Origin of the sequence: Pseudomonas caricapapayae (genome assembly GCF_001400735.1) — a bacterium.
GTDB lineage: Bacteria > Pseudomonadota > Gammaproteobacteria > Pseudomonadales > Pseudomonadaceae > Aquipseudomonas > Aquipseudomonas caricapapayae.
On sequence record NZ_LJPW01000104.1, the window covers coordinates 57,497 to 102,043 of the forward strand.

Consider the following 44,547-nt stretch of genomic DNA (forward strand, 5'->3'; position numbering starts at 1 on the left):
CGCAGCGAGCTGATCGACGGGCTTACGCTGTTCTTTTCGATCATGGAGATGGTGCTGTTGGTCACGCCTGCGCGCTTGGCGAGTTCACGCTGGGAAAGGCCCTTGAGCTTGCGGATCGATTGCAGTCGTTCACCCACGTCCAATACGATATTCCCCCGGTTTCTGTAAGGTCTAGTCGAGATGAACGCCATCATGGCAACAGCGTTCGATATTTACAACACTTCGACAGACACCAGACATACAGCGGCCAGGCAGACAGGGGGCTCAATCAGTCTTCGGAATAGATGCGCGGAACGCGCCGCAGATTGCAGAAGATTTCGTAGGGAATCGTTTCAGCCTGCAAGGCTACTTCACTGGCGAGCACCTGCCGGCCCCATAACTCGACATGGCTGCCAAGCCCGGCTTGCGGCACGCACGTCAGGTCGACACAAAGCATGTCCATGGACACGCGCCCGAGCAGCCGGGAGGGCTGGCCATCGATCTGCACCGGCGTGCCGGTCGGCGCATGACGCGGATAGCCATCGGCGTAACCCATCGCCACCACACCGATACGCAACGGCTGGTCACAAACGAATGTCGCGCCATAGCCCACGGCTTCACCGGCGGGCAATTCACGCACGCTGATGATCTTTGATTCCAGGGTCATGACCGGTTGCAGGCGGTCTGCCAGCGGGTGTGGCTGGCCAAACGGCGTGGCGCCGTAAAGCATGATGCCGGGGCGCGACCAGTCACTCGGGATATGCGGCCAGCCCAGAACGGCCGGAGAGTTTTTCAGGCTGGTTTCTGCTGCCAGGCCTTTGCGAAAAGCCTCGAATACGGCGAACTGTTCATCACTGCATCCGCTGTTCAGCTCATCGGCGCGCGCGAAGTGGCTCATCAGAACGATTCGCGCCACTTTGCCGGTTGCCAGCAGCCGCTCATAGGCCGCCTGATACTGGTACGGATGCAGACCGACACGATGCATGCCCGTATCGAGTTTGAGCCAGACCGTAATCGGCTTGCCGAGGTGCGCCTGTTCGATGGCCTCCAGTTGCCAGGTCGAATGCACGACCGTCCAGAAGTCGTGCTCGACAATCAGAGCCAGCTCATCGGCTTCGAAAAAACCTTCGAGCAGCAGAACGGGTGCGCGGATGCCTGCCGCACGCAACTCGAGCGCTTCTTCGATGCAGGCCACTGCGAAGCCGTCGGCCTGCGCCTCCAGTGCCTGGGCAACACGTGTCGCACCGTGGCCATAGGCATCGGCCTTGATGACCGCGAGCGCCTTGCCACCGCAGTGTTCACGGGCCAGTTGGTAATTGTGACGCAGTGCCTGAAGATCGATAAGGGCGCGGGCTGGACGCATGATGACGTTTCTTGCCTGAAGGAGTGATAAGGGTCGAAAAAGCCCGACGCCGGAAACGCATCGGGCACAGCAGTATCAAGGCAACGCAGCGACAACCGACATCTCGACGAGGATTTCCGGCTCGCACAGTCGGGCCTCGACCGTTGCACGTGCAGGCGCGAACCCCTTGGGCAGCCATTTGTCCCAGACGCTGTTCATACCGGCAAAATGCGCGTCGATGTCTTTCAGGTAGATCGTGACCGACAGAATACGGGTCTTGTCAGTGCCGGCCAGGTCGAGCAGGCGCTCGATACTGTTCAGGATCTCTCGGGTCTGTTGCTCGACACCTGCGGTCATGTCATCGCCGACCTGGCCCGACAGATAGACGGTGCCATTGTGGACAACGACCTGACTCATGCGCTCATTGGTGAGCTGGCGCTGGATTGACATGCTGTGCATTCTCCTGAGTGTTGCCGTAACGAGAGATATCGAGACCTTCGGCACTGATACGGGGTGTCTTGCGGGCAATGAGGTCTGCCAGCAAGCGACCGGAACCGCACGCCATCGTCCAGCCCAGTGTGCCATGGCCGGTATTGAGGAACAGGTTGCGCAACGGCGTTGCACCCACAATCGGTGTGCCATCGGGAGTGGTCGGACGCAACCCGGTCCAGAAGCTGGCCTGGGCCAGGTCGCCGCCCTGAGGATAGAGGTCACCGACGATCATCTCCAGTGTTTCGCGCCTGCGCGGGTTGAGCGACAGGTCAAAGCCGGCGATTTCCGCCATGCCACCGACCCGGATCCGGTTGTCGAAGCGGGTGATGGCAACTTTGTAGGTTTCATCGAGAATGGTCGACGTCGGTGCCATCGCAGGGTCAGTGATCGGCACTGTCAGCGAATAGCCCTTCAGCGGATAGACCGGGGCCTTGATGCCCAGCGGCTTGAGCAGTTGCGGAGAGTAACTGCCCAGCGCCAGCACATAACGGTCGGCGGTTTCCAGCTTGCCGTCGATCCATACGCCCTTGATACGGTCACCCGCCTGGTCGAGGCGTTCGATGTTCTGCCCGTACCTGAACTCGACACCCAGCGCCACGGCCATCTCTGCCAGGCGCGTGGTGAACAGCTGGCAATCGCCGGTCTGGTCGTTGGGCAGCCGCAGTGCGCCGCTGAGGATACCGGTCACACCGGCCAGCGCAGGCTCGACGCGGGCAATGCCGTCGCGATCCAGCAATTCATAAGGAACGCCCGACTGCTCGAGCACGGCAATGTCCTTGGCGGCATTGTCCAGTTGCGCCTGAGTACGGAACAACTGAGTGGTGCCCAAGCGGCGCCCTTCGTAGGCAATGCCGGTTTCCAGGCGCAGTTCATCAAGGCAGTCACGGCTGTATTCAGACAGGCGCACCATGCGCTCTTTATTGACGGCATAGCGGCTGGCCGTGCAGTTGCGCAGCATTTGCGCCATCCACAGGTATTGGTCAATATCGGCCGTGGCCTTGATTGCCAATGGCGCATGACGCTGCAACAACCATTTGATCGCCTTCAGCGGAACACCGGGTGCTGCCCATGGCGATGCATAGCCCGGCGAGACCTGACCGGCATTGGCAAAACTGGTTTCCATCGCGGCGGCAGGCTGACGGTCGACGACGGTCACCTGGAAACCGGCACGCGCCAGATAATAAGCACTGGTTGTACCGATTACACCACTTCCAAGGACCAGAACGCGCATGTCGATGACCTCATCGCGGATATCCGCTGACGTTTTGAAGTTTTAAGCAAGATTGTGCGCAGTATATTGAGCAATGGGCAGTGCTTCTCACTGTATAAACATCTATATTTGGCGTTTATTCCCGGCGATAAACGCTTTGGTAGAGGGGAAACCACCCATGCGCACTCAACACCAGTCAAATCGTGAACTGGACAAGATCGACCGCAATATCCTGCGCATCCTTCAGGAAGACGGACGTATCTCGTTCACCGAACTGGGCGAGCGGGTAGGCCTCTCGACCACGCCATGTACCGAACGGGTTCGCAGGCTGGAGCGCGAGGGGATCATCATGGGTTACAACGCCCGCCTGAACCCGCAAAGCCTGAAGGCCAGTCTGCTGGTGTTCGTGGAAATCAGTCTGGACTACAAGTCTGGCGACACCTTTGAAGAGTTTCGCCGGGCCGTGTTGAAGCTCCCGCACGTACTGGAGTGCCATCTGGTATCGGGCGACTTCGACTACCTGGTCAAAGCGCGCATTTCCGAGATGGCCTCCTACCGCAAGCTGCTGGGCGATATCCTGCTCAAGCTGCCCCATGTGCGCGAGTCCAAGAGCTATATCGTGATGGAGGAAGTGAAAGAGAGCCTGAACCTGCCGATTGCCGACTGATCCGGGGCGCGTTGCGAAAAGTCGGCGAGCAAAGGTCGGGCAAGGCAAAAACAGCTACCTTACGCACAACGCCTAGACCAGTACCTGCCGGGTCGAGGCCATGTACTGATGAATCTGTTTTTCGACCCGAGGGTGAATCAGTTCGACCGGGCGACGGCCATTCGGGCATGGCAGGCTTTCGGTGGTGCCGAACAGACGGCAAATCAGCGGGCGTTCGTCATACACGGTGCAGCCTTGCGGGCCGAGGTGCACACAGTTGAGTTCATTGAGCGCCGCTTCCTGCTCCACGGCAGTCTTGCGCGGCAGGCGCGACATTTCTTCGGGCGAGGTCGTGACCGGACCACAGCAGTCATGGCAGCCTGGCACACACTCGAACGAAGGGATCTGGCGGCGCAGATCACTTATTTTCTGACGGTTACAACTCATTGAATCGACCATTCCTGCGCAATGCGCAGAGTTTGCCCCAGTTGGCAGGCTCATGACAGCGGCTTATCCTCCCGACACGCCTTCCCCCGCCAACAGGACCCACTCATGAACGCCCGCGTTCGGCACCCGACGCTTCACGACGACCGGCATGTTGCCTCTTATTACGCCGCGAGCAGCCATCCGCAACCGGATCACCCTGCGCTGCAAGGCGAAGTGTCAGTTGACGTGTGCGTGGTGGGCGGCGGATTTTCCGGCCTCAATACCGCCATCGAACTGGCCGAGCGCGGGCTGAGTGTTGCGCTGCTTGAAGCGCGCAAAATCGGTTGGGGTGCCAGCGGGCGTAATGGCGGCCAGTTGATTCGCGGGGTTGGTCATGGCGTCGAACAATTTGCCAGCGTCATCGGCAGCGATGGCGTGCGGCAACTGAAGCTGATGGGCATCGAGGCTGTCGATATCGTGCGTCAGCGTATCGAACGGCATGGCATCGATTGCGACCTGAAATGGGGTTATTGCGATCTGGCCAACAAGCCGCGTGATCTGCATCACCTTGCCGAAGATGCGCAAGAGCTGCGCAGCCTCGGCTACCGCCATGAATTGAAGTTGCTGCAACCGGATCAGATGCGCGATGTGGTGGGCTCCGATCGCTACGTCGGCGGCCTGATCGACATGGGCTCCGGGCACCTTCATCCGTTGAACCTTGCCTTGGGTGAAGCTGCCGTTGCGCAGTCACTGGGTGTTCAGTTGTTCGAGCACACTGCGGTGACGAAAATCGACTACGGTCCGCAGGTCAAAGTGCATTCGGCACATGGATCAGTGCTGGCGAAAACACTCGTGCTGGGCTGCAACGCCTACCTTAACAACCTGAATCCGGAAATCAGCGGCAAGGTTTTGCCTGCAGGCAGCTACATTATCGCGACCGAACCCTTGAGCGAGACCCAGGCCCGTGAAGTGTTGCCGCAGGACATGGCGGTCTGTGATCAGCGGGTAACGGTGGATTACTACCGGCTGTCAGCCGACCGACGTTTACTGTTCGGGGGTGCCTGTCATTACTCGGGCCGTGACCCGCAGGATATCGCCGCCTACATGCGACCGAAGGTGCTGGATGTGTTCCCGCAACTGGCCAGCGTGGCAATCGACTACCAGTGGGGCGGAATGATCGGTATCGGTGCCAATCGCCTGCCGCAAATCGGCCGGCTCAAGCAGCACTCCAATGTGTTCTACGCTCAGGCCTACTCGGGCCACGGCCTCAACGCCACGCATCTGGCAGGCCGGTTGCTGGCTGAAGCCATCGCCGGGCAACACAGCGATGGCTTCGAGCTGTTCGCCAGGGTGCCCCACATGACCTTTCCGGGCGGCAAGCACTTGCGCTCGCCGTTGCTGGCATTGGGCATGCTCTGGCACCGACTGAAAGAGCTGCGCTGAGGAGACTCAGGGCCTCCAGAACGGTTTCATCGCTTCGATCCGCGCCTGCCGGAAATCCAGCCCGATATCGCGCAATTGATCGTCCGTCATTTCCAGCAAGGTGCGACGGGAAGTCCAGCGGTGCCGGTACAGTGCCCAGCGGCCCATGCCTGCCAGCAGATCGGCCTTGTTCGAACGAACCGTCCTGACCGCAGCTGGCCGATAGTCATTCAGTTCCTGGCTGTGAAGCGCAAGGCGCACATCGCTGAACCCGTTCATTTGCAATTCCCTCATCCTGGTTGGGTATGGGTCTATGATGAAGCGGGCGGCAAAACCATTACAGATTCAAAATTACATTATATTTTCCATACAGAAGATGCAAAAACCGCTCTGAATGCTATATTTTTGCCCAATCTGTATTGCTCTCCATCCTGCACAACCTGAGAGTACGTTATGACGCTCTACGTCAACCTCGCCGAACTGCTCGGCTCGCGGATCGAAAACGGCTTCTATCGCCCCGGCGACCGCTTGCCATCGGTACGCGCGTTAAGTGTCGAACACGGCGTCAGCCTGAGCACCGTGCAGCAGGCGTATCGGGTGCTGGAAGACAACGGTCTGGCGTCGCCGAAACCCAAATCCGGCTATTTCGTATCGAGCAGTCGTGCAGCTCCCGCGCTGCCTGCTGTCGGGCGACCTGTCCAGCGGCCTGTGGATATCTCTCAATGGGATCAGGTGCTGGACCTGATTCGCGTGGCACCGCTCGAAGCCGTCACGCAACTGGGACGTGGCATGCCGGATGTCACCAGCCCCACCCTGAAACCGTTGATGCGCGCCCTGAGCCAGTTGAGTCGCCATCAGGACATGCCGGGGCTTTATTACGACAACATTTACGGCGTGCGCAGACTGCGCGATCAGATTGCCAGGCTGATGCTCGACTCGGGCTGCAACCTGACCGCCAATGACCTGATCGTCACCAATGGCTGCCATGAAGCCCTGTCGGCGAGTGTTCGGGCCATCTGCTCGCCGGGCGACATTGTGGCGGTGGACTCGCCAAGCTTTTTCGGTGCCATGCAGACGTTGAAAGGCGTGGGCATGAAAGCCCTGGAAATCCCCACCGACCCACTGACCGGCATCAGCCTCGAAGCGCTGGAGCTGGCGCTGGAACAGTGGCCGATCAAGGTCATCCAGCTGACCCCCAACTGCAACAACCCGCTGGGTTACGTCATGCCCGAAGCTCGCAAGCGGGCGCTGCTGACGTTGGCGCAACGGTTCGATGTGGCAATCATCGAAGACGATGTGTATGGCGATCTGGCTTACAACTACCCTCGTCCGCGCACCATCAAATCCTTTGATGAGGACGGCCGTGTCCTGTTGTGTAGCTCGTTTTCCAAGACGCTGGCACCAGGCCTGCGGATTGGCTGGGTGGCGCCGGGACGTTATCTGGAGCAGGTACTGCACATGAAATACATCGGCACGGGCTCGACTGCTCCGCAGCCGCAGCTGGCCATCGCTGACTTCATCGAAGCCGGCCACTACGAGCCGCATGTGCGGCGCATGCGTACCCAGTACCAGCGCAGTCGCGACCAGATGATCGACTGGGTGATGCGCTATTTCCCCGAGGGCACCCGCGCCAGCCGCCCGCAAGGAGGCTTTATGCTCTGGGTGGAGCTGGCCGAAAGCTTCGACACGCTGCGCCTGAATCGAGCCTTGCTGGGCAAGGGCGTACAGATCGCCGTGGGCAGTATTTTTTCGGCCTCGGGCAAGTACCGCAATTGCATGCGCATGAACTTCGCGGCCAAGCCGGACCGTGAAATCGAGAACGCCGTGCGTATCGTCGGCGAGACCATTGCGCTATTGAATGCGCAAACTGACTGACGCTGGCAAATCTTTCCCGGTTTTGCAGGTCTTATCGCCAAGTCGAGCCATGTCCAGACGCGGAAAACACATTTGAACAACTCATGGGCCTTGCCCTTTTGCCTGCTGGTTGCATTGTGCGTCAGCGGTTGCGCACACCAGCAAATCGCCAGCGAGCCAAGCCAGGTCATGCCGCCTTCGGGTTCTGCGTTCGGCCGCTCGATTCAGGCCATGGCCATGCCGCACGAAGGCCGTTCCGGCTTCCGCCTGCTGCCTGACAGCAGCGATGCCTTCAAGGCGCGCGCCGAACTGATCCGTAACGCCAAAAGCAGCCTCGACCTGCAGTATTACATCGTCCACGATGGCCTGAGCACACGCGCCCTGATCGATGAACTGCTCAAGGCGGCAGACCGTGGCGTTCGTGTGCGCATCCTGCTGGACGACACCACCAGCGACGGGCTGGACCAGGCCATCGCCACACTCGCCGCCCACCCGAACATTCAGATCCGCCTCTTCAACCCGCAAAACCTGGGTCGCGAGACGGGCATCACGCGCAGCCTCGGGCGCTTGATGAACCTGTCGCGTCAGCACCGGCGCATGCACAACAAACTCTGGCTGGCCGACGGCAGCGTGGCCATCGTTGGCGGACGCAACCTGGGTGATGAGTACTTCGACGCCGAACCGAACCTGAACTTCACCGATATCGACATGCTGAGCGTGGGGCCGGTCGCCGAGCAGCTCGGTCACAGCTTCGATCAATACTGGAACAGCACGCTCAGCAAGCCTATCGATGCGTTCATGTATTTCCTGCCGGACGGCGAGGATCTGGCCGAGGCCCGGCAGCGACTGGACGATTCACTGGAACAGGCGCATCAGCAACACAAGGCGCTTTATGAGCGGTTGATGGCCTACAAGACTCAACCACGCATGAAAACCTGGCTGAACGAGCTGGTCTGGGCGCATAACCAGGCACTGTGGGACGCACCGACCAAGGTATTGGCGCAGGGCGATCCCGATCCGCATCTGCTGCTGACCACGCAACTGGCCCCCGAGCTGCTGAACACTCGCAAGGAACTGATGCTGATCTCGGCCTACTTTGTACCGGGCCAGGAAGGTTTGCTGTATCTGACTGGCCGTGCCGACGCGGGCGTCAACGTCAGCCTGCTGACCAACTCTCTCGAAGCCACTGACGTGCCTGCCGTGCATGGCGGTTATGCGCCTTACCGCAAGGCGTTGCTGGAGCATGGTGTAAAACTGTTCGAGCTGCGCCGTCAGCCGGGTGATACCGAGACCATGCGCGGCAGCGGCCCGCATTTGTTCAAGAAAAGCAGCTCGCTGGCCAGCTCCGAATCGAGTCTGCACAGCAAGGCGATGATTTTCGACCGGCAAAAAGTCTTTGTCGGCTCATTCAACTTCGACCCGCGCTCTGTGCTGTGGAACACCGAAGTCGGCGTATTGGTCGACAGTCCGCAACTGGCCGAAGAGCTGCGCGAACTGACGCTGCAGGGCATGGCCCCGTCACTCACCTACGAGGCGAAGCTTGAGGACGGCAAAGTCGTGTGGGTGACCGAAGACAATGGCCAGATCCATACGCTGCACACCGAACCGGGCGACTGGTGGAGGCGTTTCAACGCATGGATGAGTCGCGCCATCGGCCTTGAAAGAATGCTTTAAGCGGGCGCAGCCTGGGCGTCCCCGAATGCTCCGCGCCGCCTGATCAGAATCAGCAGGCCCAAGGCACCCGCCGCCATCATCAGCGGCAACGCTTCACCGCTGACCCACTGACTGCCAGCGCCCGCTATCAAAGGGCCCAGCAGGCAGCCGATGCCCCACAGCTGAGCGACATGCGCATTGGCGCGGACCAGTGAATCATCACGGTAACGCTCGCCGATCAGGATCAGCGACAGGGTAAACAGCCCGCCTGCACTGGCACCGAATACGGTCCAGAGCGGCCAGATCAGAACGCTGTCGATCAGCAGTGGCACCAGCAGACTGGACGCCAGCAACAAGGCGGCGCATCCGCTAAACATCGCGCGCCGCGAGATGCGATCAGCGAGCATGCCGATCGGCAATTGCAGCAATGCGTCACCGACCACCACCACGCTGACCATGATCAGGGCAATTTCCGGGGTAAAGCCGTGGCGTATGCAGTAGAGCGGCAACAGCGTCAGAATCAGCGCTTCGAACGCAGCAAACAGGGCGACCGCCCAGGCGATGGCGGGCATGCCGCGACAGAACCCGAACAGGTCGGTAAACGTTACGTTGCAGGACTCGGTCGAAGGCGCCCCCGTGCGCCCCAGAAGCAGGAACGGGGAACCGACCAGCAGCAACACGCCGATCCAGAAACCATAGTCGGCCTGAGTGCCGATAACGCCCAGCAACAGTGGGCCAGCCAGTTGGCTCAATGCGTAGGTGCTGCCATACAGTGCGACCAGCCGCCCGCGCAAACGCTCGATGACCAGTTGATTGATCCAGCTTTCACCCAGCACAAAGACAATGGTCAGAATGACACCCAGCGCCAGACGCAAGATCAACCAGATGCCGTAATACGGCAGCAGCGCCAGCGCACCGACCGACACGGCCCCGCCCCACAGGCACAGACGCATCAGCCTGGCCGTGCCGAAGCGCGCTGCAAGACGACTGGCCAGCGCTGCGCCGAGCAGCACGCCCACCGCAGGCATCGCCGCCATGATGCCGATGGCAAACGAGCCGTAGCCCCAGCCTGCCAGCCGCAATGAAACCAGCGGCATGCTGACGCCCATTGCCAGACCGACGCCCAGCACCGCCGCCAGCACAGCAAAATAAGTACCCCAACGCATTTCAAGCTCCTGCCCGGCGCGGCTTGCTCATCGCCCTGTACAAATTCTGTGCGCAGCGATGATCAATCTTGAGATGGCCATCGTGCCAATGCTCCGCGTTACACATCTGCGTCGTTGCGCACATGCAAAACAGGACGCGGAGCGTTCAGAACTACACTCCCACGCAGAGCATGGAAGCGATGATCAGACCTGGGCTTACAACTTGATCCAGGTCGCCTTCAGCTCGGTGTATTTGTCGAACGCATGCAGCGACTTGTCACGGCCGTTGCCCGACTGTTTGAAGCCGCCGAACGGCGCGGTCATGTCGCCGCCGTCGTACTGGTTGACCCACACACTGCCTGCGCGCAAAGCTCTGGCAGTCAGATGCGCCCTGGAAATGTTCGCGGTCCACACTGCCGCGGCAAGACCATAGGGCGAGTCGTTGGCGATCTGGATCGCTTCCTCGGCGCTGTCGAACGTCAACACCGAGAGCACCGGGCCGAAGATTTCTTCCTGAGCGATTTTCATGGCGTTGTTCACCCCATCGAAAATGGTCGGCTCGACGTAGGTGCCGCCGGTGTCCTGGAGAACGCGCTTGCCGCCCGCCACCAGCCTGGCACCGTCTGCATGGCCCGCTTCGATGTAGGACAACACGGTATTCATCTGCTGCGTATCAACCAGTGCGCCTACATTGGTCGCAGGATCAAGCGGGTTGCCGGGTTTCCAGGTGGCCAGCGCTTCAATCACCATCGGTAGGAAACGATCCTTGATGGAGCGCTCGATCAACAGCCGAGAGCCGGCGGTGCACACTTCGCCCTGGTTGAAGGCAATCGCGCTGGCAGCTGCATCGGCGGCGGCCTGCAGATCCGGGGCGTCGGCAAAGACAATATTCGGGCTCTTGCCACCGGCTTCCAGCCAGACACGCTTCATGTTCGATTCGCCCGCATAGATCATCAGTTGCCTGGCGATTTTGCTCGAACCGGTAAACACCACAGTGTCCACGTCCATGTGCAGTGCCAGCGCCTTGCCGACGGTATGGCCGTAGCCCGGCAGTACATTGAGCACGCCTGCAGGAATACCCGCCTCAATGGCCAACTGCGCAACGCGAATGGCGGTCAGCGGAGATTTCTCGGACGGTTTCAGGATGACGGAGTTGCCGGTGGACAGCGCAGGACCCAGCTTCCAGCAGGCCATCATCAGCGGAAAATTCCACGGCACGATGGCAGCCACGACACCCACCGGCTCGCGCGTGACCAAACCAAGCTGGTCATGAGGCGTTGCGGCGACTTCGTCATACAGCTTGTCGATGGCCTCTCCGCTCCAGCTCAACGCTCTGGCAGCGCCGGGTATGTCGACACCGAGCGAGTCGCTGATCGGTTTACCCATGTCCAGGGTCTCAAGCAAGGCCAGCTCTTCGGCGTTTTGCTTGAGCAGCCCTGCGAAACGGATCATGGTTTCCTTGCGCCGGGCCGGGGCCAGTCGTGACCAGGCTCCCGAGTTGAAGGCACTGCGCGCACTGTCTACGGCGCGCTGGGCGTCGGCGGCGTCGCAACTGGCGACCTTGACCAGCAACCGGCCATCGACCGGGCTGACACAATCAAACGTCTCGCCGGAGGCGGCTGCGGTATATTCCCCTTGAATGAAGGCACGGCCTTCGACCTTCAAATTCTGGGCGCGTTGTTCCCAGTCAGCACGAGTCAGGGTGGTCATTTGCATGTCCTCCTCTTGTTGAATGTGGGTGTGTCATGGTTGATTAAAGACACAATCTGAAATTTTTCAGGAAGGTCGTCACCCTAAACCAGCGGCTTTGAAAAACCAATATATTTGACACAGACAGCCTTTAATCGGCTTTTATGTTGATTTTATTAAACAGACCTGCTCACGACCAGGGCACTAACGCCTCGCTCGTTCGTCAAAACGTCAACGCACTCAAGAAGGGGCCAACATGAGCATCGAAAGCATCGTCGACTTCAGCGAAGCCAGCACCGCCGCCGAGCACTATCGGCCCGCATCGGAAAAAGTCTTCAAGGGCGATCCGGCGCAAACCCTCTACAACCACTACAACAGCCCCTGCGGCCAGATGAGCGCAGGCGTCTGGAATGGAGAGCCAGGGCAGTGGCAGGTGAATTATTCCGAGCATGAGTATTGCGAGATCGTACAGGGCGTTTCAGTGCTGCGCGATGAGCAAGGCAATGCCAAAACGCTGCGCGCAGGCGATCGTTTTGTGATTCCGGCGGGCTTCAAAGGGACTTGGGAGGTGCTGGAAACATGTCGCAAGATTTATGTGGTGTTTGAAGCGGCTGCACATAAATAAGTACCACGTCATTCAGGGCTTTCTGAGGGATTCTGAGCGTGTCCAGTAAAGGACATTCACTCAAAAAAAGGATTTTGAACATGACCAACGAAGTTATCACCCAGACACTTCAGTACCTTGTAGGCAGCCGCTATGTACCTACCGTCAAAGCCTACATCAGCGAAATCACCGGCCTTCAGAAGGTGCTTGGCCCTGGCGACATGACTACCCACGACCTCAACCCGAATCGACTGAACATCAATGTCGACAAGGCTGGTCTGGTGTCCGGCTTCAGCTTTGGCTGATCAGAAGCGCACATCTTCGCGGCACGACAGCAGCTTCGTGCTTGAAACGCCCGGCGCATAGCCGGGCGTTTGGCTGCCTGGGTACTGCTGGCAGCTACGTCAGGAGCACACGCACAAAAAAACCCGCCGAAGCGGGTTTTTTTGTAGCCGACAGAATCAATTACTTGATTTTGCCTTCTTTGTAGATCACGTGCTTACGTACAACCGGATCGAATTTTTTGATTTCGATTTTATCCGGGGTAGTACGTTTGTTCTTGTCGGTGGTGTAGAAGTGGCCTGTACCAGCGCTCGACACCAAACGGATCAATTCACGCATGATTCTCTCCCTTAAATTTTGCCGTCGCGACGCAGTTCAGCGAGCACAACTTCGATGCCACGCTTGTCGATGATACGCATGCCCTTAGCAGATACGCGCAGACGAACAAAACGCTTCTCGCCTTCAACCCAGAAGCGGTGATGCTGCAGGTTTGGCAGGAAACGACGACGGGTTTTGTTGTTTGCGTGGGAAATGTTATTCCCAGTCACCGGACCCTTACCGGTAACTTGACATACTCTCGACATGCCTCAGCCCTCTAAAACCACATGCCCAACCCGGCATGGGTTGGCCGCTTAATCTCTCAGTCATTTGGCGCCAGGCGCCGCGTTTCTTTAAGGGTCTTACCGGCTACACCTACAGTGAAGGAACCGGGCCCCTAGAAAAGAGCGCTGCTTTATACCAGAAAGCCTTTGCCGCAACAACAGGCAAAGCACTTCAGGCCGAATGAATCCGCCCTGTGCGGCGCTATGCTCAAGCAATGCGGGGGTACAGGCAAATCGACCGCTCGTCGCACCGTGACGATTGTTCTACGCCAATACATGGTCTAGGGTTAGTCCCTCACCAGACTGCGCCGGCAGATGGGGCCCTTTCTGAACAGGAAATAACGCCATGCGCCTAGCTGCACTCCCTTTTTTGCTTGTTCCGCTGTTGCTTCCGATTGCCGCTCAGGCATCGACCCTTGCTGTCTGCACCGAGGCCAGCCCTGAAGGTTTCGACGTTGTGCAGTACAACTCGCTGACCACCACCAATGCATCAGCCGACGTGCTGATGAACCGCCTCGTGGACTTCGATGCCAAGAGCGGCAAGCTGGTCCCGAGCCTGGCAGAAAGCTGGAGTGTGTCCGAAGACGGACTGACTTACGACTTCAAGCTGCGCTCAGGGGTAAAATTCCATACCACGGACTACTTCAAGCCGACCCGCGATCTGAGCGCCGATGACGTGCTGTTCAGCTTCCAGCGCATGCTCGATCCGCAGAACCCGTGGCACAAGATTGCCCAGAGCGGCTTCCCGCACGCGCAATCCATGCAACTGCCCGCCCTTATCAAAAATATCGAAGCGCCTGACGCGCACTCCGTGCGCTTCACCCTCAATCGAGCGGACTCGACCTTCCTTGCCACACTGAGCATGGGCTTTGCCTCGATCTATTCAGCGGAATATACCGCTCAGCTGTTGAAAGCAGGCACCCCGGAAAAGCTCAACAGTCAGCCGATCGGTACCGGGCCGTTCGTGTTCAAGCGCTTCCAGAAAGATGCCGTGGTGCGTTATGAGTCGTTCAAGGACTATTTTGCCGGCAAGTCCGATGTCGATACGCTGGTATATGCCATCACCCCGGACGCCAATGTGCGCTTGCAGAAGATCCGTCAAGATGAATGCCAGATAGCGCTATCGCCCAAGCCACTGGACATTCAGGCAGCCAGCAAGGACGACTCGCTCAAGGTCGAGAAGACCGAAGCGTTCATGACCGCTTTTGTCGCGATCAACAGCCAGCACCCGCCGTTCGACAAACCGGAAGTTCGTCAGGCCATCAATCTGGCGTTCGACAAGGCCAACTACCTGAAAGCCGTGTTCGAAGGCACCGCCGAGACAGCCAATGGACCTTATCCGCCCAACACCTGGAGCTATGCCAAAGACCTGCCCGGCTATCCGCAGGACATTGCCAAGGCCAAGGCGCTGCTGGCCAAGGCCGGTGTGAAGGAAGGTTTCAAGACCACTATCTGGACGCGACCTTCCGGCAGCCTGCTGAACCCGAACCCGAGTCTGGGCGCTCAGCTGCTGCAGGCTGATTTGAAAAAGATCGGCGTCGACGCCGAGATCAAGATCATTGAATGGGGCGAATTGATTCGGCGCGCCAAGGCCGGTGAGCATGACCTGCTGTTTATGGGCTGGGCGGGTGACAATGGCGATCCGGATAACTTCCTGACTCCGCAGTTCTCATGTGCGGCCGTGCAGTCGGGCACCAACTTCGCCCGCTATTGCGACAAGACGCTGGACAAGCTGATAAACGACGGCAAGTCCATCAGCAATCAGGCTGAACGCAGCAAGCTGTACTACCAGGCTCAGCAGCAGATACAGCAACAGGCGCTGTGGGTTCCTCTTGCTCACCCAACCGCTGCAGCCCTGGTACGCAAGGACGTGACGGGCTATCAGGTCAGCCCGTTCGGGAGGCAGGACTTCTACAAGGTCCAGGTCAAATAAGCCGCCAGACCGCCCTGGGCCTCTTTGCGTCATTGGCGTGGAGCGAACCGGGCATAAACCTGAACGCCCATTTCCGGGCTCTTCAGGACTTGTGTACCACGATGAGCGCGGAGCGTGGGTGCTACATCAACCCGCGCTCCACCATCGACAGCGGTTCGCCGTCGCCCACGATCACGTGGTCCAGCACATGAACATCGACCAGCAACAGCGCTTCCTTGAGGCGCTTGGTCAGGTCGATGTCGGAACGGCTGGGCGTGGTGATGCCGGAGGGGTGGTTATGACAGAGGATAAGGCTGGCAGCGTTGTGAGCCATCGCTCGCTTCACCACCTGGCGCGGATGCACATAGGAGGCGTTGATCGTTCCGCGAAACAGTACCTCGAAGGTCATGACACGGTGCTTGTTGTCCAGAAACAGACAGCCGAACACTTCGTGAGGTTCGTGTCGCAGCAGGGCCTTGAGATAGTTGCGCACCTGGGTCGGGTTTTCCAGTGCCGAGTCGCGGCGCAAAGTCTCGGCCATGTGCCGACGCGCCATCTCCATGACTGCCTGCAACTGAGCGAACTTGGCAGGCCCCAGCCCTAGCTGGGAGGTGAACGAGGACATGTCGGCATCCAGTAACGGTCTGAGCCCGTCAAATTGATTCAGAAGATGACGCGCGAGGTCTACGGCGCTTTTTCCGGCCACCCCGGTACGCAAAAAGATAGCCAGTAACTCGGCATCGGACAGGCTCCCCGCCCCCAGCTCCAACAAGCGTTCCCGCGGGCGTTCGGCCGCGGGCCAACTGCGAATACTCATAGCACCTCCATGTGGTTGGGCACCGCTGTTCCACTGCGGTCGCTGTGCTATCTTAGCCCATCTTTTTTGCGCGACGATCTGGCCTGGGGAGGCGTCATGGCCGTCGCGTATTCACTCGACCAAAAAGGCAGGTCTATGCAGCGGCTGTATCGAAAACGCATCGTTCTTGGCGTCGGCGGCGGCATCGCGGCCTACAAGAGCGCTGAACTGGTCCGCCGCCTGCGCGATCAGGGCGCTGAAGTACGTGTCGTCATGACCAAGGGCGGAGCAGAATTCATAACGCCTCTGACCATGCAGGCCCTTTCCGGGCATCCAGTGCATCTGGATCTTCTCGATCCGGCCGCCGAAGCGGCGATGGGCCATATAGAACTGGCCAAATGGGCCGACCTGATCCTCATGGCACCGGCCACTGCCGACCTGATCGCACGTCTGGCGCAAGGCATCGCCAACGACTTGCTGACCACCATCGTGCTGGCCACCGATGCCACGGTTGCCATCGCACCGGCGATGAATCAGGCGATGTGGCGTGATGCCTCCGTGCAGGCCAACACCCGGCTGCTTGAGGAACGTGGCTTTCGTGTGTTCGGGCCAGCCTCCGGCAGCCAGGCCTGTGGCGATGTCGGCTTCGGACGGATGCTGGAAGCCGACGATCTGGCCCAGTGCGCAGCCGACTGTTTTCAGCGTCTGAGCCTGACGGGCAAGCATGTGCTGATCACCGCAGGCCCGACCCAGGAAAACATCGATCCAGTGCGCTACATCACCAACCACAGCTCGGGAAAAATGGGCTTTGCGCTGGCCGAAGCGGCTGTTGAAGCGGGGGCGCGCGTCACGCTGATCACCGGCCCGGTCAACCTGCCGACACCGGATCGCGTCTCGCGCATCGATGTCGTCAGTGCCCGCGACATGCTGGCAGCCTGTGAAGCAGCCATCCCCTGCGACCTGTTCATAGCCTCGGCAGCGGTGGCGGACTACCGCCCGGAAGTTGTTGCCCCGCACAAATTGAAGAAAGATCCTTCAAACGGTGATGGCTTGCTGCTGCAGATGGTCCGTAATCCGGATATTCTGGCGACCATCGCAACCCGCCCGGACCGCCCCTTCAGTGTCGGCTTCGCCGCCGAGACCGAGCACCTGCTCGACTATGCCGCGCGCAAACTGAAGGACAAGAACCTCGACCTGATTGTCGCCAACGATGTCGCTAATCCCAGCATCGGTTTCAACAGTGAAGAGAACGCTTGCAGCGTGATTGACCGGGCGTTGCACGCAACGCTTTTCGCTCAGACCAGCAAGGCCAAGATTGCTCGCCAGCTGATCACTTTTATCGCCGAACGCATGAATCAGGTTTAACTACGAATGCACGCTCTACAAGCCAAGATCCTCGACCCTCGCATTGGCAACGAATTCCCGCTCCCGGCCTACGCCACTGTCGGCTCGGCGGGCCTGGACCTGCGTGCCATGCTCAAGGAGGACACGGTCCTCGAGCCCGGCCAGACCCTGCTGATCCCTACCGGACTGTCGATTTACATCGGCGATCCGGGCCTTGCCGCGCTGATCCTGCCGCGCTCCGGCCTGGGTCACAAACATGGCATCGTCCTGGGTAATCTGGTGGGCCTGATCGACTCCGATTATCAAGGCGAGCTGATGGTGTCCTGCTGGAACCGTGGCCAGACCGCCTTCAACATTGCGGTGGGCGAGCGCATTGCACAACTGGTGCTGGTGCCTGTGGTACAGGCGCACTTCGAACTGGTTGAAGCGTTTGACGAAAGTCAGCGTGGCGCAGGCGGCTTCGGTCACTCCGGCAGCCATTGATCGTCATTCGGCAAACAATCCGGGTTCGCAGCAAGGCTCAGGGAGAGGTCGGTGAAAGGCAGTCAGCACAGCGCTTCAAAGCACGCCGTACAGGCCGACAACTCACCTCCGGTGGCAAGCCTCGGCGGGCTTGCGTCCGGCCTCGTGCCAGCGGCTATCGGCCTGATAATCGCTGCGGCGCTGGTTTGGGTCGCACTGATGACCAGCCCGCAGCAGCAGGATCAGCTTGTCCAGGCATGGGGCGGCAGTCAGGCGGCAGCGGTGAACCTGGCGCTGCGCCAGATCAATGCCGACACTCAGTCGGCTGCCTCCGGTGCAGCGCTTGCCCAGACGCTTCAGAGCAATGATGCCTCTGCCTTGCTGGCAGCGCAGGATCGATTCACCCGCTGGGACGGCCTGGCAGGCGCGCGGCTTTACCCCAAGGGGCTGGCCGACGTCGATACGCAAGGCACGCTGCCGGTCAGTTTTGCCACGCTGGATATGCTCAACAAGGCCGCACAGGGTGAAATCGTCGCCCCGGAGGCTCGCAAGGTCGGCGAACGCTGGCTGATCTATAGTGCGGCGCCTGTGCGTGCCGCTGCCACTCAACCGGTCGCGGGCACGTTGCTGCTGGCCTTTGATCTGCAGCGCCTGCTCAACGCCTTGCCCGCACTCCCTGCCGAGGTCGGACAAGTGGTCCTCAGCCAGCAGTTCGGCAGCGGACCGGCACAGGTTTTCCTCCAGCGCGGTCAGGCAGAGGGTGGCAGACCTCAGGTGTTCGATACCGGCTATTCAGGCTGGAAATTTGAATTCACGCCCGGTCCCGGCCTGAAAACTTCACCTTCCGTCTTGCTTTTGCTGCTGGCGCTGGTTATCGCTGGAGCGGGCATGTTGCTTGGTCTGCATCGTAACGAGCGGGCCCTGCAAAAGCGTATTTGTGCAGATGCACGGCAACTGGATCAACTGCTCCAAGAACTCTCACGCGGAAAAGCCGTCAAACCCTTCGGTTTGAGCCTCCCCGCCCTTAGCGGTCTGGCTCAGGCCCTCGCTCGTGTCTCGCTTCGCAGTCAGCCTCAGGCAGCGCCTGCCCTGGTTGCGGATGAGCAGCGCGATGCAGATATTGCCAAAGGCAGTGCTTCGTCCACAGTGGCTGCGTCACGCACCGACTGGACCGATCCACTGTTTCAAGATACCGATATCCTTGATATCGACCTTCTCGACGAAAACCAGGACTTCCTGAGATCGGAGCACCCCCTCGCTATGAACAGCCCAGCATCCGTTGCACCCAACCTTCCCGAGAATATTTTCCGCGCCTACGACATCCGTGGCGTGGTCGGAGACACCCTGCACGCTGAAACCGCCTACTGGATCGGCCGCGCCATCGGCTCCGAAAGCCTGGCGCAGAACGAACCCAACGTCAGCGTTGGTCGCGATGGCCGTCTTTCCGGCCCGGAGCTGGTGCAGCAACTGATTCAGGGCCTGCATGACAGCGGCTGCCATGTCAGCGATGTGGGCCTGGTCCCGACGCCTGCGCTGTATTACGCAGCCAACGTGCTGGCCGGCAAGACCGGCGTGATGCTGACCGGCAGTCACAACCCCAAGGACTACAACGGCTTCAAGATCGTCATCGCGGGCGATACCCTCGCCAACGAGCAGATCCAGGCGCTTCACGAGCGCATCAAGACCAACAACCTGACGTCGCAGAAAGGCAGCATCACCAAAGTCGACATCCTCGATCGCTACTTCAAGCAGATCAAGGACGACATCGTCATGGCCCGCAAGCTGAAGGTCGTGGTCGACTGCGGCAACGGCGCAGCTGGCGTGATTGCCCCGCAGTTGATCGAAGCACTGGGTTGTGAAGTGATCTCCCTGTTCGCGGAAGTGGACGGCAACTTCCCTAACCACCACCCGGATCCGGGCAAGCTGGAAAACCTCCAGGACCTGATCGCCAAGGTCAAGGAAACCGGTGCCGATCTGGGTCTGGCGTTCGACGGTGACGGTGACCGTGTCGGCGTGGTTACCAACGCGGGCAATGTGGTGTACCCGGATCGCCTGTTGATGCTGTTCGCGCTGGACGTGCTCAAGCGCAATCCGGGTGCCGACATCATTTTCGACGTCAAATGCACCCGTCGCCTGACTCCGCTGATCAGCGAGCATGGCGGCCGTCCGGTCATGTGGAAGACCGGTCACTCGCTGATCAAGAAAGAGATGAAGAAAAGCGGTGCCCTGCTCGCAGGTGAAATGAGCGGCCACATCTTCTTCAAAGAGCGCTGGTTCGGTTTTGACGACGGCATCTACAGCGCGGCACGCCTGCTGGAGATCCTCAGCCAGGAGTCGGCCAACGCCGAAGACCTGTTCGAAACCTTCCCGAACGATATTTCGACGCCTGAAATCAACATCAAGGTGACGGACGTCACCAAGTTCAGCATCATCGAAGCCCTTGAAACCGACGCGCAATGGGGCGACGCCAAACTGACCACTATCGACGGTGTCCGTGTGGACTATCCGAAAGGCTGGGGTCTGGTTCGCGCTTCCAATACCACGCCGGTACTGGTGCTACGCTTTGAAGCCGAGACCGAGGATGAACTGCAGCGTATCAAGGACGTGTTCCACGCAGAGCTCAAGAAAGTTGCGCCGGATCTCGACCTGCCATTTTGATTGTTTTTCCTTTTGACTGGAGCCCTGAATGACCCTCGAACGCGATGCCGCCTCTAATGTAGCCAAGGTCCTTTCCGAAGCGCTGCCTTACATTCGCCGCTTTGTCGGCAAGACGCTGGTTATCAAGTACGGCGGCAACGCCATGGAGAGCGAAGAGCTGAAAACAGGCTTTGCGCGCGACATCGTGTTGATGAAAGCGGTAGGGATCAACCCGGTGGTGGTTCACGGTGGCGGACCGCAGATCGGTGATCTGCTCAAGCGCCTGTCCATCGAGAGCCACTTTATCGATGGCATGCGCGTTACCGATGCGCAGACCATGGATGTGGTGGAGATGGTGCTCGGTGGTCAGGTCAACAAGGACATCGTCAACCTGATCAACCGTCATGGCGGCAGTGCAATCGGCCTGACCGGCAAGGACGCCGAGCTGATTCGTGCGAAGAAGCTCACCGTCACGCGCCAGACGCCGGAAATGACCAAGCCTGAAATCATCGACATCGGTCAGGTGGGCGAAGTGGTCGGGGTCAATACCGGGCTGCTCAACATGCTGGTCAAAGGGGATTTCATTCCGGTCATCGCGCCTATCGGCGTGGGTCCGGAAGGTGAGTCTTACAACATCAACGCCGACCTGGTAGCAGGCAAGGTTGCCGAAGCCCTCAAGGCCGAGAAGCTGATCCTGCTGACCAACATCGCCGGCCTGATGAACAAGCAGGGCGAGGTCCTGACCGGCCTGACCACTGAACAGGTCGACGGCCTGATTGCCGACGGCACCATCTACGGCGGCATGCTGCCCAAGATTCGTTGTGCGCTGGAAGCGGTTCAGGGCGGGGTCAACAGCTCGCACATCATCGATGGTCGAGTGCCCAATGCGGTCTTGCTGGAAATCTTCACCGACAGCGGTGTCGGTACCCAGATTACCAACCGTAAGCGGCATTGATTCAGACGCAACACCCAAAGGCCCCGTGAGCTGACACTCACGGGGCTTTTTTGTGGGCGGATGACCGAGATCGCTATAGTGCTCGCGTTCAGCGCGGGCGGGCAGTTCTGGACGCTCTGCGTCCGATTATTGAGTCAGTCGCTGGACGCGTGCACGGTCCACGGCGAAATCCGCTTCGGCCTTTACCCGTGCGGCCTGATAGCCGGCGATATCGGCTTGCAGCTTCTGCTGCTGATCGCGCAAGTCATTCAACTGATCGACAAGCGCCTGCTGAACCGGACGCCCTGCGCGCTCCAGGTCGGCAGCCTGACCTTGCAGACTGCGCTGCTGGGCCGCCAGCCCCTGAATATTGCCCTGAGCAACACCAACCAGTGCGTCCAGTTCTGCCAGCTTGCGCGCCTTGACGCGATCTACCTCTTCCACGCTGCTGTAGAGGCTCAGCAGTTGGGCATCGGCAGTGGCCTGGCGCTTGTCTGCTTCGGACTGACGAATCTGCTCGGCCGTAGGTGCAGGCGGCACGACCTGTATCACCCGGCCACGACCATTGAGCACTTCGTAGCCTTTGGCAACATAGTCAGGCGGCACCCCTTGCGTATCGATCACAGTCACACCGCGGCTGTCGACGTAGCGATAAAGACGGGCCTCGGGCGCATCTTCAGCCTGAGCCGGCACTGACACAAGCATGCCCGACGCCAGCCAGAGCCCCAAAACGCCTAGCGTAACCAATACCGAAGCCCGCTCCCTGCCGCTGACCGCCATGGCCTCGCCCTCAGATTCCGTATTGCGCGCGATAGGCTTCGACAGCAGGCAGATGCTGCTTGAGCTGCGGATCGTCGGCCAGGAACTCCAGCACCTGGTTCAGCGACACGATACTCACCACCGGGATAGCGAAATCACGCTCGACTTCCTGAATCGCCGACAGCTCGCCATTGCCGCGCTCCTGACGATTGAGGGCGATCAAAACGCCCGCCGCAGTCGCGTTCTGGTCCTTGATGATCTGCATGACCTCGCGGATTGCAGTGCCCGCCGTGATCACGTCGTCGATAATCAGCACATTGCCCACCAGCGGAGAGCCCACCAGGCTGCCGCCTTCACCGTGAGCCTTGGCTTCCTTGCGGTTGAAACACCACGGAAGATCCCGGTCATGATGCTCGGCCAGCGCCACGGCAGTCGCCGATGCGAGCGGAATGCCCTTGTACGCCGGGCCGAACAGAACGTCGAAGGCAATACCGCTTTCAACCACCGCCGCTGCGTAGAAACGCCCCAGCTGTGCCAGTGCCGAACCGCTGTTGAACAGGCCCGCATTGAAGAAGTACGGGCTGGTGCGCCCGGACTTGAGAGTGAACTCACCGAAGCGCAGAACACCGCGATCGATGGCAAAACGAATGAAATCGCGTTGATACGCTTGCATGAAAAAAGCTCCGGATACCACGGATTTAGCTAATTAGGTAGAGCTCGGGTATCATACACGCACGTGATTTTTGGGGCCATTTATGCGGATCATCAGTGTGAACGTAAATGGCATTCAAGCTGCGGTCGAGCGTGGTTTGCTCAGCTGGCTGCAAGCTCAGAATGCCGACGTCATCTGCTTACAGGACACCCGCGCCTCCACCTTTGAACTGGATGATCCAGCCTTTCAGCTGGATGGTTACTTCCTCTATGCCTGCGAAGCCGAGGTTCCCGCTCAGGGTGGTGTGGCGCTTTATTCGCGGTTGCAGCCGAAGGCGGTAATCAGCGGCCTCGGCTTCGAGACAGCCGACCGCTACGGGCGCTACCTGCAAGCAGATTTCGACAAGGTCAGTATTGCTACCCTGCTCTTTCCGTCAGGGATGAATGGTGATGAAGACCTGAATCAGAAATTCAAGCTCATGGACGATTTCGGCAAGTACATGGACAAGCAGCGCCGCAAGCGTCGCGAATACATCTACTGCGGATCGCTCTATGTGGCGCAGCAGAAGCTCGACATCAAGAACTGGCGCGACAGCCAGCAGTCGCCTGGCTTCCTCGCGCCCGAGCGTGCCTGGATGGACGAGATTGTCGGCACCATGGGCTATGTCGATGCCCTGCGTGAAGTCAGCCGCGAAGGTGATCAGTACAGCTGGTGGCCGGATAATGAACAGGCCGAGATGCTGAATCTGGGCTGGCGCTTCGATTATCAGATCCTCACCCCGGGTCTGCGCCGCTTCGTACGCAGCGCCCGACTGCCTCGCCAGCCGCGCTTTTCGCAGCACGCGCCGCTGATCGTGGATTACGACTGGACCCTGACGATCTGACAGCCAGACAGGCCGCGAACACGAAAAAGCCGACTTGACGTCGGCTTTTTGCGTTGCCTGAAGTGATGCTACTTGATCAGGCGCAAGGTGAACGGATAGCGATAATCGACGCCGTCATTGGCTTTTATCCCGGCAATGATCGCAAGCACTGCGGCTCCGATTCCCACCAGCGTCAGTAACGCAAAGCCGATGACCAACAGCACCAGCAGCATGCTGACGGTGGCCGCAATGGCGACTGTGATCTGAAAGTTCAGCGCTTCCTTGCCTTGCGCGTCGATAAATGGATCGGCGTCTTTCTTCAACTGCCAGATAATCAGTGGGCCGAGCAGGTTACCGAACGGAAACATCAGTCCGGCAAATGCCGACAAGTGACAGAACATCGCCCACTGGCGAGCGCTTTGAGGCGGTTTGCTGAACGGTTGCAAGCTGTCACTCATTATCGGACCCCTTCTGGATATCAGTCGGCCAACGCGGCGCGCTGCAATTCAAACAGCTCGGTCATGCCTTTCTGCGCCAGCGCAAGCATCGCGTTCAACTCTTCCGGCTGGAACGGCGCGCCCTCGGCGGTACCCTGAACCTCAATGAAGCCGCCTGCGCTGGTCATGACCACGTTCAGATCGGTTTCGGCAGCAGAGTCTTCCAGATAATCCAGGTCGAGCACCGGCTCGCCCTGATACATGCCAACCGACACTGCCGCAATCATCTGCTTGAGCGGATCACCGCCTTTCAGGCCGCCACGCTTCTTGATCACTTTCAACGCATCGGCCAATGCAACCATGGCACCGGTGATCGATGCGGTGCGAGTGCCGCCGTCCGCCTGAATGACGTCGCAATCGACGTACAGGGTGACATCGCCCAGCCTGGACATGTCCAGCGCAGCGCGCAGCGAACGACCGATCAGGCGCTGGATCTCAAGGGTACGGCCGCCCTGCTTGCCACGGCTGGCTTCGCGCTGGTTACGCTCGCCAGTGGCGCGAGGCAGCATGCCATATTCGGCGGTCAGCCAACCCTGGCCCTGGCCTTTGAGAAAGCGTGGTACGCCGTTTTCGACGCTGACGGTGCAGATCACCTTGGTATCACCAAACTCGACCAGTACAGAACCCTCGGCGTGTTTGGTGTAGTTGCGGGTGATGCGGATCGAGCGGAGCTGATCGGCGGCGCGACCACTTGGACGTTTCATCTGGGATACCTGTACTGAGACGGAAAACTGCCGGGCATTATAGAGGCCACAACCGCCGCTGGGCATCTCTAAAAGCCGCCAATGCCGATTTGCGGCGAACAGAATGCTCTGGATCAAGGCTTTCAACGCGTTGGCAACGTTGCAAACAGCGCCTTGCGTCACTTGTCACACTGCCGGATTGGGAGCCTGCCTCGCACTGCGCTACAATCCTGCGCCTCTGCAGCCAGTCGGCTTTCACGACACCCATGACCGCCGACTGCGCGCGCTCATGAACCGAATCACGCTTTTGAAACCGAACCAAGAGGTATTTCCCATGGTGCACAGCATGACTGCCTTTGCCCGAGTAGAGCGGGCCGGTGCCCAGGGCACACTGAGCTGGGAACTGCGCTCGGTCAATCACCGCTACCTGGAGCCTCACCTGCGCCTGCCGGAGTCGTTCCGCGATCTGGAGGGCGCGATTCGTGAAGCGCTGCGTCAGGGCCTGTCACGAGGCAAGGTCGAATGCACCTTACGCTTTATCGAGGAAACCGCTGGCAAGCCGCTGCAGGTGGATCTGGAGCGCGCGGGCCAATTGATCGCCGCAGCAGAATCGGTTGCCGGCTTGATCAAACAGCCTGCGGCACTGAATCCGCTTGAGGTACTGGCATGGCCGGGCGTGCTGGTCGCCGATGCCAGCGATCCGCAGGTGTTGAACACCGAGGCACTGAAGCTGTTCAATGATGCGTTGACCGAATTGAAAAGCGGACGTGGTCGCGAAGGCGCAGACCTTGCCAGACTGCTCGATGACCGGCTGTCTGCCATCGTCGAAGAGGTCGCCACTCTGCGCACCCTGGTGCCACAGATGCTGGCCGCTCAACGCCAGAAAGTGCTGGATCGCTTTGCCGATATGAAAGCCGAGCTGGACCCTCAGCGCCTTGAACAGGAAATGGTCCTGTTGGCGCAGAAAAGCGATGTCGCCGAAGAGCTGGACCGCCTCAGCACACACGTTACCGAAGTGCGCCGTGTGCTCAAGGCTGGCGGCCAGGCGGGTCGCCGTCTTGATTTCCTGATGCAAGAGCTTAACCGCGAAGCGAATACACTGGGCTCCAAGGCCTTTGACCCACGCAGCACGCAGGCTGCCGTCAACCTCAAAGTGTTGATCGAGCAAATGCGTGAGCAAGTGCAGAATATTGAGTAAGGCTGAACCTGACATGACCCATATCACCGGCACCCTGTACATCATTTCCGCCCCCTCGGGCGCGGGCAAGACCAGCCTGGTCAAGGCCCTGATGGACGCCCAGCAAGAGCCTCAGCATGGCGCTCAGGCGAAGATTCGCGTCTCGGTTTCGCACACTACTCGCGCCATGCGCCCCGGCGAAGTGAACGGTGTGAACTACAACTTCGTCGATCGTGCCGAGTTCCAGCGCATGATCGAGCACGGCGATTTTCTGGAGCAGGCCGAGGTCTTCGGCAATCTGTACGGCACCTCGCAGAGCCACCTGCAGCAAACCCTGGACGAAGGCCATGACCTGATTCTGGAAATCGACTGGCAGGGTGCCCGGCAGGTTCGGGCGCAAATGCCGCACGCCCGGTCGATTTTCATTCTGCCGCCGACCCAGCAGGCATTGCGCCAGCGCCTGACCAATCGCGGCCAGGACAGTGACGAGATCATCGAAGCCAGAATGCGTGAAGCGGTCAGCGAAATGAGCCATTACAACGAGTACGAGTACGTAGTGGTCAATGACGATTTCGCCGGTGCGCTGGAGGACCTCAAGGCGATATTCCGCGCCAATCGCCTGACTCAACAGCACCAGCAGGAGCAATACAGCGAGCTGTTTCAGGAGTTGCTGGCCTGATCGAGCCGTTTCAGACACCCGGCAACAGGTTAAAACAGGCCGTTGGTGGCGTGCCGCTTGATGACTGGTGCTGTCCGCTTGTAAACTATCGAGTCCGCTCGCCCATCCGGGCATCGCGCATCCGCATTTGCTACGAGGAATACCCATGGCCCGCGTAACCGTTGAAGACTGCCTAGAACACGTGGATAACCGCTTTGAGCTGGTCATGCTCTCTACAAAGCGTGCCCGTCAACTGGCAACCGGCGGCAAAGAACCAAAGCTGGCCTGGGAAAACGACAAGCCTACCGTTATGGCACTGCGTGAAATCGCGGCTGGCATGATGGATTACGCTGTAATCGCAGAAGCCGAAATCGTTGAAGATGAGCCATTGTTCGCAGCGTTCGAGGACGAGTCCAACGAGGCCGTCTAAGCCTATGCCAGGTCGACGTAGTACGGCGCAGGGTAAAAGCCATCGACAAGGGGTAGCGCCTTGCCGAGCATAGACGCCCTCGCCGACAGACTGTCGACCTACCTTGGCAAGGACCAGGTCAATCTGGTCCGCCGAGCGTATTTCTACGCCGAACAGGCCCACGACGGCCAACGCCGTCGTAGCGGCGAAGCCTACGTCACGCATCCTCTTGCAGTGGCGAACATCCTTGCAGACATGCACATGGACCATCAGAGCCTGATGGCTGCGATGCTGCATGACGTTATCGAAGACACCGGGATTGCCAAGGAAGCGCTCAGCGCACAGTTTGGCGAAACCGTCGCGGAACTGGTCGACGGGGTCAGCAAACTGACCCAGATGAATTTCGAGACCAAGGCCGAAGCCCAGGCGGAAAACTTCCAGAAAATGGCCATGGCCATGGCCCGCGACATCCGCGTGATCCTGGTCAAGCTCGCCGATCGCCTGCACAACATGCGCACGCTGGAAGTACTGTCGGGCGAAAAGCGTCGGCGTATCGCCAAGGAAACCCTCGAAATCTATGCGCCTATCGCCAATCGACTGGGCATGCACAGTGTGCGCATCGAGTTCGAGGACCTGGGTTTCAAGGCGATGTACCCAATGCGCTCCTCGCGAATCAACCAGGCGGTCAAACGCGCCAGGGGCAATCGCAAGGAACTGGTCAACAAGATCGAAGAATCCCTGAGTCATTGCCTGGCCGTTGACGGTATCGAAGGCGACGTCAGCGGACGGCAGAAGCATCTGTATGGCATCTACAAGAAGATGCGCGGCAAGCGTCGCGCCTTCAACGAGATCATGGACGTCTACGCTTTCCGGATCATTGTCGACAAGGTCGATACCTGCTATCGCGTACTCGGTGCTGTACATAATCTGTACAAACCGCTGCCTGGCCGTTTCAAGGATTACATCGCAATCCCCAAGGCCAACGGCTATCAGTCCTTGCATACCACCTTGTTCGGTATGCATGGCGTGCCAATCGAAATCCAGATTCGCACCCGCGAAATGGAAGAGATGGCCAATAACGGGATCGCTGCGCACTGGCTGTACAAATCCAGTGACGATGAGCAGCCCAAGGGCACTCACGCCCGTGCGCGGCAGTGGGTCAAAGGCGTGCTCGAGATGCAGCAGCGTGCCGGCAACTCGCTGGAATTCATTGAAAGCGTCAAGATCGACCTGTTCCCGGACGAGGTTTACGTCTTCACCCCGAAAGGGCGAATCATGGAGCTGCCCAAAGGCTCAACGGCGGTGGATTTTGCTTACGCGGTACACACCGACGTTGGCAACAGCTGCATCGCCTGCCGTATCAACCGTCGCCTGGCACCATTGTCCGAACCATTGCAAAGCGGCTCGACCGTCGAGATTGTCAGCGCTCCCGGCGCACGTCCGAACCCGGCCTGGCTGAACTTTGTCGTCACCGGCAAGGCACGCACGCATATTCGTCACGCCCTCAAGCTGCAACGCCGTTCCGAATCGATCAATCTGGGCGAGCGCCTGCTGAACAAGGTGCTCAACGGCTTCGAATGCAGCCTCGACAAGATCACTCAGGAACGCATCCAGCTGGTACTGAACGAGTACCGGGTCGATGTGCTCGAAGACTTGCTTGAGGACATCGGGCTGGGTAATCGCATGGCCTATGTCGTGGCCCGCCGCCTGCTTGGCGAAGGCGATCAGTTACCGAGCCCTGAAGGTCCGCTGGCGATTCGTGGTACAGAAGGCCTGGTCCTCAGCTATGCCAAATGCTGTACGCCGATCCCGGGCGACCCGATTGTCGGCCACTTGTCAGCGGGCAAGGGCATGGTTGTGCACCTGGATAACTGCCGCAATATCAGCGAAATTCGTCATAACCCGGAAAAATGCATCCAGCTGTCCTGGGCCAAGGATGTGACTGGCGAATTCAATGTCGAATTGCGTGTCGAACTCGAGCATCAGCGCGGCCTGATCGCGCTGCTGGCCAGCAGCGTCAACGCGGCCGACGGCAATATCGAAAAAATCAGCATGGACGAACGCGATGGTCGCATCAGCGTGGTCCAACTGGTGGTCAGCGTGCACGACCGTGTGCACCTGGCTCGCGTGATCAAGAAACTGCGCGCCCTGACCGGTGTCACACGCATCACCCGGATGCGCGCGTAGGCCATCCAATCATCAGGAGTTCTTCATGACCAAGACTGTCATCACCAGCGATAAAGTCCCTGCGGCCATTGGCCCCTATTCCCAGGCCATCAAAGCTGGCAATACCGTCTACATGTCCGGACAGATCCCGCTGGACCCCGGCACCATGGAGCTGGTCGAAGGCATCGAAGCCCAGATCACTCAGGTCTTCGAAAACCTGAAGTCGGTTGCCGAAGCGGCTGGAGGATCCTTCAAGGACATCGTCAAACTGAACATTTTTCTGACCGATCTGGGCCACTTCGCCAAGGTCAACGAGATCATGGGTACCTATTTCACCCAGCCGTATCCAGCTCGCGCGGCCATCGGCGTTGCGGCATTGCCGCGTGGCGCCCAGGTAGAAATGGACGCGATTCTCGTCATCTAATAAATCCCCCGACGGAGCGTGCCTTGCGCTCCGTTCTCCCTGAAGGAAGGAATCCGTTATGCGCTCCGCGCTCGCCATCTCGCTGCTCGCCGTCATTCTGGGCGGCTGCGCCAGCCACGCCGACCGCAATCCGGACGGCACCTGGATCAATCAGACCGCCATTGATGCGGCCGTCAAACAAGGCAACCTGCGTCAGGCTTTGCTCGCCAATGGCCCTAACCTGGAATGGAAAATCAACTCCAAAGCCAACCAGGCCATTTACTCCAATGGTTTCGAGCTCGGCGAAGGCAAGATTGTCAGTGCCGCCGAAGGCAAGTTGCACATCGATTTCTACGGCAACTTCTTCGAAGACCTGAGCGTCAAGGGTGATGAACTGGTTCAAGCGGCCAGCGAGTCAGGTCCTGAACAGCACTTCCAGAAGCCCGAAAATCCGGCACCGGAAGGCGCTCAGCCAGGCACCAGTTTCGAGAAGGCCTTGTATGGCGCCTATATGGGCGGCAAATGGACGGTCGTGGAAGGCGACGGCCAGGGCAGCACCGTGCAGTTCATGCCTGATGGCAGCGTGCAAGGGCTCCCGGAAAACGATCGCTACGCACTGTGCCTGGCAGGTGACTGTGCAGCCATGAGCGGCGAGTACGACAGTATGTGGCTGGAGAAAGCCGAGAAGGGCAACCCGTGGATCTTTGCTCGCAAAGGCAAGCAGCTGGAGATATTTCAGGCTGTGAACAATGCCGGTGCGGACCAGATGCCCGAACTGCGTCCAGGCCCACGCCGCTGGTTGCTTGAGCAGCAGTAGGCAATGCCCGCGTCAGGAGCGTTCTTGCAACGCTCCTGACGGCAAACGCTCTACCCCAGCAATGCCGCATAGCCGGCCCGGTAATCCGGGTACACAGGCTCCCATCCCAAGGCCCGCGCTCTGGCGTTGCTGCAACGCTTGCTGCCCACGCGCTGTACGCTGACATCCTCCGACCATTCGGTCACCCCCAGATATTCGCGTATCCAGGTCACCACATCGGCCAGCGCGGCCGGATCGTCATCGACGCCCAGATAGCAACTCTCCAGCGCCACGCCGCGCTGATCCGCCTGCAGCAGATGCTCCAGCAAGCTGGCGGCATCGTCGGCATGGATGCGATTGGCGTAGACCGGCGGATCAATCCTGACACTGTGCCCCTGACGTACGCGGTTCGACAGGTCACTGCGTCCGGGTCCGTAAATGCCGGTCAGCCTCACGGCTGTGGCAGGCAGTCCGCTGTTCAGGGCGACCTGCTCGGCTTCCAGCATCACCGTACCGGTGTAGTTGGTGGGCTCGGTGACAGAGTGTTCATCGACCCATTCCCCGCTCTGTTGACCGTAAACACCGCTGCTTGAAACGAAGATCAACCGCTTCGGACGCTGTCCGGTCTGCTCCAGCCAGCTCAACACATTACGCAGCCCCTCGACATAGGCCATCCGGTAGCCCGCTTCGTCACGCTGCGAGGGGGTTGCGCAATACACCACGTAGTCCAGTGCCGCGGCAGGCCATTGGGCGGGCTTTTGGGCCTCGAACAGATCGCCCTGCACACCGCGAACTCCGGCAGGAAGTTCGGAAACAGTGCGCCGCAGCCCGTGAACCACCCAACCATGAGGCAGCAGCCGGGTAGCGAGTCGAGCACCGATATCGCCACAACCGGCAATCAGAAGGGAAGGAGCAGTCATTCGATATCTCCAAAGAAGGGGGGTGTCAGTATCGTAAAAAACGCTCATCAAGACGCGACACTCGAAACAAAGCTGTAAACAGATGTAAGCGTCCAGCGCCGTGCCCCTATGCGATCACGCTGGTGACTCGTCGTTCCCAAACCTTGGGTTTGAGCATTTTCGGGCACCCCCGTGTTAAGCGCAAATCACGCGGCTACAATGCGCGCCTTCAACGGGATTGGCGAAGATTCACATGCGATGGAAAGACATAAAAATAGGAGATCGGACATTCTCCATGGCGCACCTTCAACCTTTTGATCTGGCGTTTGACATTGCGCAGGAGCAGGTCACCGTCAAGTTCGAGTTCGGGTTGCACTGCTTTACAGATGACAAGGGCAATGGCCACCTCATCCATTACAGAGGGGAGCGCCGTTACTTTTGCAGCGAGCGCTACGATTGCAGCACCCAGTTGGTGGAGTACATCCAGAAACGCTTTTTTCAGGGACTGGCCGTTCCGTTTTATACGGAAAACAGCCAACGGTATTTTTGCCTCGACCTGCATGACTATGCGATTTTTTCTCCATCAGCAAGCCACTCGGCACCACGAACCTTCTGAAGCTTCGCGTTATCTCAGCGTATGAAGTCGCTACGTGGGGTCGGCCTACCCTGCCGAAAGGGAAGCCTCATAACGTTCGCTACATCCTTGAGATGCGGAACGCCGGAAGGCACATATGACGGATAGCAAAAAGCCCCGTTGCCGAAGCAACGAGGCTTTTTGTAAATCTCAATATCGGCCTGTCCTTTTGCAGTTACCTGCTTATCCCGCTCACTGGCTGGGAGTGACGTGAGTCACCGAAATCGACACCCCTTGCTGCCAAGGTTCCGGTCTGTGTCGACAGCGCAATGTTAACGCTCGCATCGAATTTGATCAACCGATGCTTTGCAGCTTCCCCTGGCCTCTCCTCGTAGCCGAAGGCCATTCGTGAGCGCAGCGTGCTTTATCCCCAGAGAGGGCAGCTCCAGCAGCGTAAAAACACTCATCGACAGGCAAGCATTCGGCCGAATATGTAAAAAAGATACTGTATTACTTTTGTTAACAAGAACGATTTGCAATAATGGCAGCCCATTTGTTCCCTGTGAGCGTCGAAAGCACATCACGACGCACTGGAACCCTCCCTATTTTCCTCTCAGGTCCGGCCAGCATGACACGCATTCAATCAATCGCTTCGCCTACCAAGATGCCTCGCCTGCCTCGTGCATGGCGCGGTATCGCAGCCCTTGTCTTGAGCCTGATGTTCGTTCCCATGGCGCTTGCAGATCAAGCGGCTCCGACCGCTGCACCTGCAACGTCCACTGCGCCTGTTGCGCCTGACGCAGCAGCACCGGTGCAGGCACTCGAACCCGTAGCCGAAGACAACAGCCTGGGCATGTCTCACGACCTGTCGCCATGGGGCATGTATCAGAACGCCGACGTCGTCGTCAAAGCGGTCATGATCGGTCTGGCCATCGCTTCGATCATTACGTGGACCATCTGGATCTCCAAGGGTTTCGAACTGCTCGGTGCCAAGCGCCGGTTGCGCGGTGAAATCGTCAATCTGAAGAAAGCCCGCTCCCTCACCGAAGCCAGCGCGACTGCCAGCAAGGAAGGCACACTTGCCCACCTGCTGGTACATGATGCTCTCGAAGAGATGCGCCTCTCGGCCAACAGCCGTGAACGTGAAGGGATCAAGGAGCGCGTCAGCTTCCGCCTCGAGCGTCTGGTCGCCGCCTGTGGCCGCAACATGAGCATGGGCACCGGCGTGCTGGCGACCATCGGGTCCACCGCGCCGTTCGTGGGCCTGTTCGGCACTGTGTGGGGCATCATGAACAGCTTCATCGGCATCGCCAAGACTCAGACCACCAACCTCGCTGTCGTGGCACCCGGTATTGCCGAAGCGTTGCTGGCAACGGCACTGGGTCTGGTCGCCGCGATTCCTGCGGTCGTGATCTACAACGTGTTCGCCCGCTCCATCGCCGGTTACAAGGCTCAGGTTTCCGATGCCTCTGCACATGTTCTGCTGCTGGTCAGCCGTGATCTGGATCACCTGCCAGAGCCGACCGAGCGCAATCAACAACAACCGCACATGGTCAAGGTGGGCTAACACGTGGGCCTGCATCTTAACGAAGGCGGCGACGATCTCGCCGAGAATCATGAAATCAACGTGACGCCGTTCATCGACGTCATGCTGGTGCTGCTGATCATCTTCATGGTCGCGGCACCGCTGGCAACTGTGGACATCAAGGTCGACCTGCCAGCGTCCACGGCAACGCCACAGCCCAGGCCCGAGAAGCCGATCTTCCTCAGCGTCAAGACCGACAAGAGCCTGTATCTGGGCGAAGAGAAGGTTGCTCGCGAGCAGATCGGCCAGGTGCTGGACGCGCGGACCAAAGGCAAAAAAGACACCACGATCTTCTTCCAGGCCGACAAAGGCGTGGATTACGGCGATCTGATGGACGTCATGAACACGCTTCGGGGCGCGGGTTACCTGAAGGTCGGTCTGGTAGGTCTTGAGACGGCTGGTAAGAAATGATCAGTACGCGCCAAAAACTGACGCGCTATAGCGGTAGTCTGTTGTTGGTGCTGGCCGTGCACGCTATCGCAATCATCGTCGCCGTTCGCTGGCCCGCCTCCCAGGCGATCGAGCTGCCACCGGCAGCCATGATGGTCGAACTTGCGCCGCTGCCCGAGCCTGCACCGCCACCGCCGCCCAAGGTCGTTCAGCCGCCTCCACCGCCCGCCCCTGAAGAGCAGGTGCCCGTACCGGAAGTCGCGCAAGCGCCGAAGCCGGAAATCGTGGTGCCCAAAAAGGTTGAAAAGCCCAAGCCAAAACCGCAGCCGCCAAAGCTGCAGAAGAAGCCTGAGCCGCCGCAGGAAAAGCCGGTTGACGAAAAACCGGTCGATACGCCGCCGACAACGGCACCACCGGAAAAAGCGGCCGCTCCGAAACCTGCTCCGGCACCTTCGCCGCCCAGTAATGCATTGCCAAGCTGGCAGGGTGATCTGTTGAGCCACCTGGGCAAGTACAAGAAGTATCCCGAGGATGCGCGTCGTCGCGGTATGCAGGGTGTTGCGCGGCTGCGCTTCGTTGTGGACGCTGACGGCAATGTGCTTTCCTACTCGATTGCCAACACGTCGGGTAGCCCTTCGCTGGATAGAGCGACCATGGAAATGATCCGTCGCGCTCAACCGCTGCCCAAACCGCCCAAGGAAATTCTCAATAACGGCACCATTGAAATCCTTGCACCGTTCGTTTATTCGCTGGATAAACGCTGAATTGTACTTTTGTTACTTGTGAGTGCTTCTGATAACGTGCGTCTATCGATCGCACCCGCTATGCTGGGGTCGCAACTTCATGGACGCACGTTATGACTCTTACAGAATTGCGCTACATCGTTACGCTCGCCCAGGAGCAGCACTTTGGCCACGCAGCCGAACGCTGCCATGTCAGCCAGCCAACGCTGTCGGTGGGTGTCAAAAAACTCGAAGACGAACTCGGTGTGCTCATTTTCGAGCGCAGCAAGAGCGCCGTGCGCCTTACACCGGTTGGTGAAGGCATCGTTGCTCAGGCGCAGAAAGTGCTGGAACAGGCTCAGGGGATTCGTGAGCTGGCCCAGGCCGGCAAGAATCAGCTGACCGCTCCGCTGAAAGTCGGTGCTATTTATACCGTCGGTCCTTACCTGTTCCCTCATCTGATTCCGCAACTGCACCGGGTCGCTCCGCAGATGCCGTTGTATATCGAAGAAAACTTCACCCATGTGCTGCGCGACAAGCTGCGTAACGGTGAGCTGGATGCCGTTATCATTGCCTTGCCGTTCAACGAGGCCGACGTGCTGACCCTGCCGCTTTATGACGAGCCGTTCTCTGTCCTGATGCCGGCCGACCATCCCTGGACTCAAAAAGAGACCATCGATGCCTCGGCGCTCAACGACAAGAGCCTGCTGTTACTGGGCGAAGGCCATTGCTTCCGCGATCAGGTCCTGGAAGCCTGCCCGACACTGGGCAAAGGTAACGAAGGTTCCAAGCACACAACGGTAGAATCCAGTTCACTGGAAACCATTCGACACATGGTCGCCTCCGGGCTGGGCATTTCGATCCTGCCGCTGTCGGCCGTCGACAGCCACCATTACGCGCCCGGAGTGATCGAAGTCCGCCCGCTGACGCCGCCCGTGCCCTTCCGCACGGTCGCCATCGCCTGGCGAGCAAGCTTCCCGAGGCCGAAAGCCATCGAGATTCTCGCTGACTCTGCACGCCTGTGCTCGGTGGCACGCCCGAAAACAGTCGCGAGCTAGGCAGAAAAGAAATGAGCGAGCTTTCCAGGGTCTCGGTCACGGCGCTCAAGGGTGTCGGTGAGGCGATGGCAGAAAAGCTGGCCAGGGTCGGTCTGGAAACCCTGCAGGACGTGCTGTTTCATCTGCCGTTGCGCTATCAGGACCGGACCCGCGTCGTACCGATTGGGGCCTTGCGCCCTGGCCAGGATGCCGTCATCGAAGGCATGGTCAGCGGCGCCGACGTGGTAATGGGCAAACGTCGCAGCTTGCTGGTCAGGCTTGGCGATGGCACAGGTGTCGTCAGCCTGCGCTTTTACCACTTCAGCAATGCCCAGAAAGAAAGCATGAAGCGTGGCACGCATCTGCGCTGCTTCGGTGAAGCACGTCCCGGCGCTTCCGGCCTGGAAATCTATCATCCGGAATACCGGGCGATCACCGGTGATGAGCCCGCGCCCGTCGAACAGACCCTCACACCGATCTACCCCACGACCGAAGGCCTGACCCAGCAACGTCTTCGCCAGCTGTGTCAGCAAAGCCTGGCGATGCTTGGCCCCAAGAGCCTGCCGGACTGGCTGCCTGACGAGCTCGCCCGTGATTATCAACTGGCTCCGCTGGATGATGCGATCCGCTATCTGCATCACCCGCCCGCCGATGCCGATGTGGAGGAACTGGCCCTCGGTCATCACTGGGCGCAGCATCGACTGGCCTTCGAGGAACTGCTGACCCACCAGCTTTCCCAGCAGCGTCTGCGTGAAAGCCTGCGCTCACAGCGTGCACCGGCGTTACCGGTGGCGAAAAAACTGCCGAAACAATTTCTTGCCAACCTCGGCTTCACGCCTACTGGGGCACAGCAGCGTGTCGGCAAGGAAGTGGCCTATGACCTGAGCCAGCCTGAACCGATGCTGCGGCTGATCCAGGGCGACGTGGGCTCGGGCAAGACCGTGGTTGCGGCGCTGGCTGCCTTGCAAGCACTGGAAGCCGGCTACCAGGTGGCGCTGATGGCTCCTACCGAGATTCTCGCCGAGCAGCATTACATCAATTTCCAGCGCTGGCTTGAGCCTCTGGACGTGGGTGTAGCGTGGCTGGCAGGCAAGCTCAAAGGCAAGGCGCGCGCGACGTCTCTGGAACAGATCGCCAGTGGCACCCCGATGGTGGTGGGCACCCATGCGCTGTTTCAGGACGAAGTGCAGTTCAGGAATCTGGCGCTGGTCATCATCGACGAGCAGCACCGGTTCGGCGTTCAGCAGCGCCTGGCGCTGCGCAAGAAGGGTGTCGGTGGCCTGATGTGTCCGCATCAATTGATCATGACCGCCACACCGATCCCACGCACGCTGGCAATGAGCGCCTACGCCGACCTGGACACGTCGATCCTCGACGAACTGCCGCCCGGACGTACGCCGGTCAATACCGTACTGGTGGCCGACAGCCGCCGCCTGGAAGTCGTCGAGCGCGTGCGTGCCGCCTGCGCCGAGGGTCGTCAGGCGTACTGGGTGTGCACACTGATCGAAGAATCCGAAGAGCTGACCTGCAAAGCCGCTGAAACCACCTACGAAGAACTGAGCAGTGCCTTGGGTGACGTTCGCGTCGGGCTGATACACGGGCGCATGAAACCTGCAGAAAAAGCCGCGATCATGGCCGAATTCAAACAGGGCGCGCTGCAACTGCTGGTGGCCACCACGGTGATCGAGGTCGGTGTCGACGTACCTAACTCGAGCCTGATGATCATCGAAAACCCCGAGCGCCTTGGCCTGGCCCAGTTGCATCAATTGCGCGGACGTGTCGGGCGCGGCAGCGCGGTCAGTCACTGTGTGCTGCTCTATCACCCGCCTCTTTCACAGATCGGACGCCAGCGGCTGGGCATCATGCGCGAAACCAACGACGGCTTCGTCATCGCCGAAAAGGATCTCGAACTGCGTGGCCCCGGCGAAATGCTGGGAACCCGACAAACGGGCCTGCTGCAATTCAAGGTCGCCGACCTGATGCGTGACGCGGATCTGCTACCCGCCGTACGCGGCGCGGCGCAGGCCCTGCTGGAGCGCTGGCCGCAACATGTCAGCCCGCTGCTCGACAGATGGCTGCGTCATGGCCAGCAGTATGGCCAGGTGTGATGCAGGCTACGCTTTGGACACCGCGTGCGACCGAAAACGAATAACGTGGTTATACTTCAAAAAATGTAGGAATTTGGACATAGCTCATGACAGAAGTTGCCCACGTCAATGATCCGCACCATGCGCCGTCGGTAATCCGGCAGCTGCTTGAAAAATTGGCTATCAGCTACAACGAAGTCATGGACGACAAAAGCCTCCAGCCAGCGCGCAAGGTTCAGGCGGTGCTGGTCGAGGACGCTGTCGGTGCGCTGCTTATCCTTTTCCCGCAGAGCCAGTTGCTTGACCTCAGCCGAATCACCGAGCTGACCGGACGCCAACTGACCGCTGTGCCGCATGACCGTTTGCAGCGCATGCTCACCAAGCACAATCTGCGCGAGCTGCCGGGGCTTCCGGCGCTAACCAGCTCACCGTGTCTTTACGACGAACGCCTGCTTCAGGAGCCGACGCTGCTGGTAGGGTCGGGCGAGACCGGGGTGTTGCTGGAAATCAGCAGCGACGATTTCAAGGGCATGCTGAGCAAGGCCAGCGCGGCGCACTTCGGGCAGTCGGTGGCGGCAATCCGTCCAAACCTCGATCGTCCTGATGACGATCCGGCGGAAATCACCCAGGCCATGCATGCCTTTACAGCGCGTCGTATCCAGCAGCGCCTGGAAGCGACCCTTGAGATACCGCCTCTGGCTGGCACCGCACAGAAAATCATCAAGCTGCGGGTCGACCCCGATGCGACCATCGATGACATTACCGGGGTCGTCGAAACCGACCCTGCACTGGCGGCACAGGTCGTCAGTTGGGCGGCTTCGCCCTATTACGCGTCGACCGGCAAAATCCGCTCGGTCGAAGACGCAATCGTTCGGGTACTGGGTTTTGATCTGGTGATCAATCTGGCCTTGGGCCTCGCGTTGGGCAAAACCCTGAGTCTGCCCAAGGATCAGCCGCAAAAGACCACACCCTACTGGCAGCAGTCGATCTACACAGCCGCCGTTATCGAAGGCCTTACCCGCGCCATCCCGCGTGCCAGCCGGCCAGAAGCTGGCCTGAGCTACCTTGCCGGTCTACTGCACAACTTCGGCTATCTGCTGCTGGCGCATGTATTTCCGCCGCACTTCACCCTGATTTGCCGCCAGTTGGAGGTCAATCCGCACCTGCACCACAGCTTTATCGAACAGCACCTGCTGGGCATCAGCCGCGAACAGATCGGCGCCTGGCTGATGCGCTATTGGGACATGCCCGACGAACTCGCCACTGCGCTGCGTTTTCAGCACGACCCGCACTACAAGGGCGAGCATCACGTCTACGCCAACCTGGTCTATCTGGCAGTACGCCTGTTGCGGGTCAACGGTATCGGTGCCGGACCTGAACAGGAGATCCCGGACGAACTGTTCGAACGCCTGGGCCTGAGCCGCGAAAAAGCCAACGAATCGGTGAAAAAAGTGCTGGAAGCCGAAGTGCTGCTGCGCGAACTGGCTTCGCAGTTCAGCAAGTAATCTGCGGCGAGCGCCGACGGCTCTTACGTCGGCGCTGACACCTCACTCAGGCTCGCCCTCGTCCCCCGGCAGATGCTCATCCAGATGCAACCAGGGAAGCCGGTTTTCTATCCAGATATGTCTGGATGGGGTGGCCAACCCGGGTTGATCGAGCGTTGCAATGGTGACATCCATCTCTTCAGGGCTGTTTCGGGTGAATAACGCCATGTGAGCACCGCAATTGCCGCAGAAATAGCGAACGCAGGTTGATGCGGAATCGTAGGCAGAGAGGTCGCCTGAAAGCCATTTGAACGAGCCCAGCGGCACACTTATCCAGGTTACGACCGTTGCGCCCGACGTGCGTCGACAGATGGAACAGTGACAGTGAGCGATGCCCTTCAGCGGAGCATCGAACTGATAACGAACCGCGCCGCAATGGCAGCCGCCTGTGTGTATCTCGCTCATCGGTGCCTCTCCCGTTCATGCGCCACAACCCTTGTGACAATAAAAATTCCACAACGGCCGATTGAAAGGTCGGTGAAAGCTTGGGCCATTAGCATCGCCTCACTTCCGGCAAAAAGACCGGCTAGCCAGGAACGGACTCCAACGTGTTTCAGGCCCAATTAACAACAATAATGGTGATTCCGATGCTTGCTGACTTCTCGTTCCATACCCTCCTTGCGCCTCCACTCCACGTACCGATCTGCTGAGCTGACTCGTTCATTTCACGTTCTGTAGCCGTATTACGTCTGGAGTATTCCCATGCTGACTTTCCTTGGCTTTGCCATGGTTATTGCGTTCATGTACCTGATCATGAGCAAGCGCCTGACTGCGCTGATCGCCTTGATCCTGGTCCCGATCATCTTCGCCCTGTTCGGTGGCTTCGCGTCGCAGATCGGCCCGATGATGCTGGCGGGTATCACCAAGCTGGCGCCGACCGGCGTCATGCTGATGTTTGCCATTCTGTATTTTGCGCTGATGATCGACTCCGGCCTGTTCGACCCGGCCGTGCGCAAGATCCTGAAAATGGTCAAGGGCGACCCGATGCGCATTTCGGTCGGCACCGCCGTGCTGGCGCTGGTAGTGTCCCTCGACGGTGACGGCGCGACCACTTACATGATCTGCGTTGCCGCCATGCTGCCGCTGTACAGCCGCGTCGGCATGAGCCCGCGCATCATGGCCGGCCTGATCATTCTGGCCGGTGGTGTGATGAACATGACCCCGTGGGGTGGCCCGACCGCTCGTGCGGCCAGCGCCCTGCATGTCGATGCATCGGATATCTTCGTACCGATGATCCCGGCAATGCTGGCCGGTGTGGTTGCGATCCTGGCAATTGCCTACTTCTACGGCAAACGCGAACGCGCTCGCCTGGGTGAACTGCACCTCAAGGGTGATGAAGTCGATCACAGCGAAATCAGCGTCTCGCAATTCCCTGACGCACGTCGTCCAAAGCTGATCTGGTTCAACGGCGCGCTGACCTTCGCACTGATGGTTGCCCTGATCATGGGCCTGCTGCCGCTGCCGGTACTGTTCATGATCGCGTTCAGTATCGCGATGATCATCAACTACCCGAACCTGCAGGACCAGAAGGACCGAGTATCGGCGCACGCCGGGAGCGTTCTGGCGGTGGTCGGCCTGATCTTCGCCGCAGGTATCTTCACTGGCATCCTGTCCGGCACCGGCATGGTCGACGCGATGTCGAAAAGCCTGCTGGCAGTGATCCCTGATGCGCTCGGCCCGTACCTCGCGGTGATCACCGCGCTGGTAAGCATGCCGTTCACCTTCTTCATGTCCAACGACGCGTTCTATTACGGCGTACTGCCGGTGCTGTCCGAAGCCGCTGCCCACTACGGCATCAGCCCGGTGGAAATGGCCCGTGCCTCTATCGTCGGTCAGCCGGTCCACCTGCTCAGCCCGCTGGTGCCATCGACTTACCTGCTGGTTGCCCTGGCCGGTATCGAGTTCGGCGACCACCAGCGCTTCACCCTGAAATGGGCGATTCTGGTGTGCATGTGCATTCTGGTTGCCGCGCTGCTGATGGGGATCTTCCCGTTCTATAGCAGCATGTAAACCTCGCAACGACATGCAAAAGCTCGCCGTCGACTTGATCGTTGACGGCGAGTTTTTGCGTTTGAGGTGTTCCATTACACGGAGGCCGATACGGCAATGCCTCGGTCAGATGGCCAGGGGGAGATCGCGTTCGCTTGCTCCGGATCCGCCAGGCTGCACATTACTTTCAGCGGCCTGTATCGCCGATGTCAGCTCACTGGTAGTTGATGCCCTTGGCGTTCTTTTCAGTGGCGCTGATCTTCTTGTCGATGGAGTCCTCACGGCCAGACTGGATAGCTTCGAGCACGTCCAGGAGCTGTTTGCGTGCGGCCTCCCGTGCTTGCAGAGCGGCTCTGGTCTTGAGAAGCGCTTCGGCGCGTTGCATTCCTTTTTGCTGCTCTCGCATCCTGTTTATGCTTTCGGCAACGCGTTGAGCCGTCTCTTTTTGCCTGGTCGAATCAGGATTGGGTGTCTGATGCTCGCCATAGGCTTTAGCCGCTGTTGGCTTTGTTTGCTTTGCATTGATCCTTGCCCTGTTCCTGTCTTCCCGGCCAGGGCGTCTCGGAATAGATTTGTCCACACGAGGGCTATGGCGTTGTGCTTGATTCAGCTCGATACCCAACAGACTCAGCACCGAGCCTGCGGGTGGCCGCTGAGGCAATGATGACGAAGCAGAACCGGCTTGCGCGTCTGGCTCAGAGGGGCGCGAAGTGGTCGCGACCGCGTCAGGTGTCGGCTCCCAAGGATTGAGCTTGCCGGTGCTGTCCTGCATATGGACCCTGACAAGGTTCAGATCGTGATTATGGTCAGGCTCAAACCCCAACACAGGATGAAGCGTCGAGCGGCGGTCTGAGAGGGCTGGGACACCGAACACGTTGCTGCCCAAGGAAGCCAGCTCGAACAGTTTCCCTTTCTCGATACTGGCACTGATGTGGTCGCTGATGGCGCTACGCACTTTACTCAACCACTTGATTGAAGCGGCATTGATCATGCGCGTGGAGTTGGGAATGGAAATTTTGTCTGTGGCCGCGGCAGCCGATCCCTTGCCCGCAGTTGATGTGAGCGGCGTGATGTTCATTGAGTAATCTCCCTTTATCGCTGCTGAGTGGCGATTCGCGGTATTGAGTTCCTCACCCTGGTTACCCTTCTGCCACGGACATGACGCTCGACGGTGAGCGCATTTGGCATGAGGTCGAGTTTCTCGCTGATATAAGGCTCGCCGTCGCCTTGATCGTTTTACATCTGAAGGGTGTTCAGTTAGTCGAAGGCCGATACTGCAGAGCCTCAGCCAGATGACTGCGGCTTATCGCATCCACCTGTTCCAGATCCGCCAGCGTCCGTGCCACTTTCAGCAGTCGATGCGCCGAACGTAACGAGAGGGTCAGACGCTCGCAGGCCGTCTCCAGCCAGCGCTCATCGATACTGGACAGCGCGCAGTGTTCGCGCAGCGCCGGCAGGTCGAGAAAGGCATTGGCGCAGCCCTGACGGCGTTGCTGACGCTCTCTGGCCTGCGCAACCACCGCTGCCGCGCTTGCGGTGTTTTCACTGGTGGTCGGATCGGGGTTGAGGGCAGTGGCTTCGCGGGCGACGGTCAGGTGTAGATCAATCCGGTCCAGCAGCGGACCGGACAGCTTGTTGCGATAGCGCTGCACCTGCTCGGTGGAACAACGGCAGCGCCCGGTAGGCTCACCGAGATATCCACAGGGGCAAGGGTTCATCGCCGCCACCAACTGGAAGCGTGCCGGAAAACGCACGCGATCCCGCGCCCGGGAAATCACGATATGCCCCGACTCCAGCGGTTCACGTAGAACCTCCAGCACGCGACGATCAAACTCCGGCAGCTCATCAAGGAATAGAACACCATGATGTGCCAAGGTAATTTCGCCGGGTTGCGGACGACTGCCACCGCCCACCAATGCAGGCCCGGACGCCGAGTGATGCGGTTGTCGAAACGGTCTCTGCGGCCAACTGGTCAGCGGCACCTGACTGGCGACCGACTGAATCGCCGCGACCTCCAGCGCTTCGTGCTCGTCCAGCGGCGGCAACAAACCCGGCAGGCGGCTGGCGAGCAGCGTCTTGCCGGTGCCGGGCGGCCCGCTGAACAGCAGGTTATGCGCCCCGGCGGCAGCAATCACCAACGCTCGCTTCGCGGCGGTCTGGCCCTGCACTTCGCTTAAATCCGGATACGGCTTGGGCTGATGCAGTAGACCGCTGGACTGATAAGGCGCAATCACCGTGCGCCCGTTGAAATGCGCGACCAGCTCCAGCAGGTGATTCACCGCGATCACCCGCAGCCCCGATGCCAAACAAGCTTCCTCCGCGTTCACCGCCGGAATGATCAACGTGCGCTCCGCCGCACGCGCCGCCAGCGCAGCGGGCAGCACACCCTGAATCGGCCGAATCGCTCCCGACAACGCCAGCTCGCCGAGGCATTCAACATCCTGCAACGCAACCAGCGGCACCTGCCCACTGGCGGCCAGCAAACCCAGCGCAATCGCCAGATCGAACCGCCCGCCATCCTTGGGCAAATCAGCCGGGGCAAGATTGAGCGTGATCCGCCGCGCCGGAAAATCCAGCCCGGAATTGAGAATGGCACTGCGCACCCGGTCCTTGCTCTCCTTGACCGCCCCCTCCGGCAACCCCACCAGCGTCAGGGCCGGCAGGCCGTTGGCCAGATGCGCTTCAACAGTAACCGCCGGGGCTTCCACCCCGACCTGGGCACGACTATGGACGATAGCCAGCGACATGGATCATTCCTTGATATGAGCGATGGGCGGGTATCGTGCTTTATTTGCGGGGTGGGTGGTGAGGGGGGAATGGATACAGGGTGTGAGTGGCCAACGGGCCTTAATTGCACTCCGTCATTGCCAACATGCAAATTGGTGGATGTGCACACTCTTGCGCACAGAGCGCCTGCATCAAGCGGGCGATGGCTTCACTTCAACGGTTGTAGCCCGTATGAACGAGTTCGCACGTATGAGCAAAGAACTGCGCACTATTTCGCATGTTTTGCCTGAAAATCGAGCCATCCTTCGATTTTAAATCTCTATCTATTTGTTTTTATTAGATAAAAATATTATCGGCATACATCTTGGAATGCACTTCTGCATACCGCGGGCGAGATGGCCCGCTTTTGCGCAGAGAACGCCCCGCATGACCGATAAACACGGCACACACCGGCAACGACGTGCTGCACTGATCCCCAAGACACCCGCCACGGCCACCAG

44 protein-coding genes and 1 pseudogene (1 of these 45 running past the window's edge) are annotated in these 44,547 nt (G+C 59.4%); 26 read left to right on the forward strand and 19 right to left on the reverse strand.

Features of this window, described 5'->3' with window-relative positions; translation table 11 throughout:
* From ALO80_RS14860 to dadA, 4 genes are all read right to left on the reverse strand, one after another.
* Positions 1-143, reverse strand: the 5' portion of a protein-coding gene (locus tag ALO80_RS14860) for a cupin domain-containing protein (protein WP_054984706.1). The gene continues 406 nt to the left of window position 1, outside the view; the window shows 143 of its 549 coding nt (coding positions 1-143); it begins with the start codon at positions 141-143; its stop codon lies beyond the left edge, outside the window.
* A 125-nt stretch (positions 144-268) separates the two neighbouring features.
* On the reverse strand, positions 269-1,342 hold the full coding sequence (alr, locus tag ALO80_RS14865; protein ID WP_055009544.1) for an alanine racemase: 1,074 nt from the start codon (positions 1,340-1,342) through the stop codon (positions 269-271).
* 75 nt (positions 1,343-1,417) lie between these two features.
* Positions 1,418-1,771 carry a RidA family protein gene (locus tag ALO80_RS14870; protein ID WP_055005618.1) on the reverse strand — a complete coding sequence of 118 codons (354 nt, stop codon included), beginning with the start codon at positions 1,769-1,771 and terminating at the stop codon, positions 1,418-1,420.
* Positions 1,743-3,044, reverse strand: coding sequence for a D-amino acid dehydrogenase (gene dadA / locus ALO80_RS14875; RefSeq protein ID WP_055009545.1), 1,302 nt, complete (start codon positions 3,042-3,044; stop codon positions 1,743-1,745). Before dadA ends, ALO80_RS14870 begins: the two co-directional genes overlap by 29 nt.
* A gap of 157 nt (positions 3,045-3,201) precedes the next feature.
* On the opposite strand from dadA, the gene dadR reads away from it, so the two are divergent.
* The gene (gene dadR / locus ALO80_RS14880; protein WP_054984702.1) at positions 3,202-3,690 is read left to right on the forward strand and encodes a transcriptional regulator DadR; all 489 of its coding nucleotides are present in this window, start codon (positions 3,202-3,204) and stop codon (positions 3,688-3,690) included.
* A 72-nt stretch (positions 3,691-3,762) separates the two neighbouring features.
* Here the strand turns inward: dadR and ALO80_RS14885 are convergent, their stop codons facing one another.
* The gene (locus ALO80_RS14885) at positions 3,763-4,116 is read right to left on the reverse strand and encodes a YkgJ family cysteine cluster protein (protein WP_054984701.1); all 354 of its coding nucleotides are present in this window, start codon (positions 4,114-4,116) and stop codon (positions 3,763-3,765) included.
* Positions 4,117-4,221: 105 nt separating this feature from the next.
* Here ALO80_RS14885 and ALO80_RS14890 point away from each other — a divergent pair, with 105 nt between their 5' ends.
* Positions 4,222-5,538: an NAD(P)/FAD-dependent oxidoreductase gene (locus ALO80_RS14890; protein ID WP_055009546.1), complete on the forward strand. Its 1,317-nt coding sequence runs from the start codon at positions 4,222-4,224 to the stop codon at positions 5,536-5,538.
* A 6-nt stretch (positions 5,539-5,544) separates the two neighbouring features.
* On the opposite strand, the gene ALO80_RS14895 is transcribed toward ALO80_RS14890, so the two are convergent.
* Positions 5,545-5,796: a DUF1127 domain-containing protein gene (locus ALO80_RS14895; RefSeq protein WP_055009547.1), complete on the reverse strand. Its 252-nt coding sequence runs from the start codon at positions 5,794-5,796 to the stop codon at positions 5,545-5,547.
* 174 nt (positions 5,797-5,970) lie between these two features.
* Here ALO80_RS14895 and ALO80_RS14900 point away from each other — a divergent pair, with 174 nt between their 5' ends.
* The gene (locus tag ALO80_RS14900; RefSeq protein WP_055009548.1) at positions 5,971-7,392 is read left to right on the forward strand and encodes an aminotransferase-like domain-containing protein; all 1,422 of its coding nucleotides are present in this window, start codon (positions 5,971-5,973) and stop codon (positions 7,390-7,392) included.
* A 72-nt stretch (positions 7,393-7,464) separates the two neighbouring features.
* The gene (locus ALO80_RS14905; protein WP_055009549.1) at positions 7,465-9,045 is read left to right on the forward strand and encodes a phospholipase D family protein; all 1,581 of its coding nucleotides are present in this window, start codon (positions 7,465-7,467) and stop codon (positions 9,043-9,045) included.
* Here ALO80_RS14905 and ALO80_RS14910 read toward each other — a convergent pair.
* Both ALO80_RS14910 and ALO80_RS14915 read right to left on the reverse strand, forming a co-directional pair.
* Positions 9,042-10,190 carry an MFS transporter gene (locus ALO80_RS14910; RefSeq protein ID WP_055009550.1) on the reverse strand — a complete coding sequence of 383 codons (1,149 nt, stop codon included), beginning with the start codon at positions 10,188-10,190 and terminating at the stop codon, positions 9,042-9,044. The two genes, ALO80_RS14905 and ALO80_RS14910, sit on opposite strands and share 4 nt — an antisense overlap.
* Before the next feature lie 195 nt (positions 10,191-10,385).
* Positions 10,386-11,879 carry an aldehyde dehydrogenase gene (locus tag ALO80_RS14915; RefSeq protein WP_055009572.1) on the reverse strand — a complete coding sequence of 498 codons (1,494 nt, stop codon included), beginning with the start codon at positions 11,877-11,879 and terminating at the stop codon, positions 10,386-10,388.
* Positions 11,880-12,114: 235 nt separating this feature from the next.
* Here ALO80_RS14915 and ALO80_RS14920 point away from each other — a divergent pair, with 235 nt between their 5' ends.
* On the forward strand, positions 12,115-12,483 hold the full coding sequence (locus ALO80_RS14920; RefSeq protein ID WP_055009551.1) for a cupin domain-containing protein: 369 nt from the start codon (positions 12,115-12,117) through the stop codon (positions 12,481-12,483).
* A gap of 80 nt (positions 12,484-12,563) precedes the next feature.
* The gene (locus tag ALO80_RS14925; protein ID WP_055009552.1) at positions 12,564-12,767 is read left to right on the forward strand and encodes an I78 family peptidase inhibitor; all 204 of its coding nucleotides are present in this window, start codon (positions 12,564-12,566) and stop codon (positions 12,765-12,767) included.
* Positions 12,768-12,927: 160 nt separating this feature from the next.
* Here ALO80_RS14925 and rpmG read toward each other — a convergent pair whose 3' ends face one another.
* Together rpmG and rpmB are read right to left on the reverse strand one after the other, a co-directional pair.
* A complete protein-coding gene (rpmG, locus tag ALO80_RS14930; protein WP_002551515.1) occupies positions 12,928-13,083 on the reverse strand; it encodes a 50S ribosomal protein L33 in 156 nt (51 codons plus the stop codon).
* 11 nt (positions 13,084-13,094) lie between these two features.
* Entirely contained in the window at positions 13,095-13,328 is a 234-nt protein-coding gene (gene rpmB, locus ALO80_RS14935; protein ID WP_002551514.1) for a 50S ribosomal protein L28, read from the reverse strand.
* A gap of 364 nt (positions 13,329-13,692) precedes the next feature.
* On the opposite strand from rpmB, the gene ALO80_RS14940 reads away from it, so the two are divergent.
* Positions 13,693-15,279 (forward strand): ABC transporter substrate-binding protein, encoded by a 1,587-nt coding sequence (locus ALO80_RS14940; protein WP_055009553.1) that lies wholly within the window; start codon positions 13,693-13,695, stop codon positions 15,277-15,279.
* 121 nt (positions 15,280-15,400) lie between these two features.
* On the opposite strand, the gene radC is transcribed toward ALO80_RS14940, so the two are convergent.
* On the reverse strand, positions 15,401-16,075 hold the full coding sequence (radC, locus tag ALO80_RS14945) for a RadC family protein (protein ID WP_055009554.1): 675 nt from the start codon (positions 16,073-16,075) through the stop codon (positions 15,401-15,403).
* Positions 16,076-16,210: 135 nt separating this feature from the next.
* Here radC and coaBC point away from each other — a divergent pair, with 135 nt between their 5' ends.
* Genes coaBC through argB form a run of 4 tightly spaced genes read left to right on the forward strand, consistent with a single transcriptional unit; the run spans position 16,211 to position 21,452 of the window.
* On the forward strand, positions 16,211-17,419 hold the full coding sequence (coaBC, locus tag ALO80_RS14950) for a bifunctional phosphopantothenoylcysteine decarboxylase/phosphopantothenate--cysteine ligase CoaBC (RefSeq protein ID WP_054984690.1): 1,209 nt from the start codon (positions 16,211-16,213) through the stop codon (positions 17,417-17,419).
* Positions 17,420-17,425: 6 nt separating this feature from the next.
* Positions 17,426-17,881 carry a dUTP diphosphatase gene (gene dut, locus ALO80_RS14955; protein WP_005731629.1) on the forward strand — a complete coding sequence of 152 codons (456 nt, stop codon included), beginning with the start codon at positions 17,426-17,428 and terminating at the stop codon, positions 17,879-17,881.
* Positions 17,882-17,932: 51 nt separating this feature from the next.
* Positions 17,933-20,518 (forward strand): phosphomannomutase/phosphoglucomutase, encoded by a 2,586-nt coding sequence (locus ALO80_RS32320; protein WP_055009555.1) that lies wholly within the window; start codon positions 17,933-17,935, stop codon positions 20,516-20,518.
* Between the two features lie 28 nt (positions 20,519-20,546).
* Positions 20,547-21,452 (forward strand): acetylglutamate kinase, encoded by a 906-nt coding sequence (argB, locus tag ALO80_RS14965; RefSeq protein WP_024674997.1) that lies wholly within the window; start codon positions 20,547-20,549, stop codon positions 21,450-21,452.
* Positions 21,453-21,578: 126 nt separating this feature from the next.
* Here argB and ALO80_RS14970 read toward each other — a convergent pair whose 3' ends face one another.
* Both ALO80_RS14970 and pyrE read right to left on the reverse strand, forming a co-directional pair.
* On the reverse strand, positions 21,579-22,211 hold the full coding sequence (locus ALO80_RS14970; protein ID WP_055009556.1) for a hypothetical protein: 633 nt from the start codon (positions 22,209-22,211) through the stop codon (positions 21,579-21,581).
* A 10-nt stretch (positions 22,212-22,221) separates the two neighbouring features.
* Positions 22,222-22,863: an orotate phosphoribosyltransferase gene (gene pyrE / locus ALO80_RS14975; RefSeq protein ID WP_054984686.1), complete on the reverse strand. Its 642-nt coding sequence runs from the start codon at positions 22,861-22,863 to the stop codon at positions 22,222-22,224.
* Between the two features lie 82 nt (positions 22,864-22,945).
* On the opposite strand from pyrE, the gene ALO80_RS14980 reads away from it, so the two are divergent.
* Complete coding sequence (locus ALO80_RS14980) at positions 22,946-23,725, forward strand: exodeoxyribonuclease III (protein WP_002551505.1); 780 nt, start codon at positions 22,946-22,948, stop codon at positions 23,723-23,725.
* A 68-nt stretch (positions 23,726-23,793) separates the two neighbouring features.
* On the opposite strand, the gene ALO80_RS14985 is transcribed toward ALO80_RS14980, so the two are convergent.
* Together ALO80_RS14985 and rph are read right to left on the reverse strand one after the other, a co-directional pair.
* On the reverse strand, positions 23,794-24,162 hold the full coding sequence (locus tag ALO80_RS14985) for a DUF4870 domain-containing protein (protein ID WP_054984685.1): 369 nt from the start codon (positions 24,160-24,162) through the stop codon (positions 23,794-23,796).
* Positions 24,163-24,182: 20 nt separating this feature from the next.
* Complete coding sequence (gene rph / locus ALO80_RS14990; RefSeq protein WP_055009557.1) at positions 24,183-24,905, reverse strand: ribonuclease PH; 723 nt, start codon at positions 24,903-24,905, stop codon at positions 24,183-24,185.
* 313 nt (positions 24,906-25,218) lie between these two features.
* Between rph and ALO80_RS14995 the strand changes: the two genes are divergently transcribed.
* The 6 genes from ALO80_RS14995 to ALO80_RS15020 all read left to right on the forward strand — a co-directional run bounded on the left by ALO80_RS14995 (position 25,219) and on the right by ALO80_RS15020 (position 30,514).
* Positions 25,219-26,082, forward strand: coding sequence for a YicC/YloC family endoribonuclease (locus ALO80_RS14995; RefSeq protein WP_055009573.1), 864 nt, complete (start codon positions 25,219-25,221; stop codon positions 26,080-26,082).
* A gap of 13 nt (positions 26,083-26,095) precedes the next feature.
* Positions 26,096-26,740 (forward strand): guanylate kinase, encoded by a 645-nt coding sequence (gene gmk / locus ALO80_RS15000; protein WP_055009558.1) that lies wholly within the window; start codon positions 26,096-26,098, stop codon positions 26,738-26,740.
* Between the two features lie 145 nt (positions 26,741-26,885).
* Entirely contained in the window at positions 26,886-27,149 is a 264-nt protein-coding gene (gene rpoZ, locus ALO80_RS15005) for a DNA-directed RNA polymerase subunit omega (RefSeq protein ID WP_054984682.1), read from the forward strand.
* A gap of 60 nt (positions 27,150-27,209) precedes the next feature.
* The gene (gene spoT, locus ALO80_RS15010) at positions 27,210-29,315 is read left to right on the forward strand and encodes a bifunctional GTP diphosphokinase/guanosine-3',5'-bis pyrophosphate 3'-pyrophosphohydrolase (protein ID WP_054984681.1); all 2,106 of its coding nucleotides are present in this window, start codon (positions 27,210-27,212) and stop codon (positions 29,313-29,315) included.
* A gap of 25 nt (positions 29,316-29,340) precedes the next feature.
* Positions 29,341-29,718, forward strand: coding sequence for a RidA family protein (locus ALO80_RS15015; protein WP_055009559.1), 378 nt, complete (start codon positions 29,341-29,343; stop codon positions 29,716-29,718).
* 58 nt (positions 29,719-29,776) lie between these two features.
* Positions 29,777-30,514 (forward strand): hypothetical protein, encoded by a 738-nt coding sequence (locus ALO80_RS15020; protein WP_055009560.1) that lies wholly within the window; start codon positions 29,777-29,779, stop codon positions 30,512-30,514.
* Between the two features lie 50 nt (positions 30,515-30,564).
* Here ALO80_RS15020 and ALO80_RS15025 read toward each other — a convergent pair whose 3' ends face one another.
* On the reverse strand, positions 30,565-31,413 hold the full coding sequence (locus ALO80_RS15025) for an SDR family oxidoreductase (protein ID WP_055009561.1): 849 nt from the start codon (positions 31,411-31,413) through the stop codon (positions 30,565-30,567).
* A gap of 274 nt (positions 31,414-31,687) precedes the next feature.
* Here ALO80_RS15025 and ALO80_RS15030 point away from each other — a divergent pair.
* The 7 genes and pseudogenes from ALO80_RS15030 (at position 31,688) to ALO80_RS15060 (ending at position 39,292) form a co-directional block, all read left to right on the forward strand.
* Positions 31,688-32,127 (forward strand): annotated as a pseudogene (locus ALO80_RS15030) (hypothetical protein).
* Positions 32,128-32,594: 467 nt separating this feature from the next.
* Positions 32,595-33,533 (forward strand): tonB-system energizer ExbB, encoded by a 939-nt coding sequence (gene exbB, locus ALO80_RS15035; RefSeq protein ID WP_055009562.1) that lies wholly within the window; start codon positions 32,595-32,597, stop codon positions 33,531-33,533.
* A gap of 3 nt (positions 33,534-33,536) precedes the next feature.
* Positions 33,537-33,962, forward strand: a complete 426-nt coding sequence (gene exbD, locus ALO80_RS15040; RefSeq protein WP_010438030.1) for a TonB system transport protein ExbD — start codon at positions 33,537-33,539, stop codon at positions 33,960-33,962.
* Entirely contained in the window at positions 33,959-34,705 is a 747-nt protein-coding gene (locus ALO80_RS15045; protein ID WP_055009563.1) for an energy transducer TonB, read from the forward strand. Before exbD ends, ALO80_RS15045 begins: the two co-directional genes overlap by 4 nt.
* Before the next feature lie 92 nt (positions 34,706-34,797).
* Positions 34,798-35,721, forward strand: coding sequence for a hydrogen peroxide-inducible genes activator (locus ALO80_RS15050; RefSeq protein WP_032614425.1), 924 nt, complete (start codon positions 34,798-34,800; stop codon positions 35,719-35,721).
* Between the two features lie 11 nt (positions 35,722-35,732).
* A complete protein-coding gene (gene recG / locus ALO80_RS15055) occupies positions 35,733-37,808 on the forward strand; it encodes an ATP-dependent DNA helicase RecG (protein WP_055009564.1) in 2,076 nt (691 codons plus the stop codon).
* 86 nt (positions 37,809-37,894) lie between these two features.
* Positions 37,895-39,292 carry an aminoacyl-tRNA deacylase and HDOD domain-containing protein gene (locus tag ALO80_RS15060; RefSeq protein WP_055009565.1) on the forward strand — a complete coding sequence of 466 codons (1,398 nt, stop codon included), beginning with the start codon at positions 37,895-37,897 and terminating at the stop codon, positions 39,290-39,292.
* A 42-nt stretch (positions 39,293-39,334) separates the two neighbouring features.
* On the opposite strand, the gene ALO80_RS15065 is transcribed toward ALO80_RS15060, so the two are convergent.
* On the reverse strand, positions 39,335-39,736 hold the full coding sequence (locus ALO80_RS15065) for a GFA family protein (RefSeq protein WP_055009566.1): 402 nt from the start codon (positions 39,734-39,736) through the stop codon (positions 39,335-39,337).
* A 297-nt stretch (positions 39,737-40,033) separates the two neighbouring features.
* Between ALO80_RS15065 and ALO80_RS15070 the strand changes: the two genes are divergently transcribed.
* The gene (locus ALO80_RS15070; RefSeq protein WP_054984673.1) at positions 40,034-41,341 is read left to right on the forward strand and encodes a CitMHS family transporter; all 1,308 of its coding nucleotides are present in this window, start codon (positions 40,034-40,036) and stop codon (positions 41,339-41,341) included.
* 193 nt (positions 41,342-41,534) lie between these two features.
* Here the strand turns inward: ALO80_RS15070 and ALO80_RS32325 are convergent, their stop codons facing one another.
* Positions 41,535-42,398: a type III effector gene (locus ALO80_RS32325; protein ID WP_055009567.1), complete on the reverse strand. Its 864-nt coding sequence runs from the start codon at positions 42,396-42,398 to the stop codon at positions 41,535-41,537.
* A 175-nt stretch (positions 42,399-42,573) separates the two neighbouring features.
* Positions 42,574-44,067, reverse strand: coding sequence for a YifB family Mg chelatase-like AAA ATPase (locus tag ALO80_RS15080; protein ID WP_055009568.1), 1,494 nt, complete (start codon positions 44,065-44,067; stop codon positions 42,574-42,576).
* Positions 44,068-44,547 lie beyond the last annotated feature (480 nt).

Bases quoted from the DNA above. Each gene is read 5' to 3' on its own strand.
- ALO80_RS14985 (WP_054984685.1), bottom strand. From the start codon at position 24,162: ATGAGTGACAGCTTGCAACCGTTCAGCAAACCGCCTCAAAGCGCTCGC.
- pyrE (WP_054984686.1), bottom strand. From the start codon at position 22,863: ATGCAAGCGTATCAACGCGATTTCATTCGTTTTGCCATCGATCGCGGT.
- gmk (WP_055009558.1), top strand. From the start codon at position 26,096: ATGACCCATATCACCGGCACCCTGTACATCATTTCCGCCCCCTCGGGC.
- ALO80_RS15025 (WP_055009561.1), bottom strand. From the start codon at position 31,413: ATGACTGCTCCTTCCCTTCTGATTGCCGGTTGTGGCGATATCGGTGCT.
- argB (WP_024674997.1), top strand. From the start codon at position 20,547: ATGACCCTCGAACGCGATGCCGCCTCTAATGTAGCCAAGGTCCTTTCC.
- ALO80_RS14910 (WP_055009550.1), bottom strand. From the start codon at position 10,190: ATGCGTTGGGGTACTTATTTTGCTGTGCTGGCGGCGGTGCTGGGCGTC.
- ALO80_RS14895 (WP_055009547.1), bottom strand. From the start codon at position 5,796: ATGAACGGGTTCAGCGATGTGCGCCTTGCGCTTCACAGCCAGGAACTG.
- dadR (WP_054984702.1), top strand. From the start codon at position 3,202: ATGCGCACTCAACACCAGTCAAATCGTGAACTGGACAAGATCGACCGC.
- alr (WP_055009544.1), bottom strand. From the start codon at position 1,342: ATGCGTCCAGCCCGCGCCCTTATCGATCTTCAGGCACTGCGTCACAAT.
- ALO80_RS15080 (WP_055009568.1), bottom strand. From the start codon at position 44,067: ATGTCGCTGGCTATCGTCCATAGTCGTGCCCAGGTCGGGGTGGAAGCC.
- ALO80_RS14925 (WP_055009552.1), top strand. From the start codon at position 12,564: ATGACCAACGAAGTTATCACCCAGACACTTCAGTACCTTGTAGGCAGC.
- rph (WP_055009557.1), bottom strand. From the start codon at position 24,905: ATGAAACGTCCAAGTGGTCGCGCCGCCGATCAGCTCCGCTCGATCCGC.
- ALO80_RS14915 (WP_055009572.1), bottom strand. From the start codon at position 11,879: ATGACCACCCTGACTCGTGCTGACTGGGAACAACGCGCCCAGAATTTG.
- ALO80_RS15070 (WP_054984673.1), top strand. From the start codon at position 40,034: ATGCTGACTTTCCTTGGCTTTGCCATGGTTATTGCGTTCATGTACCTG.
- ALO80_RS15050 (WP_032614425.1), top strand. From the start codon at position 34,798: ATGACTCTTACAGAATTGCGCTACATCGTTACGCTCGCCCAGGAGCAG.
- dut (WP_005731629.1), top strand. From the start codon at position 17,426: ATGCACGCTCTACAAGCCAAGATCCTCGACCCTCGCATTGGCAACGAA.
- coaBC (WP_054984690.1), top strand. From the start codon at position 16,211: ATGCAGCGGCTGTATCGAAAACGCATCGTTCTTGGCGTCGGCGGCGGC.
- ALO80_RS32325 (WP_055009567.1), bottom strand. From the start codon at position 42,398: ATGAACATCACGCCGCTCACATCAACTGCGGGCAAGGGATCGGCTGCC.
- rpmG (WP_002551515.1), bottom strand. From the start codon at position 13,083: ATGCGTGAATTGATCCGTTTGGTGTCGAGCGCTGGTACAGGCCACTTC.
- ALO80_RS14920 (WP_055009551.1), top strand. From the start codon at position 12,115: ATGAGCATCGAAAGCATCGTCGACTTCAGCGAAGCCAGCACCGCCGCC.
- ALO80_RS14885 (WP_054984701.1), bottom strand. From the start codon at position 4,116: ATGAGTTGTAACCGTCAGAAAATAAGTGATCTGCGCCGCCAGATCCCT.
- ALO80_RS14890 (WP_055009546.1), top strand. From the start codon at position 4,222: ATGAACGCCCGCGTTCGGCACCCGACGCTTCACGACGACCGGCATGTT.
- rpoZ (WP_054984682.1), top strand. From the start codon at position 26,886: ATGGCCCGCGTAACCGTTGAAGACTGCCTAGAACACGTGGATAACCGC.
- ALO80_RS15020 (WP_055009560.1), top strand. From the start codon at position 29,777: ATGCGCTCCGCGCTCGCCATCTCGCTGCTCGCCGTCATTCTGGGCGGC.
- dadA (WP_055009545.1), bottom strand. From the start codon at position 3,044: ATGCGCGTTCTGGTCCTTGGAAGTGGTGTAATCGGTACAACCAGTGCT.
- ALO80_RS14980 (WP_002551505.1), top strand. From the start codon at position 22,946: ATGCGGATCATCAGTGTGAACGTAAATGGCATTCAAGCTGCGGTCGAG.
- ALO80_RS14870 (WP_055005618.1), bottom strand. From the start codon at position 1,771: ATGTCAATCCAGCGCCAGCTCACCAATGAGCGCATGAGTCAGGTCGTT.
- ALO80_RS14900 (WP_055009548.1), top strand. From the start codon at position 5,971: ATGACGCTCTACGTCAACCTCGCCGAACTGCTCGGCTCGCGGATCGAA.
- exbB (WP_055009562.1), top strand. From the start codon at position 32,595: ATGACACGCATTCAATCAATCGCTTCGCCTACCAAGATGCCTCGCCTG.
- ALO80_RS14995 (WP_055009573.1), top strand. From the start codon at position 25,219: ATGGTGCACAGCATGACTGCCTTTGCCCGAGTAGAGCGGGCCGGTGCC.
- ALO80_RS15060 (WP_055009565.1), top strand. From the start codon at position 37,895: ATGACAGAAGTTGCCCACGTCAATGATCCGCACCATGCGCCGTCGGTA.
- recG (WP_055009564.1), top strand. From the start codon at position 35,733: ATGAGCGAGCTTTCCAGGGTCTCGGTCACGGCGCTCAAGGGTGTCGGT.
- rpmB (WP_002551514.1), bottom strand. From the start codon at position 13,328: ATGTCGAGAGTATGTCAAGTTACCGGTAAGGGTCCGGTGACTGGGAAT.
- ALO80_RS15065 (WP_055009566.1), bottom strand. From the start codon at position 39,736: ATGAGCGAGATACACACAGGCGGCTGCCATTGCGGCGCGGTTCGTTAT.
- radC (WP_055009554.1), bottom strand. From the start codon at position 16,075: ATGAGTATTCGCAGTTGGCCCGCGGCCGAACGCCCGCGGGAACGCTTG.
- ALO80_RS14940 (WP_055009553.1), top strand. From the start codon at position 13,693: ATGCGCCTAGCTGCACTCCCTTTTTTGCTTGTTCCGCTGTTGCTTCCG.
- ALO80_RS15015 (WP_055009559.1), top strand. From the start codon at position 29,341: ATGACCAAGACTGTCATCACCAGCGATAAAGTCCCTGCGGCCATTGGC.
- ALO80_RS15045 (WP_055009563.1), top strand. From the start codon at position 33,959: ATGATCAGTACGCGCCAAAAACTGACGCGCTATAGCGGTAGTCTGTTG.
- ALO80_RS14970 (WP_055009556.1), bottom strand. From the start codon at position 22,211: ATGGCGGTCAGCGGCAGGGAGCGGGCTTCGGTATTGGTTACGCTAGGC.